Below are 57671 nucleotides of genomic sequence, written 5' to 3' on the forward strand. Positions count from 1 at the left end.
TCTTCGAGTCACCTAGCGTGACGCGCTCTTCGACGGAGCGCCTGGGGTCCGTCAGTCTCCACCGTGCGTCATACGCGGATATAGCGAACTCTGCGGCCAATTCCGGATACTTCACAAACAGCGATAGAGCGACCTCCCGAAGACGAGCTAAGGAATGGACACCGCGGACCAGCAGCTCGGCCGAGAGCTCCAATGTGCCAGGAGGCCCATACTGTGAGGAACGAGCGATCGCCGCGTTCGCATCGGGCATCTCCTGCCAAACACGGCGTCGCCTCGCGGCGTCGGCCGCCACGATGATCTCGCGGCGGTCAGCCTTTCCTGTCGGTCCGACTGGAAGTGCCGGCAAGACGACAAAATCGTTCGGCACCATATATGAGGGCAAACGGAGACTGCTCTCGCGGCGAAGCATCCCCTCCGACGGCGCTTGATGGCCCGGCCTACCCACCACCGCCGCTATTAGTCGGTCGCCCGCTTCGCTTCGGTCCGCGACGACTACGGCGTCTCCCACTGCAGGGATGCCAGAGAGCGCGCTTCGGATGTCTCCTAGATCGACGCGATAGCCGCGCACTTTGACCTGATCGTCCGTGCGTCCGAGGAAGCGCAAGTCACCGCTGGGGAGCCACATTGCACGATCACCGGTCGCGTACATACGTTGCGAGTCAGAGGCGAACGGGTCCGATCGGAAATGCTCGTCCTGGCGTCCCAAATACCCGCGAGCCACGGGAACCCCAGCAATGTGCAACTCTCCGGCTGTGCCTACCGGAGTAGGCGCTCCTTTATCGTCGAGTACATAATAGCGCGCGTTATATATGGGCCGTCCATACGGAATCGATGGCCAGTCGTTATCTGGACGTATAACGTCAAAGTAATTGGACCATACCGTCGCTTCGGTTGCCCCACCGAGAGCCGAGAGCGCAGCCGTTGGAAACGAAATCGCCATGCGCTCGGAAAGCGTGACCGGCACCCAATCGCCACTCAGGAATACGCGTCGCAGGCTCGGAGCAGGTCCGCTGGCTGCCCGCAGAACCTCCTCGAATGCCGCCGGCGCCGAGTCCCACAGGCTAATTTGTTGCTGGACGACTTCGAGGTACAGCCTGTCTGGGTCCGCCAGTGCCTCGCTCGGCGGAATGCATACGGTTGCGCCCGCGGCGAGCACGCCGAACAGGTCGTACACAGCGAGGTCGAAGGCGCTTGAAGTAACCCACAAAAGCCTGTCGCCAGGGCCGACACCATAATGGGCATTGAACCAGGTGAACAGGTTGACGACGCTCGTGTGTTCAACAATGACGCCTTTGGGCACGCCCGTGCTGCCAGACGTAAAGATCACGTACGCGGGCGCGTTCGCTTCCGCTCGAAGATCAAGAATCGACGTGGCGTCATCGAGAACGGCCGAATCGCCTTGGCGTTGTCCCGCGGCGGCGCCAATGACCACGTCGAAGCGTCGTCCGAGTTCGCCGGCCCACTCACTCGCGTTTCGCGATCGGACGTCAACATTCGACTCTCCAAAGGTCGCAGCGAACCACCGTAGGGGAAAGCTGAGACGACCAGTACCGCGCCCGTCGCTCGCGTCAATCACGTCGGCGACAATGACGCGGCCTTTAGGAGGAAGTTGGCGGAGCAAGTGCAATAAGGCGACACGGGCGTAGCGCAAATCGGGAAAGAATTGAGAAACACTCGCCAGCAGAACGGTATCTGTGTCTGATGTAAGCCGGGTGTTATGTGCGAACGCTTGCGCGAGGGGTATACCCGTACCATTATCAGACCGTAGCCGATCGAGTGAAACCTGTGATGGGTCCGAGCCACCGTATTGGAATCCGGCACTAACGAGCGCACGGCCCACGAGTCCTGCTCCGCAGCCGACTTCAAAGACACGACCACCCGGATTGGTGGATACTACTATGCTTGTGATGTGCTCAACATATCTGTTGATGTCATCCTCGGATACTGTACCGTCTATAAATCCCGCTGCGGAGGTTATCTCGTCTCGTGCGCCGATGTCGTCCCACAGCGCGGCGACAACGCTCTCGTCGAGGTTCGTAAGGCCCGCGTCATCACCCTCAATGACGAGCGGCGTCGAGGAGCGGGACGCCGCCCACAGTGTGCCTTCAAGCGCCCCCGCGAGGCCCGGGCTCGCTATAACAGCACCAAGCCGGTCGAGCTGTTCGATGATCGAGGCAACGCGCGCGGTCGGCCACCTTGCATCGATCGGCACGAACGCGGCCCCGACCATGTTGATTGCCAACTCGCCTATCACTGTCACTTCGGTGTGTGCGTCGGCGATTATGACGAATTCACCTTCAGCCACTCCCACAGCTCGCAACCGGCGGGCAAGCAATGACGCACGGTCCCAAAGTTGAGCATACGTAATTGCGGCGCCGCTACAGGTCTCTACAGCATGCCGTGACGGCCACCGGCGGGCCGATTCCTGGATCAGGTCAACAATTGTGGCCCCGCTATCGTACGTATGCGCGGTTAGATTCCACTCGCCAGGCACCGGATCGCCTACGGCGACTTGGCTTTCGGCGGTCTCATTGTGGTTCATGACGCTCTTCTCCACGTAACACGTCCACCTACGGACTCAAACCCGTATAACGAAACTGCTTCGTCCAAACCCGATTCACCAAGTGGGGATAATCCGATCACGAGTTCGTGCCCAGCCGTATCAGCATCTCGAACGATCTCTCGCAGTAGTGCTCTAGTCAACGCGGGATCGCTGTCCTTTGCCCAGATTGGCTCTACGGAATATCCAGCTGTCCGCGCGGGCTGAACCGACGCGAACGCGACCAATTGCTTGTTTCTTGTTACCGTGTATACCCTCCCAGCGGAGGTCGGCGAGAAGTACCACTCCCTGACTTCGTCGGGGGAGACCACGACACGAGTACCGTCGGGGAGCGGACGGCTAGCTGTTCCCCGCGCTGCGATCTCTAAGAACTCTGGGCTTTCGCCGAAAGCCGCGGTAGGGAGGACGTCAACGTGGCCACTCTCAAGCAAGTCAGCCGATTCTCTTGGCTGACGACGCCGTATGTCGAGATCGCCAGCCGGATGGAAACCGTTCTTGACTAACCATCTCTCGGACGCCTTGTCGGTTCGATCCACTGCCGTCACAAGGCTCGACCGGCCGTGAGCTCGGGCAAACTCAAGCGCGTGCTGAAGCAACGACGTCCCCAACCCTCGACGTGACCGATCTGGATGGACGAGGATCCAGACGTGCATCGTGTCGGTATCATCAACGATCGCGACATCACCGACGTCTGCGTATGCGATCAGCTCGCCGTTCTCGTGGACCACCACGCGTTCCATCGGCAGACTGGGATCATAGCGGCGATCCACGGCAGGCTCGCCTGGTAGCCGCGTCCTGCTCAAGGCCGCCAAGGCTTCCTTGTGTTGCTGGGGGACATAGTCCGACACGAGTTGATGCTTGTTCATAGGTTTGTATTCCGGTCTGCCCGGCTTTGGTTCAGAAGCGACACGATGATCTCGAGGAGTGCCTGGGCGTCTTTGTCGGTCGAGAAGTAGAAGTGGCCACCCGGTCTGCGGGCGTGCTGCATCCGCCACGCGAAAAACCTGTCCCACTCGTGCAGTCCGAGTTCAGTGACTGACGGATCACTTGCGCCGGCTACCACTAGCGCCGTAACCGGCAGCGGCTCAGATTCACGGGTCGCATACTCATCCGTCGCGATGAGATCATTGAGAACAGCCGGTCGGATTAGCGCCATCATCTCCTCGCTGCTTAGTAGTTCTTCCGGGGTTCCGCCGAGTTCTCGAAGGTGTTGCCTCAGTTCGTCAGGAGTGGCGCCATCCCAGCGCGAGCGGGCCGCGATGACTTGGAGCCGAGGTTCGGCTGCCGACAGCGCGACAATGCGGGGCATTACCTGGGTACGCTCCGCCAGTAACGCTGCGACTTCGTAGGCGACAAGTGCGCCCATGCTGTGACCGAATAATCCGTAAGGCCGATCCACGATCGATGGGAGCTCATCCGCAACGATTTCTGCGAGGCCGCGGAGTGTCTGGATCGGACTTTCGTCGACACGGCGCTCCCGTCCGGGAGGTCGGACCGCGACGATATCCAGGTCGTCCCCGGCCAGTCTTGGCCACCGTCTATACATGTTTGCGCCCGATCCAGCGCTAGGGAGACAGACCAGCTGAAATGCCGCGCGCGGGCGTGGCAGCGGGTGAGCGAAAAGGAGGCTTTCGCCGTCAACCGTCATGGGAGGCATCTCCGCAGTTCGTCCAGAATCTCGTCCGCGAGTGATTCGCTCCCGAAGATGTCTAACTCGCGCCGCACGACTACGGACAGGCCCGACGAGCTGCGACGGAACACAACCGCGAGAGGACGTCCGGCGCTGTCATCATCAAGGCTCGACACGGTCCAGTCGCGATCGTCGGCCAGATCGGCGAGCATCGTCACGGTGACTGCATCCAGCCGTGTGTGCCGGCTAGGCGTCGTCAATCGACGGACCGTCACCATCGGAAGCAAGTGGCTCAGTGCATCCAAGAAACTGAAGTACAGCGACCGAGCGCACTCGTCGAAAGGCTGTTCACTCGGACTGACAAGTATCGGGCACAGTTCGGTGCATTGGCCAACCAAGTCCGCGTAGTCCGCCGTAAACCGCTGCGAAACCGGGATTGAGAAAACTGCAGGCTCATTTAGACGTTGCTGCACCACTCGAGCGGTCGCTGCAAGGGCTAGAGCGAAGAACGTAAGGCCCATGGTTCTCGCGCGGCGCTCGATACGATCTGCCGTATCGGGCCCGATTTCGGCCCGACCGGTAGGGAAAGCACGCTGTCTGGTTGCCGAGGCGGCCCACATCCCGTCCAAATTGAGCGTGGCCCAGTACGCGCGAGAGCCATCCGGCGGAGCGAGGGCAATGTCGTTCATTCGCTCGGCATAGATCCGGTAATCAGTTGACTTGGTGGATGAGGCTCGGTCGGCGCCACCGTCGCAGTACGTGATGAACTCTCGCACTACCCGTCCCGCACTCTCCCCATCCACGTATGCATGGTGGAATCGAAACACAAGCCTTGTGATCTGGCTTGCATCCGGGCCAGACGTCCACACCTGCCAAGGCACCAAAGATTCCGGACCGATGTCAGCCAGCGCGAGTAGACCCATTTGGTTTCCGCAGTGCACCACTCGGGGCGCGCTGCTTTCAGGACGAACCCAGAGCCCGTCGTCGTCAAAACAGAGCTGCGATCGCAAAATGGAATGTCGCAAGACGATGTGATTCACAGCCGCCTCCACAAGGGCGAGCCCGACCTTGCGTGGCGGCACGATCTCGAGCGACATCGTGCTCGCAAGACTCCCGCTCCTGACATGATCCGCAAGCCAGACGTCCGCCTGAGCGGGCGCAGCCGCGTAACGCGGTGACGACGAATCACGCACGGCCACCGCCGTCATCTGCGGGCGACACGCGGTTTGCAGATGCAACGTCACGACCGAGATCCGAGCGCAAAAAAAGTGCCACCACAAGCAGACTGGTGCAGCCGATTCCCGCGTAGACGATCCCTGGGGCCCTGACAGCCTGAATAACCGCACCGCCGACAAGCGCGCCGAGAGGAATAGCGGACCAAGCCACTACAGCGGCAACGCTCATGACGCGGCTCATCAGCTCGTCCGGTACTAGAGCCTGACGTAAACTCATCGTATATACGTTGAAGAGAACACTGGCTCCGGACGAGACAGCCCAGAATACAAGTGCGAGCCAGTAATGCGTTGTTATGCCTAACAGGATCGTGAACGCACCCTCCAGCGAGAGGCACCCGAAGAGGGCGAGGCGCACGCCGGCTCGTTTTCGTATAATGCCTGAAATTGAGGTAATTAGTAGGATGCCGACGCCGGCCGCCACATAAAACCAAGCCAAGCGCGATTCGCCAACACCAAACTGACGTTTCACAAACAGCGGTAACTGCGCAGTCACTGTCGTCCCAGCAAAGTTAATGATAGCCATCATGATTGAGATATTGCGCAGGGTGGCGTCGCGCCACACGTATGACAGACCTTCGCCGATTTCTCGCACAAGCTTCGTCACGACGGGCTCTAGTGAGTTCCTCACCCTGCGTTCTTCATTCAGCCGAACCCGGATACAAACGATCGTGATAGCCGAGATGAGGAAAGTCGCCGACTCAGCAAACAGCAGGAGCGTAACGGGCAGCACTGTTACGGCTAAGCCCGCGAGAAACGGACCAACGATCATGGCGGCAGAGGATCCGACCTGCAACTGCCCATTGGCCCTCACTAGCTGCTCGCGACGTACCAAGCGAGGAACCCCTGCGTTGCTAGCTGTTTGGAAGAAAATGCCTAGTACAGACTGGACGAACAATACGGCGTAGATGGTCACTACGTCGAGTAGCCCCGCTAACGCGAGTATAGGAACCACGGCGATACAAGCGGCACGAGCAAAATCGGTCACAACCATCACGCGGCGGCGGTCCATCCGATCACCTAATGCGCCAATGACGAGACCGAACAGCAACTGCGGAACAAGTGACACCGCGAACCCAGCTCCGAGCGCTAGTCCGGATCCGGTCAGTTGAAAGACAATCAGCGGGAGGGCGAACTGGGCGATAGCTCCGCCCAGGGATGCGGCAGTCTGTCCCGACCAGTACAGCCAAAACGGGAGCCCGAGGCTCTTCAAGGCGCGTGCATCCTCGGCGGAAGTGTCGGCGCTGATACCCGTCATTCGACGCTACTCAGAAGCAACCCGCGAACAAAGGTCGGCGGCGTCGGGCTTGCCTTTACCTAGGTCTACCTCAAAGAAGGCCAGCTCCTCGCTACGCCGAACTTCTTCCATCCCCGCACTACGCATCACTGCCATTGATGCGTGATTATTGAGCGCGGTATCTGCCTTGACGGTGCGAGCGCCGTTCGCGCCAGCGATGCGCAGCATTTCGCGTAGTGCTCGAGTTGCGACCCCGCGCCTGCGAGCCGATGGGACGACGCCATATCCGACCTCGACCGCCCCCGTGGCATCGGGAGGGCCGAAAAACCCGATGCCTCCGATCGCTCGGCCGTCGCCTAATGTTCGAATGACATACAGACCGAATGGAGAGGCCATTGGACTTCCGATCCGAGCAGGATCAAGGAACGCTCGGATAGCGTCCAGCTCGTCCTCAAGCGGGTAATCAGAAGCCCACAAGTCCCCATCCAGGGGCGTCCGCGCCAGTACGCTTTCGGCCATCGACCTGGACATCGGCGATAGCTGGATGTCTCCTGCATTAGAGCGTGCCAACGTTCCCCCAAGAGGCTGGCACGGACGGTATGCCTAGCCGAGTGTGGCAATCGTATGCTTATGGCTGAGAAGTCCACAAGCGCTTTGCATCCGGGGACGGCGCCCATTGATCGAGAATTCGCTAGCCGCGATAGTTCCTCACTCCGTCTCGCTGGAGGAGCTTTCCGGGAACGATGAGCACGCCGGGCTGCGTGACCTGTATGACGTCGAAGCGGCGCTTCTCGCTCGAGCGGTTCCTTCCCGTCGGCGCGACTTTGCAGACGGTCGTCAGTGCGCCCGGCGAGCGCTCGCACGGCTCGGCATCAGGCCCGGTCCTATCGGCCGTGATCCTCAAGGTGCACCGATATGGCCGGACGGGATTGTTGGAAGTATCACGCATTGCCGCGGCTACTGTGCGGCCGCCGTTGCTCCGCGCGGCATCGTCTGCGGGATCGGCATCGACGCAGAGCCTGTCGAATCCGCGGTTGACGAAATCGGACCGCTAATCATGCGCCCAGAAGAGATCGCTCGCGTCGAGTGGTTGGCTCATGCGGAGCCGTCTGTTCCATGGCCCTTGCTTCACTTCAGCGCTAAAGAGGCGATCTACAAGTACTGGTATCCACGCACTGGCCTGTGGCTAGACTTCGATGCCGTTAGTATCCGCTTCGTACTCGAGGACTCGTCGTTTAGCGTGGTCGCAAGTGATGGGGTCAGCCCTTCGCTGTCTGCTCAATTACGCCTGGCTTCTGGTCGCTTCGCGGTCTCGTCTACCCATGTGCATACGGTCTTCACCTGAGCCCCGTAGCGCTGCGGCAGCGCCTCACCAGCCAAGAACCCTCTGGCTTACACATGAGCTGTGCTGCCGGAGCTGGCCCCCGGTCCTGCGCGGGCGGTGCAACGTACTTGATGGAGTAAGGGAAATTTGAACACGGCTGGCCTGTCCGGCAGCGTCGCAGGCCTGCCGTTCTGGGCTGCTCTTCTCGCCTGAGGAGGGTGGCGCGCTGAGCGGAGCGGTGCGCGCCGCCCGACCACAATGGCTGAGTTCGGATCGGATTCGCTTCTTTTCCTTTTCGCGTTGTCCCGTCCGACTTAGACTATGCGGTCCGGCTTCGCTGCATCTATCTTCTCTCTCGGCAGTCACGCGCCGATGGCGGGTGCGCGGCAGTCAGAGGCGTGGACGGGAAGACGCAAGCAAGCCGAGACTCCGGGCTTGTCGTTGTTTCAGGTTCAGTGCGCTCGGTTTAGCGTGGGACGGGTGAGCGATGATCTGCGGGGCTTCGATGTGGAGGCGATGGGGCGTCCGTCGGAGCTGCTTACCGTCCAGCATGGCGAGCGGACTCTGTACGACAACCCGTGGGTACGGCTGGTGAAAGTCGATATCGTCCCGCCGGACGGACACCGGTTCGAGCATCATGTGGTGCGGTTGCAGACGGTCGCACTCATGCTCGTCGTCAACGACGCGGACGAGGTTCTGATGCTGTGGCGGTATCGATTCCCCGTGGATGCGTGGGGGTGGGAGCTTCCCGGTGGCATCGTCGCGCCCGGGGAAGAGCCGGAGGTGACTGCGGTGCGTGAGACGGTCGAGGAGACTGGGTGGGAGCCGTCGGTACCCACGCGGTTGGCTTCGTTCCAGCCGATGCCGGGGATGGTCGACACGCCGCACGTGCTGTTCCAGTCGCGCGGCGCGGTGAAAGTCGCTGAACCTTCGGACGAGGAGGAGGCCGCGATTGTTCGATGGGTTCCTCTAGCCCTGGTCCGCCAGCTGATAGATGCGGGTCTGGTGCTTGGCGCCGGGTCGCTGGTGGCGTTGCTGCGGCTATTGGCCGGGGATGCGCCGGCGTAGCCGTTCCAACCGTTTGGCCAGCCGCAGGGAGCCGATCTGGGTGGCGAGGCCGTCGGCCTGCCGCAGGTGATGCAGGGCGCGGTCGCGGTCGCGGGCTATCACGTACGCGGCGGCAAGATCAGCGTGCAGGCCGGCGGTGGCGCGGACGCTGCTTGCACCGGTCTCGAAGCGGCCGAGCGCGGCAGTGAGGTCCGTGACGGATTCTGGGTCGGCGAGCAAGGCCAGGGCGCTGCCGCGCCAGCGGGTGAGGTGCGCTTCGTTCAGCATGATGAAAGGACTGTCTTCATCGCTGACACCCGATGACGGGAGGTGCCGGGCAGCGGCGTCGAAAGCAGACAGCGCACCGTCCCGGTCTCCGGCAGCTGCAGAGAGTTCGCCTTCTGCTGCGTGGAGCCATGCGGTGACCCGGCCGGGCAGAGGCGCGAGGGTCAGCGCGTGGCTGATCGTTTGCCGTGCCGCGACCGCGTCACCGGCCTCCAGCACCGCATACGCGCGCTCTCCGAGGGCATGCGCAAGAAGGGTCGGTGACCCAGCGATCCGGGCTGCGTGGGCGGCCAGGGTGAAGTGCTCCCAGGCGCGCACGGACGCCCCGGTGTCAACGGCCTGCCAGCCGGCGAGCGTGGCCGCGTCGGCGAGCACGGACGCCAACGCAGTGGCCGAGGCCGGGGTCAGCGAGTAGTCCATCAGCCGCGTCAGCTGTCCCACGAGCCCGGCCATCCGCTCCGACAGCAGCGCGCCGCCGAAGGCGCGGTCCTGGTGCCGCAACCCCTCCACCTCGCCGGTTAGCACCTCGATGAGCACCGGATCCACTCGGGTGGCCGATACGAGCCGGGCGGCCAGCTCGTCCTCCTGAGTATGTGGCTGAGATGGCTCAGGTTCGGTGTCGAAGCCGAGCTCTGCATCGGTGGCGGCGTACATGATCCGCAGCACCTGCCGCGCCATCTCCCCGGGCTGCTGACGCCCGTTCTCCCAGCGCGAGAAACTGCCCCGCAGGGACTCGACGCTCGGACGCATCGGGATACGCCACGCCTGCGCCGTCTCGAGGAACACCTGAACCGCCCGCTCTCGCGTGAAGCCGTGACGGTCCCGGGCGGCGCGCAGAGCGGAGGTGCTCCTGCTCGTCTGCGCCGTCGCCATAACCCCCATTCTTGCCACGGGCAACGCCAGATTCTGGCCTCATCAGCGACTTCATGTGTAGCGGGAGGTAGCGAGGGCGCGCCACCCGTCGCCACTTATCCCACCTTGCCCCTAACCGGTGAAGTGAAGACGTGCCCGGCAATCGTCAGGCAACACCGCACCGCAGCCGACCGACTGCACACGAGAAGAAGGCAAACATCATGAGGCTGAACATCAACACGGCAGGCGTGGTCTTCCTGGCCACCCGTCCGGCTGAGCAGCGCACGGACCGGGAGACCGGCGCGGTGCGCATCGATAGGGAGTCGGGGCTTCCGCTGTTTCAGGTGCAGGTCGCCGCCTTGGATTCCTCCGGCGGCGAGGTCCTGGCCGTGTCCGTGCCGGGGCAGCCGCAAGGCGTCACGGTGGGCTCCCCCGTCGTGATCGAGGGGCTGGTGGCGATCCCGTGGTCGCAAGGCGAACGCTCCGGTGTCGCCTACCGGGCCACCGCGATCCGCGGCGAGACCCGCGGGAAGACGACCGAGTAACCCACGCCGTGAGCTGGGCGGGCCGGCTTGTGGGATCACCACGGCCGCCTGCCCCGGCCCGTCGCACAGGAGAACGACACCATCATGTCCCACACCAGTCCTGCCGGCAACAGTGCCGGCGGCACGAGCGGCCCGGATACGGCCAGTCTCATCCTCGAGGCTCTCGGCACGTTCACGTGGCGCCTGGCGCGCACGGCTCTCGGCCTGCTCTGGTGGGCGGTGCTGTTCCCTATGCTCTCCCTCCCCGCCGCGCTTGCGGCGTATACGTGGTGGCACCTCGGCTGGGTCGACGCCGCCTGCGTTGCGGTCGCACTTGTGATCGGGCTCATCTCGTGGGCACTGGTCCATCCCGCTTCGTGGCGCGCGGCCGTATCGGCACGGATTCGCGCCCGTCGCCGGCGGTGGCGGTACCGGAAAGGGTGGGCGCGGCAATGCGCCCTGCACGGTCTCACCGTGATGCTCGACCGCGTGCCGCTGGTCCCGCGGCTCGGAAAGATCCGCATCGCCGCTGCCACCGATGTGCTCGCCGTGCGTATGGTCTCTGGCCAGACGTTGAGCGACTGGACAGCCAAATCGGAGGCCCTCGCCCACGCCTGGCAGGTGCCGTCCGTGACCGCGATGAGCCCCGCGCCGGGCGTCGTGGTCCTGACGGTGCGCACGCGCGACCCGCTGGCTCAACCCATCCTGCTCTCCGCCGCGGAGTCGACGGACCTGCACCGGGTGCCGGCCGGCGTCACGGAAGACGGCCACCGGTGGACGGTGCGCCTGGCGGACCGGCACATGCTGGTCGCCGGCGCCACCGGGTCCGGGAAGGGATCGGTGTTGTGGTCGCTCCTTGCGGGAATCGGCCCGGCCGTGCACGACGGCGTGTGCCAGTTGTGGGTGATCGATCCGAAAGGCGGCATGGAGTTCGGCGCCGCACAAACCCTCTTCACCCGCTTCGCCCACTCTGCTGCTGAGGACGCGCTCGAGCTGCTGCGCGACGCCGCACGGGTGCTGGCGGACCGGGCGGACCGGCTGCGGGGCATCGCCCGTCAACACACCCCCACCCGGGCGGAACCGCTGATCGTGGTCGTCGTCGACGAACTCGCATCGCTCACCGCCTACCAGACCGACAAGAAGCTCGGCGCGGAAGCTGCCCAGCTGCTCTCCCTCATCCTCTCGCAGGGCCGCGCGGTGGGCGTCGTCGTGCTCGCTGCCGTGCAGGACCCGTCCAAAGAGGTCGTCGCTTTCCGGCAATTGTTCCCCACCCGGATCGGTCTGCGGATGACCGAAGCGACCCAGGTCGACATGGCCCTTGGCCAGGGCAGCCGCGCCGCCAGCGCCCTGTGCGACCAGATTCCCGACCGGCAACCCGGTGTCGGTTATGTCATCGAAGACGGCGCCGCCCGCCCGATCCGGGTCCGCGCGTTCCTTGTCACCGACGCCCAGATCACCGACATCGCCGCCCGGTATGCGCTGCCCACGCCCGACGCACGTGAGGCCGAGCACGCCGAGAAGTGAACCGTCCCAGACAGCACAGGAAAGGAGGCGACACGATGAGCGACACCACGACACCGCATGAGCTGGATGCGGAGACGTTGCGCACGCTGTTGGACGCGGCAGGAAGCCCGGGCTATGAGACCTGGTGGGCGATGACCCGCTCGGCTGGGTTCTGCACCCACCCGATCCGCCTCACCCGCACCGGAGCTGAGGGGCACACAACCGTGTTCGCGCGGTGCGAGAACCGGAGGGCGAACGTATGCCCATCGTGCTCGGACCTCTACGCCGCGGACACCTGGCACCTCGTGGCCGGCGGCCTCGACGACGACCACCTCAACGGTTCGGCCGCCGTGTTCGCGACGCTCACCGCACCTTCCTTCGGCACCGTACACACGCTGCGCGCCGACGAAAACGGCACCCCGCGCCCCTGCCACAGCCACCTCCACCGCGCGACGGTCTGCCCGCACGGACGCCCGCAGCACTGCACGCTCACCCACCGGCCAGGAGACCTCACTCTTGGCAGGCCTCTATGCCCGGCCTGCTACGACTACGCGTCGCACGCGCTGACCACCTGGTGGTTCCCGCAGCTGTGGCATCGCTTCACGATCCAGCTACGCCGCCAGATCCGCGCCGAACACTCCGCAGTGCGGGTCTCGTTCGTGAAGGTGATGGAACTCCAGACGCGGCTCGCCCCGCACTACCACACGATCATCCGCGCCGACGCCCCCGACGGCGGCGGGACAGTTGCGGCGGAAACGCTCGCATCCGTTGTCCAGGCAGCCGCGGCCCGTGTGCACCTCGACGTTCCCGCACCAGCTGGCCCGCTGCGCCTGCGGTTCGGTCCGGAGTGCGATGCGCAGCCGATCACCGGATCCAGCACCGCGGGCCGCGCGGCCGGATACCTCGCGAAATACGTCACGAAGAACATCACGGACGCGCCGCTACCGAGGCGAATCCCGAAGACGAACATCGGCCTACTGCCGGTCAGTGACCACCACAAGCAGATCATGCATTCCCTCGCGGACCTGGCCGAAGCCCTCCCCGACCACTACGCCGGCATGGCGGACCACTTGCCGTCCCTGGGGTGGCGAGGTCACACCACAACCAAATCCCGGGCCTACTCCACCACGATGGGCCAGCAGAAAGCGATCCGCACGGCCTGGCGCGCCGGTCACCGCGATGACGCTGCGGACGACGCGCAGCCGGGCGAGGAGTGGCAGTACGACGGCTCCGGGCACCGCACCCCGGGCCAGCGCTACCTCGCCCTGAGCGCCGCGCTCGCCCACCGGGAGCAGCTCTGGGCACTCCGCCAGCTCCCAGACCTCCAGGACCAACGATGAGCCGCCGCGCCTACCGCTCAGAGGTCATCGACTGGGTGCGCCGCACCACCGCCGCCCAAGGCATACCCGAGCACGTCCCCGCGGAGATCTTCCAAACGCGCCTGGCCGCACTCTTCGGCACAAACCCTCCCCGGCCGCCTATTCAGGATTCGGAGCACGAACATGACCGCGTTCAGCAGTGAGGCCCCGTTCATGCGCGTTGGCACTGCGGGTTCGGCGACCCTCAGCGCCTGCTGCAAAGCCGTATTCCCTGGTGCTCGCGGTGCGCTACGACGGCCTCGGCGGGCGCGGCTCCCGAGAGCGGCCGACGAAAATCGCGGTGCAGCCGCAGTGACGTGCAGGTGTCAACGCGTTGAGCGCGGTTTACGAGGCGAGGAAGCGCACCAGCTCGCCGAGGTCTGCGGCCACGGCCTCCCTCACGCCGGAGAAGACGGTGTTCGGGCGCTTGCGCGTACCCGCGCCCGGCGCGTCCGGGACGATGTACCCGGCCCGCTCCAGCGCGTCCAGCGCCTGCCGGCATCCCGCCGGAGACGCGTCGACCGCAGCAACGAGCTGGTTGAACGTCTGTGGTTGCCGCAGCAGTTGCCGCAAGACGAGCAGACGGCTGTCCGCGTTGATCGCCTCTTTCAGACGCGCGACGCCCTCGGGCACCACGGAATCCTGCTCACTCACCGCCACCGTCCCATTCTCGCGCGGCGACCCCACCCGGGCGTAGGCACCAGGGCTGGGTTCCGCTCAGGCTGGGACTCAGCCATGAAGAACATGATATCTACCTTAAGGCACGCTCCAATGTTGCATGTCCTCCTTAAGGCGGACACGTTCATTCGTTGAGCATGACCGGGGATTTTTCTTCCGAATGCGCCCCATTTGAGCGACAACGAGCGTAGCGTAATTGCGTCCCTATACGCGCGTGCTGAAAGTAGGAGACATATTTTGCGAGGAGGCAGAAGGTGTCAGATCCGATGGCGGAGAGCGGTCACGGGGTCTTCGACGACGCATCCCGAGCCGGCGAGTTCGTGGAAGAAGACACGGTGGTGACACAGCGCGAGCACCGCTCACAGCGACCGGCGGAACGGCAACTGATCGACATGCCCGACACGATCCGGCATCCGGCGCAGGCAGCACCTCCACCCCCGGCCGAGGCCGAGCCACGCGCAGAGGTACCGGCCCCTGACTTCTCGGCCCTGTTCACCGGGCAGCGGCCCGCGCAGGCCGCGGTGAAGAACCAGAAGGCCAGCAAGGGCTTCCGCGGCCTCCTCGCCCGGACCGGGCTGAACGTGAAGCCGGGCGCCGCGGAGGCGGCCGAGCTGGCGCACCGGGCGACGATCGACATGTTCCAGACCCAGATCCGGCAGGCCACCTGGAGCCGGGCCGTGTCGGTCCTCGTGGCGAATCCCAAGGGCGGCACGGGGAAGACCCCGACATCGCTGCTGCTCGGCGGCACCATCGCCTCGATTCGCGGCGGGAGTGTGGCGATCGTCGAGGTGTCGGACGACCCGGGCGCGCTCGCGTACCGGGCCGAGGGCAACCCGCCGGTGGGGCTGGGTGAGCTGGTGCGCGACCTCGACACGATCACGAACGCCGGCCAGCTGGCCGGCTACACCGCGCCCCAGTCCTCGTTCGCGGCCGTCATCGGCACGGTCGGCCGCCGGCCAAGGCTCACGGGTCAAGACGTGATCGGCGTGGCTGGGCTGGTTGATGAGTTCTACGGCATCCGCGTGATGGACTCCGGCAACCAGCCCACCAGCGAGGCGTTCCGCGCGGCCGTGCAGGTGGCCGATGCGCTGGTGATTCCCGTGATGAACGCGGGCGATTCCACCGTGGAGGCGCTGCGGCTGCTGGAAGAGCTGCGCGCAGACGGCGGCCACGCCGCGGAGCTGGCCGCGAACGCGATCGGTATCCGCCTCGTCGACGGCCGGCACGAAGACCCGACTATCGCCGCCGAGGTCGAGCAGGTGCTCAGCCGCGAGGGCATCCGCGCGCTGCACACGATTCCGTACGACCAGCACATTGCCGAGCGCGTGCAGATCACTCTCGGGCAGCTCGCGCCGACCACGCGTGAGGCGTTCATCACCGCGGCTGCCAGCGTCGTCCGCGCCCTCCAGGCATCCGTCACCATCAGCAAGAGGAGCTAGCAGCTATGGAGCACATTCAGGCGGCCACGATCTATGCCGCGTCGATCACGAACCCGTTCAACAACGTCCTCCCGAACTTCTCGATCTTCGGGGCACAGTTCACCCAGCTGTGGCAGAAGCTGCTGGGCGCGCTGTGGGCGCTGTGCCTCATCGGCTCGGCCGCCTTCGTGCTGATCGGGTTCATGCGTATGTCGGCCGCCACCAGCGGCGGAAACCCCGCCAAGCACCAGGACGCCCGCAACATGACCATCTGGGCGCTGATCGCGTTCGGCGCCTGCGCGGCGATCGCCGTCATCGTCGGGGCGATCCTCGCCGTCGTGAGCTGAGCGAAGAAGGAGAGCACGCATGCGCATGTACTCGGCAGACGGCCGCAGCCGGTGGCCCTGGGTCATCGGCGCACTCGTGCTCGCGGCGATCATCGTCGCCGTGGTCGTCTTCACCACCACCCGCGGCACCGGGAAGCCGGCCCAGGCCGCCGCCCCCACCGCGACCGTTACAGCGACACCGAGCGCGACGCCCAGCGACAACAGCGTGAGCGACAATGACCCCACCGGATGCCTCGGCGGCCCCGACTACAACGCCACCAGCGTCCTCACCGCCCAGAAAGCCGCACCCGACACCCAGGACGGCGCCGTCGAAGTCGCCGCCGCGTACTACCGGTTTGCGTTGCAGTACCCGTACCCTTCCGCCGCGCAGCAGGATCAAGTCACCGCCGCGCTGAAGGCGAGCGGAGCGCCCGCCAGCTACTGGGCGACGATCACGAACGCGAACACGGGTGACGACCCGGCAGGCTCGGAGCTGCCGGCCGGTACCCACTTCACGATGTCCACCGTTAACGGGCTATGGAGGGCGACCGACGCCGGCAACGGCGAGCTGATCGTCGACCTCGCCGCCGGCTACGTCATCGACGGCGCTCTCAGCCCCACGAAGGTCGGCGCAGACGGCTTCTACATGAAGTGGGAGAACGGCGCGTGGAAGATCATCGACGGCCACACTGTCGACCAGTCCGCTCTGGCAGCGGACGGAACCCACTTCCTGGCGGGGTGCTGAGATGTATGCCGAACTCCTTCACGCGGCCGCGTCGACGAGCAGTAGCTGCACGGGCAACGCCGTTGCATGCGCAGCCAAGAGTGTGGGTGGCGCGATCGGGAACGCGGCGAACAACGTGGGGAGCGCCGTCAGCGGCGCCGCGAAGAGCGCATCGAGCGCGGTGAATTCGGCGGCCGGCGTTGCCGACTTCTGGAGTGACCCGTGGGGCAACGCTTTCAAGACGCTGCAGAATGCCGCGCACGGCCTGGCCGAAGACGTCCTGCCGGCGCTGTCGAAGGCCACCCTGCCGGACCTGTCCGCGTCGTGGTTCCTGAAGGCGTACGCGGTCAGCTTCGCACTGGCTCTGTTCATGGTCGTGCTGCTGATCCTCCCGCAGATCGTGCGCACCTCCCGCGGACAGCAGGCCGGCCGCGACCTGGCCGAATCTCTCGGCCTCTACTTCCCGGTGTTCCTGATCGGGTCGAGCTTCGGCCCGGCGGCCGGCGCGTTCCTGGTGAAGTTCATCGGCGCGCTGACCGACTCCATCACCAACTGGGGAATCGCCGGGTCGTCCGACTCCATCACCGCGACGTTCACCAAGATGCTGGCCGCGAAAGACGCCACCGGCATCGCCGGCGGCGCCCCGGTGGGCATCCTGCTCATGCTCGGCATGATCGTCGGGCTGCTTCTCGTCCTCCTGATGCTGATCGTGCAGCTGGTCACGCTGTACCTCACCGGCGTCGTCGCGCCGCTCGGCTTCCTGTGGCTCGTCGACCCACGCCGCCGGGGCCTTGGCACCCGGATGGCCTACCTGTGGGTGAGCATCCTGGCCAGCCACCCGCTGCTGTTCTTCCTGCTCGGCGTCGTCTACTGGATGGTCGCCGGCAGCGTCCAAGTGTTTACTGCGGCCCCGTCGTTGCAGAACACGGTGCAGCTGGTCGTGTCCATCATCGCGATCTTCTTCGCCGGCCTCTCCCCGTTCATCCTCCCGAAGATCGCCCCGGTGATGCCTTTCGGCGGCAACGGGACCCTCACCCTGCCCGGACCGACCATCGGCGCACCCAGCACCGCACACGCCGACCGGAACGCCTCGCCGTCCTCGGCCGACGCCGGCGGCCCCTCCACGAGCAGCAGCGACGTGGCGATCGCCTCAAGCAGGGGCAGCACCGGCACAGGCGGCAGTACAGCCGGGAATGGCGTGCCGAGCGGCGCAGAAGCGGACGAGGCGCCGACGATCGGCACCGCGGCCGCGCACAGCGAAGCGGAACAAGCCACGCCAGACGCCACCAGCGTGTCCGGCGGGACCGGAACAAGCACCGGCGCTCCCAACGCCGCGACGGCTTCTACCGCAGCCGAAGCAACCGAAGCCGGCGAAATCGCCGCCGCGCCCGAGACCGGGGGCCTGACCGCCGCGGCCGCAGCCGCACAGCAGCTCTACGGCCACGCGAAGAAGACCACCGAGCAGCTGGGCGAGGCAGCCGTGGAACCCGTGCGGGACCACGACGCCAACTGGCAGGAGGGGAAGTAGGGCATGCCTGAGACGTACGAGCGGTACATCGGCGGCGAATCCGGCCACCGCGCCTTCTTCGGCGGCCCGCGGTCCGGAGCGCGCACCTGGCTGCTCGCCTTCTTCGTCGTCGCAGGCATGATCGGCACGATCTTCTTCCACGTCTGGGGACTCGCGTTCGCGCTCGTCGGCGTCCTGGTCACGCTGGCACTCACGACCCGGACGCACAACGGCACGTGGCTGGAGCGGCACACCAAGCGTGCCCGGTGGAGCGCACGCAAGCGGCTGGGAACCGACCGCTACGAGCCGTACGACGTCGCGAAATGGGACCAGCTGCAGGCCGAACGCGCCGAGGCCAAGGGCCGACGCGCGGTCGAGCTCGACCGGCAGATCAACGCGCTGCGCGCCAACCCAGACGGCGCAGACGGCATGGGCTGGCTCCAGTACGGCTCGAACCAGCCGGGCATCGCATGGCACTCGCCGGTGGGCGAGAGCGACTACCTGTCCGTCGCCTTCAGCGTCTCCGGGCAGGTGCGCGGCATCGAGTCCAGCGGGCACCTCACCCGCGCAGCCAGCGCCTTCGGGCGGTTCCTCGCCGCCCGCGCGGGCGCGACCTCGCTCATCCGCGACGTGCAGACCCTCACCCGCGTACTGCCCCCGGACACCGCCCGCCACCAGGCCTGGGCGGTGACCAACCTGGAGCCGGAAGACCCCAGCTGGGGCAGGGAGACGCGGCGGATCTACAACGAGCAGAAGGCGTCTTATTCCGAGGTGATCCGCCGCACCAGTTCCGACGCGATGGTGCAGCGCCACTACGTCACCGTGAGCTGGCCGCTGACCCAGGCGTTCTTGGACGCGGCCGAGAAATTCGCGCCCGGCCGCGACGGGTGGCGGGAGCTGATGGACCAGCAGATCGTGCAGACGATCCGCGGACTGCAAGAGGCCCGCATGGGGAAGGTCACCGTGCTCACCGCACGGCAGACCGCGGCCCTGATCCTGCACCAGCAGAACCCGTCCATGCCGATCGACGCGGTGCGCCGCGTCGACCCCACCCAGTTCGGGCTACCGAGCCATGACGAGTTCTCCGCGCACGTCGTCACCAGCTACGACCCGACCGTGCTGGGGCCAGACGAGCCGATCGGGGCCGCGCCGGCCGTCGAGTGGTGGCACCGCACCGCGGCGATCCGGGCCGACAACATGAGCGTGCCCGGCCGCAGCCCCCTGTGGGCGCTGGACCTCCTGATCGGCAAGGAACTCGACTTCATCCGCACCGTCAGCTTCCACCTGCACCTGGTGCCGGCCGCCGACGCGAAATCCGCCACCCAGCGCGACGTGGTGCGCGACCAGTCCGAGCTGATTTCCGCCCGCAAGGCCGGACGGCTGAGCAGCGACGAGACTGAAGAGAATCTGACCGCCGCACAGCGCCGGGCGCGGGACCTGCGGCCCGGAAGCCACCACCACGGCGTCGAGTGGATCGGCTACGTGACCGTCACCGCGCCGAGCCGCGGGGAGCTGGCCCAAGCGTGCCGGCAGCTGGCGGACGTGTGCGATACGAGCCTGGGCATCAACAGGCTGGAGTGGCAAGACAGCTACCAGGCCGCCGCGAGCGGCACCGCCTGGCCCATCGGACGGGGGCTCAAGCCCAGCGCCCCCGAGTTCGCCTCGCGCGTCATCACACGCCTGGCAGGCCGGTCCGAGAAGGAGGCAATCTCGTGAGCAGCGAAACCCGCGGCCGCCGTGACCGCCGGCGCAGCGCCGACCGCGAACTCGACACCCAGGTGTCAAAGACGCCGCTGCTGGCGAAGATCCCCGTGCTGAAGCTCTTCATCTCACCCGACAGCCTCCCGGCACCCACGGGCGCCGGCCTGCTGGAGACGACCGTCAGCGGCCGCCCCGTGGACGTGCCGCCGTGGAACTTCCCCGGCACCCGCCTGCGCGCCAGTGGACGCCACGCCGCGCGCGGCTGGTACGCGCCGGCGCTGCCGGGCGCCCCGTCGACGACGCGGCAGGCCGAGGTGCTGAACACGGCGATCGTCGCGGCCCCCACCGGCACCGAGGGCGTCGTGCAGGGCCGGGACAATCTCTCCCGCACGCTCATCGCGCACGACCCGGCAACCGCCTACAACACCGAGCCGCGGCAGATCACCAGCCCCAACGTGCTGATATTCGGCACGGTCGGGGCCGGCAAATCGTCGCTGGCAAAGACCAACTACGTCCTGCGGCCGCTCACCCTCTACCACCGCCGCGCGGTGGTCTACGACAAGAAGGCCGACGAGGACCACGGCGAGTACACCGACCTCGCGCTGCAGCTCGGGTCGACGCCGCTCATGTTCAACGGCGACGGCACCGGCACGCGCCTGAACATGCTGGACCCGAACATCATCCGCGCCCAAGGCCTGCAGGGCCAGACGCTGCTGCTGTCGACCGTGGCGCAGATTGCCCGCAACGACACCCCCGCCACCGAGTGGGAGGCCAAGGCGATCCGGCACGCCGTCGTCCAGACCCTCACCCGGTTCCAGGACGGCCGAGTCGCCACCCCCAACGACCTGCTGCCGTACCTGGGCGAGGTGCCGAACGATGACGACCTGAGCCCCGAGTCGAAAGAGCGGCTGCACCAGGCTGGCCTCTCCGTGCGCTTCGCGCTGGAGGGCCTGCTGGAGGAGTACTCGGGCCTCCTCGACGGAGAGACCAGCCGCGACGTCGACCTGAATCACAAGCTCACCGTCTTCGACCTCTCCGGCCTGCCCGACACCGGGCCGGCCGTGCCGGCCGTCATGGCGATCGGCAACATGTGGCTGACGGGGCGGCTACGCCGTGATCGCGGCTACTTCACCAACGTGCTCTACGAGGAAGGCTGGCACCTGGTCGACGGGCCAGCGGCCCGCGTGGTCAAGGCCGGCGAGAAGCTGTCGCGGGCGCTGGGCATCTCGACCGTGTTCCTCATGCACAAGGGCACCGATATCCCGGCAGGCTCTCCCGGATACACGGTCGTGCAAGAGGCGCAGACGGTGCACATCTTCCGCCAGGACCGCCCCGAGGACGCCGCCTGGGCGGTGCGCACCTTCAACCTCGACCCGGCCAGCGAGGAAATCCTGATGAACCTGCAGCCCGGCCACCACCTGTTCAAGATGGGCTCGAACCCCGAGGTGCACGTGCAGCACATCCGCTCCCAGTGGGAAGCGGCCGTGACCAACACGGACGGCGCGATCGCCCAGGTGGCCCGCTAGGACGCCGGCCGATGAGACGGGTACTGATCACCGCGGCCGTCCTGGTCGTGCTCGCGCTCCTGACCGGCACTGTGATCCTCGGCGCCGGTAACCCGTCCCAGGCCGCGACGTGCACCACCACGTCGACGACAACCGCCAGCACCCACACGGCCGTCGACGGGTACTCCGGCGACCAGCTGACCAACGCGGCCGCGATCATCAACGCCGGCTATGCGCTGAAGGTGCCGACCTACGGCATCGTCATCGGCGTCATGACCGCGATGGGCGAATCGGGCCTGCGCGCCCTCGACTACGGCGACGAGGCCGGACCCGACAGCCGCGGCCTGTTCCAGCAGCGCGCCAACTGGGGCACGCTTGCCGAGCGGATGAACGCCACCGACTCGGCCACCCTGTTCTTCACGCACCTGCTGGCCGTCTCCGGCTGGGAAGACATGACGCCCACCGAGGCCGCGCACGCCGTGCAGATCAACAAAGACCCGAACTACTACACCCCGTACTACGCGCCAGCCGAGGCCGTCGTACAGGCGCTCTCCAGCGGGCAGGAGTGCAGCAGCACCACCGCCAGCGTCTCCGACGTCAGCTGGACCGGAGGCGGCGGCTTCGCCCCCGACAAGGCCGCCGTGCAGACCGCCCTCGCGTTCGCGCAAGAGCAGCTGGGCGACGCTTACGTGATCGGCGGCGCCGGCCCGAACGTGTGGGACTGCTCGGGCCTGACGATGGTCGCCTACCAGCACGCCGGCATCGACATCGGCACCCACTCTGTGGCCGACCAGTACCAAACCATGTCCGAAGAGGGCCGCCTGCTGCCCTACGCGGACGCCGAACCCGGCGACCTGCTGTTCTGGCACGAAGCAGACGGCGCCTGGGTGCACGTCGGCTTCTACCTCGGCAACGGCAAGATGCTCGCCGCCGCCGCACCCGGCGAAGGCGTCAAAGAGCAGACCGTGTGGACCTCCAGCAGCGGCGAAACTCTTGCCACCGTCGTCGGACGCCCCACCGGGACACCCACCACCTGACCAGACGACACCATGACCCCACCACCGCGCACGCCCAAAAGACGTCGTGCACGCCTACTTCCAGCGGCTCAACCACGTCAACCGCTCGCCAGAAGACTTCGAGCGGCTGATCGAGCTGTTCACCGCCGACGCTGTGGCGCGCATCCACCACGTGGGCGAGGCCGCCGGACACGCGCAGCTGCGCGCGCTCTTCCACCGATTCCTCACGCGCACCGCCCTGCACTTCACCCAGGCCGTGCGCGCCCAGCGCGAGCGGCAGGTCCTCGTGCGGTGGAACGGCGCCGGCCGCACCGTCGCCCACGCGCTCCTGCTCGAGTCGGGATTCCACATCGTGGACGTCACCGAAGTCGGCCGCATCGCCTCGCTGACCAGCGAGACAGACGACCACTGGCCCGACACCTGGCGAGCCGAGGAAGAAGGCGACAAGTACGAACATGGCTGAACGCACCATCTGGAGGCACCTGGCCGCCGACCCGCCACCGAGCAGGCCGGCAAGGCCGAGGCGACCAAGTTTCGCCTCATCGAGAACACCGGCAGCTTCGGCAAAGGCGAACGGGTCGAGCACGGTACCCCAACCACGCACTTCGTCGAAGCGTGGTCCGAGCTGGACGCAGCCGCCGCCAGCCTGAGCAACGGCGCCGGCGTCATCGCCATCAGCAAAGAGCGCAGCGAGGGCTGGGAGGCCGAAGGCGGCACCCGCTGCAGCCACGTCATCCTCGCCGACCGCTTCAGCATCATCGCCCGCGTCACTGTCGAGGACGTCCACGAATGCCCGCCTCCCGGACCTGGGCGATGGCGACGGTTCCTTTCGCCGGAGGCCTCGCAACATACGATGTGCTCATGACTCTCCTCTTGAATGAGCTGACTGCAATCACCGGCGAACGCATCCATCTTGCGCGCGCCCACCTCAGCGACGTCGAGATGGCACGGGCGGTCGAGATTCAGAGCCAGATCGGCTCTCTCGGCGCCGAACTGGACGACATTCTGGGCAGCGAGTAGCCGTAGCCGCCCTGGCACCAGGTCTGGACCGTAGCTTCGGTCAGCGCCCGCGAAGATCTATTCCCGCTCGGCCAGCGGGTTACGATGCCGCGCAGAGGCAGGCACGCGGGGTGCTCATCATCCTGGGCACCAGAGCGAACACCAGTAACGACGTGGCCGTGCCTCACTGCCGACGTTCATCGGATGGACTCGAGGAAAGGCTGGACGTCGGGGATGAGCGTTGCTGCCCAGGCGAACCCATGCACCGAGCCTCGTCGGGCGTCGCCCATAAGATCGATTTGACTGACCGAGAGCTAGTGGGAGACCCCATGACGTCGTTCGCGACCGACATCGCTGCAAGCCCCGACACGACGGATGTGCGAGACGTTGAGGTTCTCGTTTCGTACGAGGTAGTGAAGCTGTTCAGCGAGCAGCTCTATACAACGCCCGTGAAGGCGATCGAGGAGCTCGTCGTCAATAGCTGGGACGCGGCGGCGACGGTGTGCTCCGTGCTGGTCGATGTCAATGGCGACAATCCAGTCATTGCGGTCCTCGACGACGGTAACGGGATGACCGTCGACGAGCTCGAGAACCTATGGCACATCGGCGTTAGCGGGAAGGCGAAGGCGAAATCGACTAGAAAGCTCATCGGCAAGTTCGGAATCGGCAAGCTTGCGAGCTACTCCGTCGCGCGACGTGCCACGTATGTCTCGAAGACGGATGCGGGCGTAAATGCTGTGGCCATCGACTTCGAAGACTTCGCGAACGCAACCGATAACGCCGGCGTTGCATCCCCAGTAACACTCAAGATCCGTTCCGTTGACTCGGTCGGGGCGCTCTTGACACAGTTAAGCTCCAAGGGGTTCGACCGTGTAGTCGAGGTCGAGGAACCAGACCCGAGCGATCCGGAGAACAAGCAGGTCTTGCGCACCCTGGATCTCGCCTCGCTCAGTAGTTGGACGCTGGTGATCCTCGAGGACCTGAAACCGAAAGCTGCGCAGCTGGCAACTGGCCGTCTCCGCTGGGTGCTCGCTACCGCCATGCCTCTCGCGAGCGATTTCGTGCTCAACCTCAACTCATCCTTGGTCCGGAGCGCGAAATCACAGATCCCACGCATCGCCCAGTTCGCGATTCAGGACATCGACCAGAAGAGGCTCGACGACCTTAATAAGAAGCACAACACTGATTGGCGCAAGTCCGCGGACGGTGTCGTCTCGACGAAGTTCCCTGCCGGTATTCAGGGCACCGCCTACGTCGCGGAGCGATCGCTTTATACGGAGGGCGGGAAAAGCGAAGATCTCGGCCGTAGTCACGGTTTCTTCGTACGCGTTCACGACAGGCTGATCAACGAAACCGACCCCCTATTCGGCGCGACACCACTGTCTTACTCGACGTGGAACTTCTTCGCTGCGGAGGTACACGCTGACGATCTAAATCCGTTTATCACGGCCGCCCGAGACGACGTCGAGCAGTCAGACATGAAAGCCCAGCTCCGAGCCCTGCTAGTCGCCGTCTTCTATCAAGCCCGCGATCTTGCTGAGGCCGCAAAAGACGCGAAGCTCAAGAAGGAGCGCGTCAACAAAGAAGGTCAGCTAGATTACGTCAGCACGTCCCTAGTCGAAAAGCCGTTGGCGGACGCAATCGCTGAGACTGCGGAGGCAATGGTCACTGTCTCACCCGATGGCGACGTGACAGAGAGCGGCCAAGACTCGATCGATCGCCGCTGGCGCTACCTGGAACCCGTCGGGACGCTGGACGACGCCCAGCTTCTGGTCGAGCAGCTCTACGCCGACAAACGCACCGAGAAGCGGTACACATTCCGATACACGCAGCGCGGCCGTTCCGCTCCGCTCGCGAGCCTCAACGCCGCGACCGCAACCTTCTCGATCAACGAGGATCACGAATTCGCGATCGAGTTCGGTGATGATGCCAAGTCGCGTCGAGCATTGGAGGCGATCGCTGTCGCTGAGGTAATGCTCGAGGTGTACCTCAACCAGACTCGCATGCCAGAGACGACCATCCAACAGCTCTTGGACATCCGAGACACGCTGCTTCGAAGTCTTGCGCGCGATCATGGCCTCTCACTTGCCTCGCTTGCTCAGGAGCTTCGCGATAGCGCCGCCAACGACGTCGCACTCGAAATTGCCCTGGTCGGCGCACTACGGGCGCTCGGATTCTCGGCAAAGCACATCGGAGGGCCCGGCACACCCGACGGCGTAGCAAACTTCCTGATCCATGGCACCGGAACGCGGTCGTTCACGGCCGAAGCCAAGAGTTCGGCAAAGCAACCGGAACTATCTCAACTGGACTTCGCGGGACTGCGGTCGCATCTGGAGTCGGAGGGTGCGGACGGGTGCCTTCTCGTCGCGCCGGCCTACCCCGGCGGGCTTGACACCGAGAGCGAGGTCAGCAAGAGGGCCCGGCAACAGCGGGTGAGTTGCTGGACGATCGACCAGTTGGCGCGCGTGGTCGCTCAGGCAGAGGATCGCCATATCAACGCCAGTCAGCTTCAGGAGATTGTGCTTGAGTCGTTTGATCCCGCTTCGGTCACGAAAGCCGTCGACGAACTGCTCGCCTCACCCACGTTCACCCACACAGAACTGTACGCCGCGGTAATCGAGGCTCTACGCGATCTCGCCAATCGGCTTGCCGACGCTCCGCGGGACGTGTCGATGATCGCCGGTGAAGTGAGCAGAGATCCGCATTTCGCCGGTATTCAAATGAGTGAGGTCGACGATGCGATCCGTGACCTTGCTCGTGCGAGCCGTGGAATGCTGAATCTGGCCGAGGGCGGGAAGGTACAAGTACTAGGTTCGATCGACGAGTTAGAGCGTCGGGTAGCTGCCCTGACTCACGTTGAAGGGAAGCCTCGGAGACGCGGAAGTTTCCGAAGCGATGGTTCCGGCGAGTGAAATGCTGATCGAAGAGTTCAAGTATGAATCCGACCTTCCGCGCCTAAAGATTCATAACGTATTCCGATACCCCGCGAAGTTCCATCCACCGGTTGCCGCGAAACTCATCAGCCGATTCTCTCGACCCGGCGATGCGATATTGGACCCCTTCTGCGGCAGCGGAACTCTCCTTGTCGAAGCTGTCCGGGCTGGTCGCACCGCATTCGGGGGCGACGTGGATCCGCTCGCCGTATTTGTCTCGCAGGCGAAGACCCGCAGGTATGATCCGGAACAGCTCGAGATCGTACTTAAGGAAGTACTCAAGGTGGGCGAGACGTTGTCCCGAGGTTCGGTCGAGCATGACCGGCTGATGTTCCATGACATCGATGATGAAGGGTACGCTGCCCAGCTTGCAGGACTTTGGGTTCCCGCCATCCCACACCTCTTCCATTGGTTCCGGCGATACGTGACCGTTGATCTAGCTCGGCTCTTGCACACCATTGACAAGATCGCCGACGGCGAGCCGGGGGCCTCCGCATTCCTGCGCCTCAGCTTTGCTGCGGTGATTCGGAACGCAAGCAACGCCGATCCGGTGCCGGTTTCCGGACTGGAGGTGACCTCGCACATGCGACGTCGCGACGCAGCAGGACGGACCATCGATGTATGGGCGCTCTTCCGGGCGAAGGCCGGAAAAGTGCTCGAATCTATTCGCGAACTCGAGGCGGCCCGAGTTGATTCCGCGACCGCCGAGGTCGTGGCGCGCGATGCGAGGCTTCCATATGACGGGAACGCGGTCCAAGCGGTAATCACTTCTCCTCCCTACCAAAGCGCTGTCGATTACTACCGCCGGCACCAGCTGGAGATGTTTTGGCTCGGGTTGACCGGTTCGCAAGCTGAACGCCTGGCTCTGCTACCCAGCTACGTTGGACGGGCTAATACGCCGCAGTCCCACCCGGATGCGTTGGCAGAGTGGCGATCGAGCAGTTCGGCTAATGAGTGGCTCGAAGAGATTGGGCGGGTCAGCGAGCGCAGGGCCCGCGACTTCCGCGCCTACTTCAGCGCGATGACGATGGCGTTCGCCTCGATGGATTCAGCTCTCGTGCCGGGGGGTGTCGCGGTGGTGGTGGTCGGGCGGAGCCGATGGAGTGGAGTCACCATCCCCACCGAAGGACTGTTCAAAGAGCTGGTTCCTTCGACGCTACGTCTTCGTGAGCACCTCGCGTATAAGGTCAGCAACCGGACGATGAGCTACACCAGACACAACGGGGCAGATATCAACGAGGAGCACGTTCTCGTGTTCGAGCGCGAGTAGTCTTTTCGTCGAGCTGTTCATAGCGTGACCCTGCGTGGGTGAGATGTGCGTAACGGTTCTGAGTGAGCTGAGCAGTTAGCGAGCGATTTGCGCGGAAGCTGGTCCGTCAGCGGGCTGAGTCGAGTGCGGAGGTGATTGCCGCCCACGCTTTCTGTCCGAGCGCCCGATCCGCGCTTCGATGAGCTCACGAAGCACTGCGACCGCGTCTGGGTGCATCGGATCGGCCGTGCCGACTGTTGACCTCCAGAGGCACGCATACGGCGTGCGACCTAATGCACGATGACGGGACCGTATCAGCAATGTTGAATGGACTAATCGGCGGTGATGCGTGCATTTGGGTGGCGGAAGTCCCTTGCCACCATCGAGCCGCCGCGGGCGAGACCTGTATGCCTAGAACGCCCAGTCCGGGACGATGCGCTCTGGCGTGAACCCGTTGCGACCCGGCAGTCCCGGGCCGATCGACGCGGCTGTCAGCACGGCGCGGATGATTGCATGCTGCCGATCCAATGTCAGTGTCTCCCAGTGGGAGGCGAGCACTGCCCCCTGCCCGATGAGCGCTTCCAAGGTGTCCTGCCCGGCGAGGTCGTTCAGCCTTCGGGTGGCCTCTTGGGCGCGCTTCTCCGCCACTGGCCGGGCGGCGAGGTACTCGGCCCGGGTGATCTCCTCGCTCCCGAACATCTCTGCCAATTCCGCAAGCCTGGTCTGCGCTCGGTCCAGTTGCGCCGTGAGCTCGGACCGTACGGACGCGACTTGGTTCTGCCCGGTCAGCACCGCCTCGGCCTGCGGGGTATTCAGCCGGTACAGCGCTGCTTCGGTGAGCCACTCCTCGACCGGGCGGGCTGCGACCGTGATCCGCCCGCACCCGCCGTGGTCCGGGCCCGACACGCATACGTACCGGCGTTCCTCGCCACCATTGCGGGTCTTCCGCGCGGCAGAGTAGAGGACGTGCTGGCATCTTCCGCACCGCAGCATCCCCGACAGGAGGTACCGGCGCGGTGCGCGCCGTCCGGAACGCTTGCGCGAGGCCGCCACGTGGAGGATTTGCTCGCGCTGCTCCACCGTGATGATCGCCTCCCACGCCGCCTTCCCCGCGATCTCACCGTGGTGCTCCCGCAAGCCTGCGATACGTCCTGAGGTGAGGATCTGCCGCAGGGCCGCCGAATGCCACGACGCCGCTTTGCCCGAGGTCGGCACCTGCTGTTCGTTCAGCCACAGTGCGAGGGCACGCAGCGACTCGCCCTGGATGAACCGCGAGGCCACCGTGCGGATGATCTCCGCCTCCGACTCGCGGACCGTCATTCGGTCCATCTCGTAGCCGAACGGGCGATTGGAGCCCCCGTTCGGCAGCCCCAGCTGAACGTTCTGCTGCACCTTCCGGCGGATCCGCGCCGACTTCCTGGCCGACTCGTTCGCTGCCACCGCCGCCGTGAGCCGCGCGATGAGCATTCCGTTGTCGTTCCCGAAGCCGATATCGGACGTCACCGTCACGAGCTGGTCGACCCCGTGCTGCTGGCAGACTTCCGCGAACTGCTCGAACTCGATCGGGCGCCGGGTGAGCCGGTCTTGGTGATACGCCACCACCGCACCGATCCGGCCCTCTTCGATGTCCCGCAGCATGCGCTCGAAGCCCGGACGCGGCTTGTCCTTGAACGCCGAGATGTCATTGTCCACGTACTCGTCGAACACCACCCAACCGCGCTCCGCGGCCAGACGTCGGCAGTCCTCCAGCTGACGCGCCACCCCCAGGCCCTCGCCCGTCTGATCCGACGAAATCCGGGCATACAGTGCCACCGGACGAGAGATGGCCACCGTCTTCCGCATACGGTCAGTCTACGAAAATGCCGACAACGGCGTCAACCTCTGCTGGTTCCACCATCGCGAGATCGACACCGGGCCCTGGCAGATCCGAATGAGAAACGGGCTGCCGGAAGTCAGATATGCATTCGGCAACGACCGGCGGGACTGGGCAGCCGCCGGTAACGGCGCCGCCGCCAGAATCCGCGCCGCTGCCCCGACCGCACTCGACCCTGCGCGCACCGAGCGACAACGCCCGTGACCCCGCTACCGCGCACCACCCTGCCCACTGGCGCGCTGCCCACTGCCGAGCTGGCGATCTCACCGGCTTGCATCACGCGAGGTGAGTCCGCACGCCTCGCGTCAGCTGACCGCCAGCACCGCGCTCGACGCGAACGCCAGGCCGAGGCCGCACAGCTGAAGCCATGTGAGACGCTCGCGCAGCACGACCGCCGCCAGCACGATCGTGCCGACCGGGTAGAGCGCGTTCAGCACACTGATCACGGGGAGTGCGCTCGTGTCGCCTGGTACGTGCAGTCCCGCCTGAATGAACACGTTCGCGGACGCATCGAACACGCCGCACGCGACGACGATCAGCCAGAACCGCGTGCGACGCGACAACCGGATACGGCCCGTGCGGGGATCGTCGGAGTCGCCCGAGCCAGCCGAGTCGCCCGAGCCGCCCGAGTCAGCCGGGTTGCCAGAGTCAGCCGAGTCAGTCGGGTCGCCAGAGCCACGGGTGTCAGCGGCAACCGCCCGTGCCCGGCTCAGCACGATGACCGCCCCCACGCACATCACGACGGTCTGAACGACGCGCGCCACGATGAGCGGCGCGATGCCGTCAGCGGCGCTCGTGCTGTTGTAGGCGAGCACCAGTCCCCCGAAGCCGCAGCCCGCGACCGCCGCGATCAGCACACCGCGTGCGGTGAGGTGTGCGCCCGAGGTGTTCCGCGACGTCGCGACCAGCACGACGGCGACGATCGCACCGGCCATCGCACAGATCCCGATCACGCTCATGCGAGTGCCCGTGAGCAAGCCGACGACGACGGGAAGCAGCGCCGTGAACACCGAGGTGAGCGGCGACAGCACGCTCATCGGGCCGACGGCGAGCGCGATGTACAGCAGCAGCACGCCGATCGAGCCGCACAGACCGGCCACAGCACCCCAGACGAGCGCGTTCGAGGTGAAGCTCGTGTGCAGGAACGACGCGGCCACGAGCAGCGGCACGATGCCGACCGCCGCGGCGATCGCCGTCACGATGATGGGGCGCGTCCCCCGGCTCGCGAGGCCGCCGAAGAAGTCGGCGATGCCGTAGGTGATGGCACCCGAAAGTCCGAGGATCACCGTGAGCATGGCAGAGCTCCCGCCCGGCAAGGAAAGACCGTCATCGCCTGCCGCTCAGCCGGCGTCGCCCCGCGTCGGCTCCTCGACCGCGTAGACGACCGCCGACCAGTGGTTGTCGATCTCGTCCCACGCGCCGACGCCGTCGTAGCTCACCCGATACCTGGTGAGCAGCAGCGGGCCGAGCACATCGATCACGTCGGGCCGGAACGGCGTCTCGGGCGAGAGGCCGAGCCCGAAGCTGTCGATGATGCTGTCGTCGGCGGCGCGCAGCCAGACGCCCCAGCCGCGCTCGACCGGCATGGCGACGACACGGAACACGTGGGCTGGTCGATAGTCGGCGGGCAGCGGGTCCGGCTCAGTCACCACGCAACCGTATCCCGCCGCGCGCGCCCGCGCCGCCCAGCGCCGCCCGCCGCCGCCCAGCACCGCATTGCGGATGTCGCGACGCGCCGACGCGGGAAGGAACTCGGGGTGCAGATGCTTGAGCCTCACATGACCTCGTCTTCACGGACCGCCGCGCGGCCGGCTTCACCCAGCTCCGAGCGCCGCGGATGGCTCGGCGTGCTCTCGGTCGCGCTCGGCTCGTTCGTGCTCGTGCTCTCCGAATTCCTTCCGATCGGGCTGCTGCCGTCGATCGCCTCCGGCCTGCACGTCTCGATCGGTACCGCCGGCCTCATGGTCGTCGCGACAGCGCTCGCGGGTGCCGTCGCCGCGCCGGTCGTGACGGTCGCCACATCGCAGGTCGATCGGCGCGTCGTGCTCGTCTCGCTCACGATGCTGCTCGTCGTCGCGGACGCGCTGGCCGCCACCGCTCCGAGCTTCGCGGTGCTGCTCGTCGCACGCATGCTGCTCGGCATCGGCATCGGCGGCTTCTGGGCCATCGGTGCGGGCATCGCCGGCCGGCTCGTCGCGCCGTCGTCAGCGATCCGCGCGACCTCGTTCATCACTGCGGGCATCTCCGTCGCAACCGTGGTGAGCCTGCCGCTCGGCGCGTTCGTCTCGGCGGTCGCCGGCTGGCGGCTCGCGTTCGTGATCGGCGGCGGCCTCGGCATCATCGCGCTCGTCCTGCAGCTCGCGATGCTGCCCAGCATCCCGGCGATCCACCGCGTGCGCTTCTCCACGCTGACCGCGCTGCTCAGAATCCCCCGCGCCCGCGTCGGCCTGATCGCGACCACCTTCGTCTTCATCGCCCAGTTCGCCGCGTACACCTACGTGTCGCCGTATCTCCAGCAGCTCGTTCGGATCGGGCCCGACACGATCACGCTGGCACTGCTCGTGTTCGGCATCGCCGGCATCGCCGGCAACTTCATCGCAGGCCTCACGCTGAGTCGCAGCCTGATCGGCACCCTGGGGTCCGCGAAGTTCGTGCTCGCCGGCGCCGTCGTGCTGCTGCCGCTGCTGGCGCACTCGCTCATCGGCGTGTTCGTGCTTCTCGTCGTCTGGGGGCTCGTGTGGGGCGCACTCCCGCTCGGCATGCAGACCTGGATGGCGGCGGCGTCGCCGGGGGGAGCCGAGAGCGGGCTCGCCCTGTTCGTCACGACGATCCAGCTGGCGATTTCGGTCGGCTCGGTCGTCGGCGACGCGGCGGTCTCGGGGCTCGGTCTCGCCGGCGACTTCTGGCTGTCGGGGGCGATCGCCGTGGCGGGTGCGATCGTACTCGTCGGGCTCGGGTTCCGGCGGTCGGTGGTTCCGCAGCCTGGGCTGCCCGCGGCCGATGACTCGTGCCCGGCGCCCTGCTGAACCAGCGCTTGCGCGCGCCGGCCCGTGCGGGCACAGTCGGCTCATGGCCGTGACCGCCAGCAGCTACACGACGCGACCGCTCACGCCCGAGACGTGGGACGACTTCGCCGCACTCGTCGAGGCGAACAACGGCGTGTGGGGCGGATGCTGGTGCATGGGGTTCCACCCCGAGGGCGTGGGCCGCGGCCACACCGCCGACGGCAATCGCGACGCGAAGCGCCGGCACGTCGACCGAGGCACCGTGCATCAGCTGCTCGTCTACTCGGGTCACGAGTGCGTGGGCTGGTGCCAGTACGGCTCACCAGCCGAACCGCCGCGAATCCTGAATCCGGCCGCGTATCAGAAGGAACTCGTCGCGCTGCCGGACTGGCGGATCGGGTGCGTCTTCACCGGCAGCCGGCACCGGCGTCAGGGGGTGCTGCGGGCAGCGGTCGCCGGCGCACTCCAGGCGATCGCCGAGGCGGGCGGCGGCCTGGTCGAGGCCTACCCAGAGCAGCTGGAAGACCGCGGTCCGCAACGCGGCGCCTATCTGCACACGGGCCCTGAGACGCTGTTCGCCGAGTTCGGATTCGTGCGCGACCGTCGGATCGCCAAGTGGCGCTGGGTGATGCGCCGGGAGGTCGCGGCCGCCGGGTCGGCCCGCTGAGGGGGCCGTTGCCCAGCCGTTCATCTGTCCCCCACTCGGGTGGTACGCGGGCGTTCACCGGCCGCGGTTAATTTCAGCAACCATGACTGACCACGAAACGCCAGCTGACCAGCATTTCGGTGCTGATCCCAACGTCCCGGACCACGAGCACACCCGCGCCATCACCCGGCGCGGCTTCCTCGGCGGTTCCCTCGCCATCGGCGCAGCCATCGCCGTCGGCGGTCTGGCCGAAGACGGCCTCACGGCCCAGTCCGCCAACGCCGCCACGGCCAGCACGGTCCCGTCGGTCCCGCTGCCCACGACCATCGTCCCCGAGCAGCTGCGCCTCGCCTTCGGCGCGAACCCCGCGACCGAAGTGACGGTCTCGTTCTCGGCGCCCGGCACGGTGCCGCTTCCTGCGCCGACGCTGGCGTACTCCAAGCATCCGATCACCCGCGAGAACCGCGGCACGATCGTGAAGCTGCCCAAGCCGACGCCGCTCAACGCGAAGTCGGTGCGCACGGGCCCCGCAGCGACGAGCTTCACCGACGGCACCTCCGGCTTCACGACGTACAACTACCACGTGCCGCTCAAGGACCTCGAGCCGGGCACGAGCTACTACTACGAGGTGAGCAACGGCGCCGAGCAGGCGTCGGTCGCGGGGGCGTCCTTCACCACGGCACGCGAGGGCCGGTTCCCGTATCGCTTCACCAGCTTCGGCGACCTGGGCACCCCCGACGGCGACCTCAGCGCTTCCGGTCAGTCACTCACCGCCGAGGCGAGCGACACCTCGTACTACACCGTCGGGGCGATCGAGAAGCCCGGCGACGGCGGCCCCGCGCCGCTGTTCCACCTGCTCAACGGCGACCTCTGCTACGCGAACCTCGCCCCCGGAACCGCTCCCGCCGTGTGGCGCGACTTCGGCGTCAACGTGGCGCGCTCCGCCGCCCACCGCCCGTGGATGCCGGCCCTCGGCAACCACGAGATCGAGCTCGGCGCCACCGCACGCGACGGGTCGAAGTCGACCACGGCATTCTGGAACGGCCCCTACGGGCACGGCCACTATCTGTCCCGCTTCGTGCTGCCCGACAACGGCGTGGTGAACTACGACCGCAACCACCTGCAGGGCAACTTCTACGCGTTCCAGGTCGGCACCGTGTACTTCATCTCGCTCGACGCGGACGACGTGACCTACCAGGGCAACCAGATCAGTGAGACCGCGACGAACACCTACGACTCGGGTCTCACCATTCCGGCCGGCACGGTCAACAGTTCTTATGAGTACACCGGCACACTGGTCGCCGGCAGCAATGACGCCCTGGTGCCCGGTGGCCGCACCCCGAACAAGCAGACGCTGTGGCTGGAGGAGGAACTGCGCCGGGCCCGCTCCGACGAGAGCGTCGACCTCGTCGTGGTGTTCATGCACCAGTGCCCGCTGTCAGCGAACACCGCGGGCAACGGCACCGACCTCGGCATCCGCAAGACCTGGCTGCCGCTGTTCGACGAGTACGAGGTCGACCTGGTGCTCTCGGGACACGAGCACGTGTTCGAGCGCTCCTTCCCGGTGCGCGGCTACGACCACGGCGAGTACGGCACCGTCACCACTGCGTTCACCGAGGGCCGCAACGACTACGCCGTCGGCGACGCGTTCAACACGCGCCGCCCCGCCGTGGTGAAGAACGCGACCGCGACCGTCGACGGCAAGCACGTCGTCGACACGAGCCGCGGCACCGTGTACTACATCCTCGGCGGCGGCGGAGCACTCAGCACCTACGGCTACACGACCGACCCGGCCACCGGCATCCGCCAGGCCAACATCTGGAGCACCATCAACGGCCGCGACGCCGTCGAGGACGCCACCTGGTCGGACACGGTCGATTCCGGCGACGCCCACGGCTACGCGGTCTTCGACGTCGACCCGGGCCGACGTCACGGCGAGACCACGATCACCGTCAAATGGTTCCAGCTGCCGACCGTCGCCGAGGGTGCCGCACCCGCGTTCGACCCCACCCCGTATTCGTCGGTGACCTACGGTCGCAGCGAGGGCTGGGGGCGCGGCCCCGGCCGGCGCGCCTGAGCCACGCCAGACGAATCCGCCCGCCTCGGGTCAGCCGGGGCGGGCGGATTCGTGTGCGAGACGCGCTACGGGATCAGCACGATCTTCCCGTGCGTGTGGCGCTTCTCGAGTTCCTCGAAGGCGTCACGAATGCGGTCGAGCGGGTAGCTCGCCGCGATCGGCACCGTGACGGCGCCCTCCGCCACGAGGCTCGCCACTTCGCTCAGCACCTCGCGCGTCGAGGCGTCGCCGCTGCCATCGGACTTGGTCCCGAACTCCTGCGCGGCACCGAACGAGATGATCGTCTCGATGCGCTCGGGAGCGATGCCGAGCTCGATCGCGAGACGCACGTACTCGGGGCCGTAGAGATCGATGAACGCGTCGATGCCGTCGGCCGACGCCGCCGTCAGCCGATCCGCCAGCCCATCGCCGTAGGCGACCGGCGTCGCGCCGAGACCCGCGACCGTCTCGGCACTGGCCGCCGAAGCGATGCCGAGCACGCGTACGCCGCGGTGACGCAGCAGTTGCACGACGATCGACCCGACTCCGCCGGCCGCGCCCGACACGGCGACCGTCTCGCCCGCCTGCGGGTCGACGGCGCGCACGGCTGCGTACGCCGTGCACCCGGCGATATACAGCGCACCCGCGACCTCCCAGCTGAGCTCGGGCGGCTTTCTGATGAGTTGCGTGACGGGCACAGTGGCGTGCGTGGCGTGGCTGCTGCGCTCCCACGAGTACCCGAGAACCTCGTCGCCGACGGCGAAGTCGGTGACGCCGGCCCCGAGCGCGACGACGACGCCGGCCAGATCGCTGCCCTCACCCGACGGGAACGTCGCGGGCAGCCTGTCATGCATCGCTCCGTTGCGGATCGCAGCCTCACCCGGGTTGATCCCCGCGGCGCGGACCTCGACGAGCACCTCGCCGTCCTTCGGCTCGGGCATCGGAACGTCGGCGACGTACAGCACGTCACGATCGCCGTAGCGGTCGAAACGGACCGCGCGGGCCGTCTTCCTGGTCGGTGCGCTGGCGGATGCGCCGCTCTCGGTTGCCGCGCCGCCGGTCGCTGCGTTCTCGGTCATCGTGGTCCCCTGTCTCGAGTCGATGTCGAAGCCGACGAGGTCATGGAACGCGAAACCGGGCCTATTGTTCCCCGGCGCCACAACTGTTCCCCGGCGAGACAACGTCATGCGGTGCGCGGTGAGAGCGGCGACGGTACGGTGCGTAGATGACGTCGGACTCGAACGGCGCGTTCACGCTGCGCGCCGCCACGCCGAGCGACTCCGAGGCGATCGACCAGCTCAGTCGGCTGAGCGCCGACGGCGGCGCGGTGCCGTATCGCCTGCACACGCATGCGCGCGTCGACGGCGACGGCCTGACGCGTTCGCACGCCGTGGTGGCCGTGGCCGCTGACGACGGGAGCGTCATCGGTTCCGCCCGCCTGACGATCGGGGAATGCCGTTACGAGGGCGAATACCGCCCGTACGGCATGCTCGGCTCGCTCGTCGTGCACCCGGATCACCGGCGGCACGGCGTGGCAGCGTCACTCGCACGGTGGCGGATCGACGAGGCGGAGCGCAGCGCTGGGCCAGACGTGGTGGTCCTCGCCGATATCCAGCGCGGGAACACGGGCTCCACCGCCGCCGCGCGCCGGTGGGCGACTGCCTTCACCGAGCCCTGCCTGACGACGCCGACGCCCATGCTGACCCGCGCCCCGCGCCCACCACGCGGTTTCGAGATTCGATCGCTTCGGGACGACGAACTGCCCGAGGCCGCCATCGGGGCGACCATGGCGCTCGCGGACTACAACTTCGCCCGCACCTGGACGCCAGCTTCGCTCGGGCAGTGGCTCGGCTGGGCGCCGACAGGCCCCGCGATTCATCACTACCGGGTCGCCGTCAGCCCGTCGGGCGCGATCCTCGCCGGCATCGCGCTGCGCCAGGAAGGGCTGCTGCGAACCATGGAGATTCTGCGAATGCCGCGCACCATGCGGCTCGCGAACACCGTTCTGCGCGTCGTTCCGAAGGACGGCATGCTGCGCAACCTGGCGGTCGAGCACTTCTGGTTCACGCCCGGCCGGTTGGAGGCCGCCCGCGCGCTCTGGAACGACACGCGCTGGACCTTCCGCGACCGGGGCAGCAATCTGCTCATCACGGTGGATCGCAGGAATCCGATTCTGCCCGTCCTCGGGGTGCGGCCATGGACGCCGACGACGTCGATCACGACCGCCGTGAGAGCGGCGCCGCCGCTGTCGCCCGATCGGCTCGTCGCCCCGCTCGAGTGAGTCGCGGCGGCGCCGTCGCCCCGTCCGAACGCCGGCTCGGCGCGCTCGCCGAACGCACAAGGATCCGCCATGATGCTGCACAGCGCAGAACCACTAGTCAGGAGACGCTGATGTCGGACACGACCTGTCACATGTCGATCTCGCTCGACGGCTTCGTCGCCGGGCCCGATCAGCGGCTGGACAATCCGCTCGGCACCCGCGGCCAGGAGCTGCACGCGTGGCACATCGGTGACCCGCGCGCGAACGCCGCCGACGAGACCGCGACCGGCTGGCTCATGCGTCCGCGAGGGGCGTACGTGATGGGCCGGAACATGTTCGGCCCGATCCGCGGCGAGTGGAACGAGCCATGGGAGGGCTGGTGGGGTGCCGAGCCGCCGTACCATGCCCCGGTGTTCGTGCTCACCCACTTCGCACACGCGCCGATCGAGCTCGAGGGCGGCACCACGTTCTATTTCGTCACGGACGGCTTCGACGCCGCGTACGCGCAGGCGCTCGATGCTGCCGACGGCCGGGGCGTCGACATCGCCGGGGGCGCGTCGACAGTGCGGCAGGCGCTCGAAGCCGATGTGATCGACGAGCTCACCCTCGACATCGCCCCCGTTCTGCTCGGGCGCGGCGAGCGCATCTTCGACGGGGCGCAGACCTTCGGCTTCGAGCCCGTCGAGGTGCTGCACTCTATGCTTGCGACCCACGTCCGCTATCGCAGAAGCAGCGATGACTGACCATCCATCCCATCGAGCTCCCGGCGCCGAGCGCCGGGCGGAGGCCAGCAATGAATGACATCGAAGTGATCCGCGCTGAGGCAGTGCTGCCCTCGCTCGCGCGGGTCGACGCGCCGACCTCGAAGCCGATCAGGGTGGCGCTCGTGCAGCACGAGTGGACCGCTGACGGCGGCGCGCTCGAGGCGTGGCTCGACGCCGCGCTCGGCCGCGCGGCCGCGGAGGGCGCGCGGGCGGTGTTCCTCCCTGAGCTCACGCTGTCGCGCTACCCGGCCGATCGCCTGCCGGATCACGCCCCTGCCGTCGACGCCGAGCCCGACGACGGTCGCTCGTATCGATTCGCCGCCGCCGCCGCCGAGCGCTACGGGGTCTACGTGCACATCTCGTTCTTCCGCACCGCATCCGAGGCGGCCCCGCGGGGCCTGAACACGTCGATCGTCGTCGCACCGGACGGCCAGGTCGTCGGCATGACCAACAAGCTGCACATTCCGGTGACCGCGGGCTACTTCGAAGACCACTACTTCCAGCCGGGACCGGCCGACGGGGTGCGCGGCGGGGGTCCCTACCCCGTGTATGACCTCGACGGCATCGACGGCGCGCACCTCGGGCTGCCGACCTGCTGGGACGAGTGGTTCCCCGAGGTCGCCCGCGCCTATGGGCTGAACGGCGCGAACATCGTGGTCTACCCGACCGCCATCGGCTCCGAGCCCGATCACCCGGACTTCGACACCGAGCCGCTGTGGCGCCAGGTGATCGTCGGCCACGGCATCACCAACGGTCTCTTCATGATCGTCCCGAACCGCACGGGAAGCGAGCAGCGGCCCGACGGCACTCCTGGCAACACCTTCTACGGCTCGTCGTTCATCTCCGACCCCTACGGGCGCATCGTCGTGCGTGCGCCGCGGGACCGCCCCGCCGTGCTCGTCGCCGACCTCGACCTCGCGCAGTCGAAGGACTGGATCGAGCTGTTCCCGTTCTTCGCGACACGGCGCCCCGACACGTACGCGCGGCTCGTCGAGCCCGTCGCCTCGAGCGCCGACAGGTGAGCGAGATCGACTGGCGGATGCCGGCGGAGACCGACCCGCACGACCGCACCTGGCTCGCCTGGCCGAGCAGCGGCTACACGCTGGGCGACACCCCCGCGGCCGCCGAGGAGGCCCGCCGGGTCTGGGGCTCCGTCGCGAACGCCGTCGCCGAGTTCGAGCCGGTCACCGTCGTCGCCGATCCCGACCACGCCGCCGTTGCGGCCCGGTATCTGAGCGGCGACGTCGAGATCAGGACGGCGCCGCTCGACGACGCCTGGGTGCGCGACACCGGCCCGAGCTTCGTGATCGGCACGGAGCCGGAAGGCGGCCAGAGGCTCGGCGCAGTCACCTGGACCTTCAACGGGTGGGGTGCGCAGGACTGGGCGAGCTGGGACAACGATCGTCTGCTCGGCGCGACGATCGCCGAGTGGGCCGGAGCCGAGCGGGTGGACTCGCAGCTCGTGAACGAAGGCGGCGCGATCCACGTCGACGGCGAGGGAACCGTGCTGCTCACTGAGACGGTGCAGCTCGACCCACACCGGAATCCAGGCATCCGTCATGACGACGTCGAAGCCGAACTGGCCCGCACGATCGGCGCGGCGACGGCCATCTGGCTGCCGCGCGGCCTCACCCGCGACAGCGAGCGGTTCGGTACGCGGGGCCACGTCGACCTGCTCGCGACCTTTCCAACGCCCGGCGCCGTGCTGCTGCACCAGCAGAACGACGACGCCCACCCCGACAGCGCGATCTCGGCGCAGCTCGCCGAACGCCTCACCGGCGCCGCCGACGCGTCGGGCCGCGCGCTCGAGATCATCGAGCTGCCCGCCCCGCAGCGCCTGCGGGACGCCGAGGGATTCGTCGACTACAGCTATGTCAACCACCTCGTCGTGAACGGCGGCGTCATCGCCTGCGGCTTCGACGACCCGAACGACGAGGCTGCCGCACACATCCTCGCGGAGGCGTACCCGGGGCGGACCGTGCGCACGATCGACGCCAGGGCGCTGTTCGCGCGCGGCGGCGGCATCCACTGCATCACGCAGCAGCAGCCCGCCCTTCCGCACTGAAACACCGCCGAAACACCCATAGTCCTCGCAGTACATGCGAGGGGGTCAGAATCGCCAGCGCGTACATAACGCGGCGGCTGAGGCCTTTCTAGAGTCGGAAGCCACGCACGGGCGGCGCCCCACGCCCCCTTTGCCCGCGTGACGAAGAGAGAGGACGCGCGTGTCCGAGACCCTTGCGCTTGACCCCGTCGGAGCAGCCGGCGAGGCCCCGCATCGCCATGAACTGCGCGGCAACGGCATCAGCGGTGCCGGCGCCATCGTGATGGCCGTCGCCGGCAGCGCGCCGGCGTACTCGATCGCCGCGACCACCCCGCTGCTGATCGGCACCGCCGGCCTGGCATCCGTCGCCTCGCTGCTGTGGTGCGGCATTCCGATGCTCGGCATCGCGTTCGCCTTCGCCTACCTCGGCCGTTCCGATGTGAACGCCGGCGCCGCCTACTCGTGGGTGGGGCGCGCACTGCACCCGTCGCTCGGCTTCCTGTCGGGCTGGTCGCTCGTCGTCTCCGCCACGATCTTCATGGTCTCGGGTGCGCTTCCCGCCGGGCAGTTCACCCTGCAGCTGATCAACCCGGCCCTCACGTCCAACACGTGGCTGGTGACCGGCGTCGGCGCCGTGTGGTTCCTTGTGATGCTCGCGCTCGTGGTGTTCGGAGTGACGGTCACGGCGCTCGCGCAGTGGATCATGTCGAGCATCGAGGTCGGCATCCTCGTCATCGTCGCCGTGGCCGCGCTGATCAAGGGCTTCTCGGGCTCGGGCGTGCACACCGCGTTCTCGTGGAGCTGGTTCGGCTTCGCGCACTTCGGCTCTGCGGGCACCTTCGCGACCGCGGCCCTGATCGCGGCGTTCTACTTCTGGGGCTGGGACGTCTCGGCGAACCTCAACGAGGAGACGAGCAACGGCCACAAGGCATCCGGTCGCGGAGGCATCGTCGGCGTCTTCATCGTGTTCGCGCTGTTCCTCGTCTTCACGACCGCGACCCAGGTGCTGCTGCCGAATCACCAGGCGACCGGCACGAACGCGATCATCGACCTCGGCCATGCGATCTTCCCCGGCTGGGGCGGCACGGCACTGATCATCGCGGCGATGCTGTCGACGATCGCCACGCTCGAGACGACCCTGATCCAGGCTTCCCGCACCCTGTTCGCCATGGGCCGCGACAACACGATCCCCCGCGTGTTCGGCACGACGGCGCGGCGCTGGAAGACGCCGGCGTTCGCGACGCTGATCGTGGGCGTCGTCGCCGTGGGCCTGTTCATCGGGTCGAACAGCCTCGGCAGCGTGTCGACGATCATGACGGATGCCGTCGACTCGATCGGCTTCCAGATCACCTTCTACTATTCGCTGGCCGCTGCGGCCGTCGTCGTCACGTACCGCCGGCAGCTGTTCCGGTCGGTGAAGACGTTCCTGCTCGTCGGCCTGTGGCCCGCGATCGGCGCGCTCTTCATGGCGTGGGCGTTCGTGCAGAGCCTGATCAGCGACTGGGGTGACTGGGTCGTCATCGGAATCGGCATCGGGTCGATCGTCGTGGGCCTGTTTCTCGTGTGGGGCTTCTGGGGCCGCGCACGCAGCTACTACACGAAGCGGCCGCTCGAGCCGGAGAATGAGATCGTGCCGGCGACGAACCCCATCGATCTGTCGATGCGGGCCGAACTGGTCGATGCCGACCACCCCGAGGAAGAGGAATTGCACGCATGACGAGCTACGCGGTCACCGACCCCAGCACCGGCCAGACGATCGCGAGCTTCCCGACGATCACCGACGACGAACTGGGTGAGGCCATCGCCTCGGCGAGTGCTGCCCACAGCGGCTGGTCGAAGTCGAGCACCGTCGCAGAGCGCGCGGCGCTGCTGCACCGGGTCGCGGAACTGCATCGCTCGCGGGTGCAGGAGCTCGGCGCCATCATCGTGCGCGAGATGGGCAAGCCGATCGACCAGGCGGTGAGCGAGATCGAGTTCAGCGCCGATATCTACGACTTCTATGCGCAGAACGGCGAGGAACTGCTGCGGGACGAGCCGATCGCGCTGCTCGGCGGCGAGGGCTCGGCGCTCGTGCGGAAGACCTCGCTCGGCGTGCTGCTCGGCATCATGCCGTGGAACTTCCCCTATTACCAGGTGGCGCGATTCGCCGGCCCGAACCTGCTGATCGGCAACACCATCCTGCTGAAGCACGCGCCGCAGTGCCCCGAATCGGCTGCGGCGATAGAGCAGATCTTCCGCGATGCGGGCTTCCCCGACGGCGCATACGTGAACATCTACGCGACGAACGAGCAGATCGAGACGGTGATCGCCGACCCGCGCGTGCACGGCGTGTCGCTCACGGGCTCCGAGCGCGCGGGCACGGCCGTCGCGCGACTCGCGGGCCAGCACCTCAAGAAGGTCGTGCTCGAGCTCGGCGGAAGCGACCCGTTCATCGTCCTGTCCACCGATGATCTCGACGCCACCGTCGACGCGGCCGTCGCGGCGCGCCTCGACAACACGGGTCAGTCGTGCAACGCAGCCAAGCGCTTCATCGTCGACGCGGCGCTGTACGAGCCGTTCCTCGCGAAGTTCACCGCCGCGCTCGAGGCCGTTCGACCCGGCGACCCGACGGTCGAGGGGACCGTGATCGGCCCGCTGTCGTCGGCCGCTGCCGCCGACCGTCTCGCGGACCAGGTCACGCGCGCGGTTGCGCAGGGCGCCACCGTCGTCACCGGCGGCACCCGCAGCGGCAACGCCTACTCCCCCACCGTCCTCACCGGCGTGACGAGTGAGAACGACGCCTATCGCGAGGAGTTCTTCGGGCCCGTCGCCGTGGTCTACAGCGTCGACGGCGAGGACGCGGCCGTCACGCTCGCGAACGACACGCCGTTCGGCCTGGGGTCCTACGTGTTCACGACCGATGCCGAGCAGGCGCTGCGCGTCGCCGACAGGATCGATGCCGGCATGGTCTACGTCAACATCGTCGGTGCCGACAGCGCCGAGCTGCCGTTCGGCGGCGTGAAGCGCTCGGGCACCGGCCGCGAGCTCGGCCGTCTCGGCGCCGACGAGTTCGTCAACAAGAAGCTCATCCGCATCGGCTGAGCGCTTCGCTCAGCCGAGCAGGCCGCCGATGATCTCGGCCGCGCGGCGACCCATGCGCACCGCGCCGTCGACGTGCTGGTAGCCGAGCCCGGCGAGGTCACTCGACGCGAAGTGCACGGGCCCGACCGGCGAGCGCAGGTCATCGCCGAACCGCGCGAGGCCGCCCAGATCGAAGCTCGTCGCGTAAGCGCCGCGCGTCCACTCCTCGCTCGCCCAGTCGCTCTCGTAGTAGACGACGGGGTTCGCGGCCGCGGGGCCGTAATACTGCACCAGGGATTCGAGAATCCGCTGCCTGCGCTCCGTCGCCGTGAGGCGGAACATCTCGTCTGCGCGCTCATCCGAGACGAACGCGACCAGGGTGCCGCGACTGTCGCCCTCGATCGTGTTGTCGTATGCCTCGTGCGCGACGAGGTACGGGCTGAACGCCGTGCCCGAGAGGCCGGCCTCGCGCCAGAACGGCGTCTCGTAGACCGCGTGCACCTTGATCACGAGGCCCATCGACAGGTGCTGGTGCAGTTGCTGCTGACGACGCGGCAGCGGCGGCGCGAACGAGATGCGCGACACGAGCGTGGGCGGCACAGCGAGCAGCGCGATGCGAGCGGATGCCTCGAGCCCGCCGTCCGCGGTGACGACGACGCCGTCCTCGTCCCACCGGAGCGTGCGCACGGGCGCGTTCAGGTGGACCCGGTCGCCGAGCTGCTCGGCGAGGGTCAGCGACACCTTCTGCATTCCGCCGACCACGCGCTTGTCAAGGATGAAGTCAGCGTCGACGAGGTGCTCGAAGCTGCCCGCCGATGCGGCCATCAGCAGCGCCTGCAGGGCCGAGAAGGCGTGCGCGGGCTTCGTGAGCATCGCGCCCGCGATGAACAGTGCGACGTTCGCGACGGCCACCGGGTCGTCCGACAGGCTCTCGAGCCACGCGCGGAAGGAGATCTCGTCGAGAGCCTTCGCGTTCGGAGCCTCCCACGGCTTGTCGGCGTCGACCGTCGCGACGACGGTGTCGATGTGCGCGATCAGTCGCTCGATCTCGGCCGCGGTGGCGGCGCCGACGGGGAAGATGTCACCGGTGTACTCGGTGCGGAGGCCGTCGGCGTCGACGTAGACGCTCTTCCCCTCGCGATAGCGGTAGTAGATCGTGAGGCCGAGCTCGTCGACGGTCTCGAGCAGCGCGGTCTGGTCGGGCGAGATCCACTGGCCGCCGATCTCGAGGGTCACGCCGTCGATCTCGTCGGTCCAGGTGCGGCCGCCGACGCGGTCTCGCGCCTCGAGCACCGTGACGCTGTAGCCGGCCGCCGTGAGACGGCTGGCCGCGGTCAGGCCGGTGACGCCGGCGCCGACGATGACGACGTCGGACTGGATTGAGGGCATCGGGTCTCCTTAGCTCTGGAACGGATCGGGGGTGAGCACGTACTTCGTCTCGAGGTATTCGTGAATGCCTTCAGCGCCGCCCTCACGGCCGATGCCCGAGTGCTTCACGCCGCCGAACGGCGCGGCGGCGTTGGAGACCACACCGACGTTGAGCCCCATCATGCCGGTGTCGAGCGACTCGATCAGGCGCTGCCCGCGGCGGAGGTCCTGGGTGTAGGCGTAGCTCACCAGGCCGTACTGGGTCGAGTTGGCTTTCGTCACCGCATCCGCCTCATCGCTGAACGGCACGATCGTCACGACCGGTCCGAAGATCTCGTCGCGGAAGATCGCGGAATCGACGCTCACCCCGGTGAGCACGGTCGGCTCGAAGAAGGTTCCGGGCCGGTCGATGACGTGACCTCCGGTGAGCAGCTCAGCGCCGCCCGCGACCGCGTCGTCAACGAGGGCGCCGACCTTCGCGACCGCCCTCCCGTCGATGAGCGGCCCGATCGTCACACCGGACTCGGTGCCGCGGCCGACTCGGAGCGCCGTGACGCGGGCGGTGAGGCGCTGCGCGAACTCGTCGGCGACGGATTCGTGCACGAGGAAGCGATTCGCGGCCGTGCACGCCTGCCCGATGTTGCGGAACTTCGCGGCGATCGCACCGTCGACGGCCGCATCGAGGTCGGCGTCCTCGAAGACGAGGAAGGGGGCGTTGCCGCCGAGCTCCATCGACGTGCGAAGCACGTTGTCCGCCGCGCTCTTCAGCAGCTTCACGCCGACCGGCGTCGAACCCGTGAACGACAGCTTCCTGAGGCGCGGGTCGGCGAGGATCGCGTCGGAGACGGGCCCTGCCTGCGTCGTCGTGACGACGTTGAGGACGCCGTCGGGCAGGCCGGCCTCGCGCAGCAGCCCGGCGAGGAACAGGGTCGTGAGCGGGGTCAGTTCGGCGGGCTTGATCACCGCGGTGCACCCGGCGGCGAGCGCGGGGGCGATCTTGCGCGTCGCCATCGCGAGGGGGAAGTTCCACGGCGTGATGAAGTAGCACGGGCCGACGGGTCGCTGGGCGACCAGCATCCGTCCCGTCCCCTCGGGGTTGGTGCCGAAGCGACCGGTGATGCGCACCGCCTCCTCGGCGAACCAGCGCAGGAACTCGCCACCGTAGGCGACCTCGCCGCGTGCCTCGGCGAGCGGCTTGCCCATCTCGAGCGTCATGAGCAGGGCCGCCTCCTCCGTGCGCTCCTGCAGCAGCTCCCACGTGCGGCGCAGGATTTCACCGCGCGTGCGCGGGGCCGTCGCGGCCCACGCATGCTGCGCGGCGACGGCCGCGTCGAGGGCGTGAACACCGTCGGCCGGGGATGCGTCGGCGATGGTCGCGATCACGGCTCCGGTCGCCGGGTCGCGAACGTCGAAGGCCGCCTGCCCATCGGCGTCGGTCCAGCGGCCGCCGATGAGGAGCTGGTGCGGAATAGAGGCCAGGAGCTCGGCCTCGCGGGCGGCGAGCTGCGGGCTCGTGAGTTCAGTGGTCACGCGCCGGCCAGCGCTTCCGCGACGACGTCGAGCCCCTCGCTGAGCAGCGCGTCGCTGATCGTGAGCGGCGGGAGGAAGCGGATGACGTTGCCGTCGGTTCCCGCCGTGAGCAGGATCACGCCGTGCTCATACGCGTAGCGGGCGATGCGCCCGGTGAGCCGCGCGTCGGGTGCGCCCGTGGCGGGGTCGATGAGCTCCATGGCGACCATGGCGCCGCGACCGCGCACGTCGCCGAGGCGCGGGTCACGCGCCTGGATTCCGCGCAGCCGTCCGAGCAAGGTGTCGCCGATGCGCTGCGCGCGCTCGACGAGGCCGTCGGACTCGTACGCCTCGATCGTCGCGAGCGCCGCGACGCAGGCGAGCGGGTTGCCGCCGTACGTACCGCCGATGCCGCCGACCTGCGGGGCATCCATGATCTCGGCGCGACCCGTCACCGCCGACAACGGCAGGCCGCCCGCGATTCCCTTCGCGGTCACGACCAGGTCGGGAACGATTCCCTCGTGCTCACTCGCGAACATGCGACCGGTGCGGCCGAATCCGGTCTGCACCTCGTCGGCGATGAACACGACGTCGTGGTTGCGGGCCCAGTCGACGAGGCCGGGCAGGAAGCCCTCGGCCGGGACCACGAAGCCGCCCTCGCCCTGAATGGGTTCAATCAGGATCGCCGCGAGATTCTCGGCACCGATCTGCTTCTCGATGACTGTGATGGCCCGCGCGGCGGCCTGCGCTCCCGTCAGACCGTCGCGATAGGGGTACGACAGCGGCACGCGGTAGATCTCAGGTGCGAAGGGGCCGAAACCGCTCTTGTACGGCTGGTTCTTCGCGGTGAGAGCCAGGGTGAGGTTCGTGCGCCCGTGGTAGGCGTGCTCGAACGTGACGATCGCCTGCCTCCCCGTGTAGTGCCGCGCGATCTTGACGGCGTTCTCGACGGCCTCCGCACCCGAGTTGAACAGCGCACTGCGCTTCTCGTGGTCGCCTGGGGTAAGCCGGTTGAGCGCCTCGGCGACGGCGATGTACGACTCGTAGGGGGCGATCGTGAAGCAGGTGTGCGTGAACGCGGCGACCTGGTTCTGCACCGCCTCGACCACACGCGGGTTCGCGTTCCCGACGCCGGTGACCGCGATACCTGACCCGAGGTCGATGAGCGAGTTGTCGTCGGCGTCGACGACGACTCCTCCCCCGGCGGCGACGACCGCGATCGGCACCGCGACGCCGACGCCGCCCGCGACGGCGGCGGACTTGCGCGCCATCAGCTCCTGCGAGCGCGGGCCGGGAATGGAGGTGCGGAGCCGCCGCTCCTGCGGAAGCCCGGGGCCGCCGGGCAGCGTGGCGCTCGCCGAGTCGAGAACGATGGTCATGCCTTCGATGCTAGAAAGCCCCTCGCCGCACCGATCCCACCACCGTGTATGTTTTCTCTCATCACTTCGCCGGTATGTACAGGGAAGGCTGGATGGCCGCGAATCTGCGCACTCTGCTCGGCCGCCCCGAACTCGAGCTCAGCCTGATCAGCGAGCCGTCTGCGCTTCCGGCGGGGTGGGACGAGCATCCGATCGCCTGGGTGCACAGCTCCGACCTCGCCGACCCGACCCTGTTCCTCGCCGACGGCCACGTGCTGCTGACGACCGGCGGCCAATTCGGCGACGGGCGCCCCACCCGTGCGTTCGCGCGCGACTACGTCGAGCGGCTCATCGCGCGAGGCATCATCGGCGTCGGATTCGGAACCGAGGTGCTGCGCGACGGCGCGCCGGAGACCTTCGTCGACGCGTGTGCGCGGGCCGGCCTGCCGCTGTTCATCGTTCCGTACCGAATCCCGTTCATCGCCGTGGCGCAGGCCAACGCGAACGAGCTCATGGTCGAGGCGACCGCGCGGGCGAACTGGGCGCTCGTCGCCCAGCGGGCCATCGCGCGTGCCGCCCTGCGCCCCGACGGGCTGAGCGCGACCCTCGCCGAGCTCTCGCATCGCCTCGGCGGCTGGGTGGCTCTCTTCGACGGTGCCGGCGGACTGCAGCGCGAGTTCCCGGCCGGCTCGCTCACCGAGGGCGGTGACCTGGACGAGGTGCGGGCGGTCGCGGCACGGATGCTTCGCCGAGGGCAGCGAGCGAGTGCGACGGCCCTCGAGGGCGATCACGCGGTCGCCCTGCAGACCCTCGGGTCGGGCGGACAGCTGCGCGGCGTGCTCGCCCTGGGGCCTTCGGAACACCTCGACCAGAGCGGCCAGGAGGTCGTGACCGCCGTCATCGCGCTCGCGAGCCTGGCCCTCGAGCAGAATCACGAGCTCGACAAGGCGCGGTCGATGCTGCGCTCGGGGCTACTGCAGCTGCTGCAGAGCGGCGAGCACGCCCTCGTCGAACGGATCTGGGGCGAGCTGTGGGGCCCGCTTCCGTCCGAGCCGTTCCGCGCAGCGGCGGTGTCGGTCACGCCCGACGATCTCGAGCAGGTCGCCGAGTTCCTCAACCTCTGGGCGGGCGAGCAGCAGGACGGCCTGTTCTTCGCCCAGCGCGGCGGCATGCTCGTGGCCTTCGTTCCCGCCGACGGGGCGAGCCCGCTCCCCCAGCTCGTCGCTCAGTTCGGCGCGCGGGCCGGGGTCTCGGATCCCATCGGCTACGCCGATCTCCCGCTCGCGCTCGACCAGGCCACGCAGGCCCTCAGGCGCAGCGAGGAAGGCACGGGCGGCATCATCGAGTTCGAAGAGGTCGCCCGCAGCGGCGTGCTCGCCTACCTCACGCGATCGGACACCCGTGCCGTCGCGCGCTCCGTGCTCGCACCGCTCGTCGAGCACGATCGCGACTACGGCACCGATCTCATGGGCTCGGTGCGCGCGTGGCTCGAGAACAGCTGCGAGCTGGACGCGACCGCGCGCGTGCTCGGCATCCACCGGCACACCGCGCGGGCGCGGATCGCGCAGGTCGGCGCGACCCTCGGCCGCGACCTCTCGAGCTTCCCCGCCCGAGCCGAGCTGTGGGCCGCGTTCGTCGCCTTCGAGTGACGGCACAGGCTATGCGACGGCCGGCGTGGAGGAGGGGGCAAGCTCGCGGGTGAAGAACGCGGTGAGCCTCTCCACCGCCAGGCCGACGTACTCGGGCTTGTCGTAGAGGTCGACGTGGCTCGCGCCGTCGATCCACATGAGCTCCTTGGGCTCCGCGGCATTCGCGAACGCCTCGGCTCCCATGTGCTTCGTGACGGCATCCGTGCCGATGATCATCAGCAGCGGTCGCGGCGCGATGAGCTCGACGAAGCGGAACGGATCGAACGTCGCGATGCGGTCGATGCTCGACCAGGTGAACTCCTTCGCCGACCGGGGGTGCTGGGCCCGATCGGTGCAGTAGTACTCGAAGCCCTCGAACCCGTGCTGGCCACCCAGAACCCGCGCTTCTTCAGCGGTATCCGGGAAGATGCGGAAGGTGCCGACGCCCTCGCCGCGGGCTTCGGCCGTGCGGGCGGCAGCTGCGGCGTCGAGCATCGCCTGGATCACGACGGGGTCCTGCGCGCCGTCTGCACCGTCGCGGAACTGACGGCCGATGTCGGCGGGGCTCACCGCCGCGACCGCGCGCACTCGATGGTCGCCGGCGACCGCCGGAATCACGTAGCCGCCCGAGGCGCAGATGCCGAGCATGCCGATGCGGTCGGCGTCGATCTCTGCTCGCGTGGCGAGGAACGAGACTGCAGCCTTGAGGTCCTCGACGCGATGCGCCGGGTCCTCGAGGCCGCGCGGGGTGCCGCCGCTCTCGCCCTGGAAGGCGGCATCGATGGCGAGGGCCGCGAAACCGCGCTCGGTGAGCCTCGTCGCGTACAGGCCGGCCGCCTGCTCCTTCACACCGCTGGCGGGGTGGCCGACAACAATTGCCGGAAGCCGTCCGGCGCCGGTCCCGTCCGGCAAGTAGAGGTGGCCGGCGATCGGAATGCCGGCACTGTCGAATGTCACATGTGTTCTGCTCATGACGTCAACGCTCGGCGGTTGCACGCGTTCGCAACAGTGGCGGTTTCGTGCCTGGGCAGAAAGCTGCCCTCCCACCGATGCCCCCGTCGCATCGAGAATTACTGGCATGCCACCGACCACGGACCCGGGCGAGCTCGGCGCGTTCCTGCGAGCCCGTCGCGACGAGCTCGATCCCGAGAAGTTCGGCTTCGCCCGCTCGGGGTCCCGACGCCGGGTGAGGGGGCTGCGGCGCGAAGAGGTGGCGCAGCTCGCGGCGATCAGCGTCGACTACTACGTACGCCTCGAGCAGGGCCGAGTACAGGCATCCGCCACGGTGCTCGCGACCCTCGCCCGCGCCCTGCGGCTCGACGACGACCAGCAGGCCTATCTGTACACGATCGCCGGGAAGACGGATGCGCGGCCGCGACGGCGCCGCGCGCGACAGCAACCGCGGGCCGCCCTGCGGCGCCTGCTTGCTCAGCTCACGAGCACTCCCGCGATCGTGCTCGGCGCGCGGATGGACGTGCTGGCGTGGAATCCGGCGGCCGCCGCGCTCTACCTCGACTTCGGCGAGGTCCCCGTGGCCCAGCGCAACTACCTGCGCCTCGTCTTCACCCACCCCGCACTGCGCGCCCTGCATCAGGAATGGGAGCACGACGCTCGCGACGCCGTCGCCGCGTTGCGCATGGAGGCCGCAGACACCCCCGACGACCCCGAGCTCGCTCGGCTCGTCGGCGAGCTCTCCGTGCAGGACGAAGACTTCCGCGCCTGGTGGGCAGAGCGCCGGGTCAACAGTGCGAGCTACGGCACCAAGCACTACCGCCACGCACTCGTCGGCGAGCTCACGCTCGACTGCGACACCTGGACGGCACCCGACGGCTCGGGCCAGCGACTGATGGTGCTGACGGCCGCGCCGGGCAGCCCCTCCGATGAGCGCCTGCGCATCCTGTCGTCGTGGGGCGCGCACGAACCTCGTGCAGCGCGGCAGTCGGAGGGCAGGGGCTGACACCGGCCCTCAGCTGAGCCGTTCATCGCAACGCCTGTCAAGGGGAGATCTCGCCACCCGACTGCCTTCTATCGTGGGCGGATGACTGAACTCTCCGGCCCCACCGGCGAGGAGCCCGCTCTTCACGCGGTACCCCGGGCAGACGGTACCCCTCCCCGCGCTGTCGTGATCGGCGCGACGGGGTACCTCGGGGGCCGGCTCACGCCCCGCCTGCTCGCCGCGGGCTATCGGGTGAGGGTTCTCGCGCGCAGCGCGGAGCGCGTGCACGCCTTCCCCTGGGGTGCGCAGTGCGAGATCGTGGAGGGCTCAGCCGATGACGGCGCCGCGCTCGCACGCGCGTGCCTCGACGCGGACGTCGTCTACTACCTCGTTCATTCGATGAGCGGCGGGAAGGACTTCGAGGCGGTCGACGCGCGGGCCGCGCGGACGGTGGCGAGTGCTGCGACGCGCTCGCATGTGCGCCGGATCGTGTATCTGGGCGCGCTCCATCCTGCGCACGTCGACCTCTCGCCGCACTTGCGCTCTCGGGTCGAGGTCGGTCAGATCTTCCTCGCCTCTCCCGTTCCGGCACTCGTGCTTCAAGCCGGCGTGGTGATCGGCTCGGGTTCCGCGTCGTTCGAGATGATCCGTCACCTCACCGAAGTGCTGCCCTATATGCCGGCCCCGCGATGGGTGCGCAACCGGATCCAGCCGATCGCCGTGCGTGACGTGCTCTACTACCTGCTCGCTGGCGCCCGCGTTCCCGCCGACCTCAACATCGCCGTCGACATCGGCGGACCGGACGTGCTGCGATACGGCCAGATGATGAACGGGTACGCGGTCGAAGCCGGGCTCCCGCAGCGGCCGATCGCGCCGCTGCCGGTGCTCACGCCGAACCTGGCCTCGCTCTGGGTGAACCTCGTGACGCCAGTGCCGCGTGCCATCGCCCGGCCGCTCATCGCGTCGCTGCAAAACGAATGCGTCGTCAAGGATCACACGATCGACGAGATCATCCCGCCGCCAGGCAATGGCGTCACCCCCTACCGCCGGGCCGTCCGCCTCGCCCTGGGCCGCATCGACGCCGATTCGGTGGAGACCAGTTGGGTCGATGCCGAGCTCGGCACTTCCCCGAGCGACCCGCTGCCCAGCGACCCCGATTGGGCCGGTCGGGCCGTCTTCACCGATCGTCGCTCACAACGCACCACAGCGTCGGCGGAGCGGCTGTGGTCGGTCATCATCGGCATCGGCGGCCGCAACGGCTGGTACTCGTCCCCGCTCCTCTGGGCGATACGCGGCTGGTTCGATCGCCTGTCGGGTGGCGTCGGGCTGCAGCGGGGCCGGCGCAGCGTCAGCTCCGCGCGCGTGGGCGACGCCATCGACTTCTGGCGCGTCGAGGCGATCGAAGAAGGACACCTGCTACGCCTCAGGGCGGAGATGAAGGTCCCCGGGGACGCGTGGCTCGAGCTCAGCAGCTCCCCCGCTGGGGAAGGCGCCTGCTACCAGCAGCGCGCGATCTTCTTTCCCCGTGGCCTCAGGGGGAGGCTCTATTGGATCACGGTGCTTCCGTTCCATGGCCTGATTTTCAGCGGCATGGCAACCCGCATCACTACCACCGCGGAAGCCGAGGCTCAGCAGCGCTAGAGCGCGGGCCGCACTCGGGAGCGACTCACGGCGCCGCCGACGTCGGGATCACAACGATCGGCGTCGTCGTGGGCTGCGAAACGCCGGCACTCGGCTCGAGTGTCATCGCGACCTGATCATCGTGCTCGATCGCTCCGCGGAGTTCCCCCGTGCTGAGCGCGGCGGCGGACGCGTTCAGCGTTCCCGCCGCGACCGGAGTGCCGGCTCGGATGAACCACAGTTCATAGGTCTTGCCCGACGGGACCGGTCGGGCATTGTTCAGGATGATCGCGGCGCGTCCCTGTTTCGCAGACCACACCAGGGTGGCTGTGCCCCCAGTGCTGATCGGCTGGCTCGCTCGCTGTGCGTCGGGTTGCGCCAGGATCTTCGCGATCGAATCGCCGCCCGCTGCGTCTTCCGAGTGTCCTCCGCCCACAAGAGTGCGGCTGGCGAAGCCGCCGAAGAACAGCACCAGGGCGGCAGCCACCGCGGCAAGCACGAGGCCGGCTCTGCCGAGCCGTCGCCGTGACCTGCGGTGCGTCTCGAGGTTCGCAACGGGCGCGCCGCCCACCGGCTCCTGCGCTGCACGCGCACCGATCTGTGCGAGCAGGGCCGCCCTGGTCTTCGCTTCTGGCGCCACCGGGGGCAGCTGCATGGCCAGTTCCGCGGCCGCGTCGGTGAACGCGAGCGCCTCGTCGTCGTCGAGCGCACCGAGAGCGTCGGCAAGCTCGTCGCGTGCCGCGTCGTCGCGACGGTGACGGTCGTCGGCCTCGTGAGGAGTCATGTGCTCGTTCATCATCACACTCCGAGCTCGACGCGTAATCGGATCATGGCATCGCGCACCCGGGTCTTGACCGTCCCGAGAGGCAGTCCTAGCCGAGTCGCGATCTCGGAGTGGCTGAGCCCGCTGTAGTACGCAAGTGAGATCGCCTGCCGCTGCAGCGGGCTGAGACGGTCGAGCGCGCTAGCCACCCGATCCCCCTCCAGCCTCAACTCCACGGCCTCCTCCGGACCGGGCTCGGGCGCCGCGAGATCGCGGATGCCGATCCTCAGATCCCGCTCGCGCGCCGCCTGCGACGAGCGCACTCTATCGACCGCCCGGCGGTGGCCCAGCGTCATCACGAACGCCACGGCCGTTCCCCGAGCCGCGTCGAAGCGTGCGGCCGTCTGCCACAGCTCGAGAAACACGTCTTGCAGGACCTCTTCCGACTGGGACGGGTCGATGACAACGCGCCTGATCAGCGCGAGCACGTGCGGCGCGAGCTCGTCGAAGAGCTGCGCGAAGGCGAGTTGGTCGGAGGCCGCGATCCTGCTCATGAGGGATGCGAAACGCGCATCCCGATCACGATGTTCGTGCACACAGCCCTTTCGGACAGGGGCAGCCGTGGTGCGCACCCGGTCTGAGCCCCACCTTATTCGCGGGCCGCGCGCATCGATCAGGGCTTGCGCTGCCGCCGCCAATGCCACGTCGATCATCGATCATCCGAAGGTGAACGAGTAGGCGTCGACTCCAGGCCCCACGGCGACGCTGAGGGTTCGCGGGTCGGTTGTCGCGGAGGTGGTGAGCAGGTAAGCCCGGGGCGTGCCGCTCACGGTGATCGACTTCTTGTGGCCGGACTGTGGATCGACATAGTCGACGGTCCCCGACCCGCCGAGCACCATCTCGACCCGCGTCGCGTGGTATTTCAGCCTCACCATGGCGCCCGGGGCGGTCGGGCGTGCGTCCTGCGCCTCCAGCGCCCACTTCCCGTCGAGGGCGAAGGTGTTCTCCGCCTGATCGGCTGGAAGCGAGAAGCTGCTGGTGAGGGGCGAGTATTTCTGAGGGCCGCCGTAGTCGACGACCTTGCTCGTGCCGAAGAACGTCTCCTGCGTGGTCGAGCCGGATTTCGGAGTGGTGTCCCGAAGATCAGATGGCGCTGGCAGCTTGACGCCAGGATTCGCCTGGGTGAGGAGTTGCCGGATCATGGACTCGGTCTGCGAGTAGTCCCCCTCCCCGAACTGAACGTGCCGGACCGTGCCCGACGCATCGATCAGATACTCGGCGGGCCAGTACTGATTGCGATAGTTCGTCCAGGTCGCGAGGTCGTTGTCGATCGCCACGGGATACGTGATCCCGAGAGACTTCGCACCGGCCTCGACGTTTCCGGGCACTTTCTCGAACGAGTACTCGGGCGAGTGGACGCCGATGATCTCGAGGCCGTCCTTTGCGTAGAGTCGGTTCCACGCGACCACGTGAGGTATCGCGCGCTGGCAGTTGATGCACGAGTACGCCCAGAAGTCGACCAGCACGACCTTGCCCTTTTCCTGAGTCAGCGCGATCGGCTCGTTGCCTGGCGTGTTGAGCCATTGCTGAATCCCGACGATCTGCGGTGCGGTGCCGCAGCTCTCGAGCTTCGTCGCATCGTTCGTGCACTTCGACAGGTCCTTGTTCTGCGCGTTCACGAGGCCGCCGAGGTCGAGAGCATGCGTCACCTGGGCGGAGGAGGAGAAGCGGCTCTGCAGGGCGTTGGTGTAGTCGGGTACGAGTCGCTGCAGGTAGGCGGGGAGGCCGAACGCGATGCCGATGGCGAGCGCGACCATCACGACTCCCCCGGTGAGACGGATGCCGCGCTGATGTTTCCGGAAGGCACGAATCCTTTCGGCCACGCCACGGCCCGCCAAGGCGAACACCAGCAGCGGAATCCCCGCGCCGACGGCGAACGATGCCGTGAGCACCACGGTCTGAATGCCGATGCGTCCCGTGGACCCCGCGACTGTGATGGCGGCGAGCACAGGACCCGCGCACGGCACGTAGACCGCACCGAGTGCGATGCCGAGGACGAAGCCGCCATGGTCGGTTCCGACACTGCGCTGCGGGATCTTCGAGAACGGCTTCTCCAGGATCGCCTCGAAGCGCGGAACGATGAGCCCGACGCCGATGAGCATGAGAACCGCGATCCCGGCGTACTCCAAGACGTCTTGCGGCAGATGAAGGAGAGAGAGCACGAATGAGCCGGCGAGGGTGAACGCACTGAAGCTGATCACGATGCCGGCGATCACAAGGTAGGGACGCGAGCGGGAAGTGGGCCGACCGAGCTCGTCGCCTCGGGCGCTCTGCGCGCCACCCGACAGGAAGACGACCGGCAGCACAGGGAGGATGCAGGGTGAGATGCCTGTGATGAGGCCTCCGAGGAATCCGATGATCACGAGCGTCAGGTACATCGCGGGCCTTTCGAGGGGCTGATCGTTCTCGGACTCGTCGCAGCGACATCCGTGCTGCTCGAGCTGTTCGTAAGGGGGTTCGGGACGAGCCGCGATCCGGATTGGTCGGGCACGTTCCGACGTCCTGTCCGAAAACGGACCAATCCGTCGGCGGCGGGGTTCCGAAGGCTTTCGTGACGGCCGCATTCGGCCGGAACCTTCACGAAGGAGAAAGTTCATGCGAACCACCAAGCGTCAGCTGCTGAGCACCATCGGCGTCGCCGTCCTCGTCACAGCCGGGGTCGCGGGCTGCACCGCCCACGGAAGCGACAGCTCCTCTGGCACATCGAAGTCCTCCTCGAGCAGCACGGCGATGAGCACGCCGATGAGCACGCCAAGCAACTCCAGCGCGATGAGTTCCGCCAGTGCCGACCTGGTCGGCAGCGGATGCGCCGCCTACGCGAAGTCGGAGCCGAGCGGTCCCGGGTCGATCGTGGGCATGTCCACGGATCCTGTCGCAGTCGCCGCGTCCAACAACCCGATGCTCACTAGTCTCGTGAGCGCGGTCTCGGGCAAGCTCAACTCGCAGGTAAATCTCGTCAGCACCCTCGACGGCGGCCAATTCACTGTCTTCGCCCCAGTGGACTCGGCGTTCGCCAAGCTGCCGGCCTCGACCATGGCGATGCTGAAGACGCCGGCCGGCGCCGCCACCCTCAAGAAGACCCTCACCTATCACGTCGTGTCCGGTCAGCTGACGCCTGACCAGATCGATGGAACCCACACCACCGTCGAAGGGGCACCGGTCACGGTGACCGGGTCCGGCGACTCGATCAAGGTCGACGGGGCGAACGTGATCTGCGGCGGGGTCCACACCGCCAACGCAACCGTGTACCTCATCGACGGCGTGCTGACTCCTCCGGCCAGTTGACCGCAGACCGCAGCAGGATCGGGCCGGAGCATCATGCTCCGGCCCACCCGCAGTCCTGATTCGCGGGGATCGCTCGGCAGTGTCGAGCTCCGATGCCGTTCGGCAACCCCCTTACGGACCTTCATCACTGCCAGCCACCATGGTGGGCATGGCGCGATGGGGTGTGGTTGCGGCAACGGCAACGACCGCGGCGGCTGTTGCAGGCGCAGTGGGAACCAGGCCCACCAGCGCCTGGTACCGGGCGCTCGCTAAACCTGCGTGGCAGCCGCCGCCGCAGGCGTTCCCCATCGTGTGGACCCCGCTCTATGCGTCGATCGCCTGGGCGGCGGCTCGTGCCCTGAAGGCGGAGTCCCGTGGCGGACGGCCCGGTGCTTACGCCTCCATCCTCGGCGCCGATCTCGCTCTGAATGCCGGCTGGTGTTGGGCGTTCTTCGCCGCGCGCTCCCCCTCCACCGCGCTCGCGGCCATCGTCGCCCTCGATGCCGTCAACGTCGCGCTGATCGTACGGACCAATCGCCGCGACCGGCCGGCGGCGGCACTGCTGCTCCCCTACCTCGCCTGGACAGGCTTCGCCACCGCGCTCAATCTGGCCATCTGGCGCCGCAACTGAGCCGCTCCTCCTTCCGGCGCGATTTCCGCGGCCGCAGGTGACTCCCTTACCGTGCCCGCTCGAGCGACGGAATGGCGCTGAGGAGCTGCTTGGTGTAGTCCTGCTGCGGGTTGCCGAACACCTCGTCCGCGTCGCCCTGCTCGACGACGCGCCCGCCGTGCATGACGAGGATGCGGTCGCTGACATGGTGGATCACGCCAAGGTCGTGCGAGATGAAG

Annotated in this window: 52 protein-coding genes (2 of these 52 only partly in view); 32 read left to right on the forward strand and 20 right to left on the reverse strand. The window is 67.5% G+C overall.

The genetic code is table 11. The annotated features are described in order from the left end of the window. Both ACFOYW_RS15990 and ACFOYW_RS15995 read right to left on the reverse strand, forming a co-directional pair. On the reverse strand, positions 1-2542 hold the 5' portion of the coding sequence (locus ACFOYW_RS15990) for an AMP-binding protein (RefSeq protein WP_390231126.1). Its footprint begins 4388 nt before the window's first position; the window shows 2542 of its 6930 coding nt (coding positions 1-2542); it begins with the start codon at positions 2540-2542; the stop codon falls past the left edge of the window. Next, positions 2539-3267 carry a GNAT family N-acetyltransferase gene (locus ACFOYW_RS15995; protein WP_390231427.1) on the reverse strand — a complete coding sequence of 243 codons (729 nt, stop codon included), beginning with the start codon at positions 3265-3267 and terminating at the stop codon, positions 2539-2541. The genes ACFOYW_RS15990 and ACFOYW_RS15995 overlap by 4 nt, the downstream gene beginning before the upstream one ends. On the opposite strand from ACFOYW_RS15995, the gene ACFOYW_RS16000 reads away from it, so the two are divergent. Further along, a complete protein-coding gene (locus ACFOYW_RS16000) occupies positions 3208-3348 on the forward strand; it encodes a hypothetical protein (protein WP_390231433.1) in 141 nt (46 codons plus the stop codon). The two genes, ACFOYW_RS15995 and ACFOYW_RS16000, sit on opposite strands and share 60 nt — an antisense overlap. A 74-nt stretch (positions 3349-3422) precedes the next feature. On the opposite strand, the gene ACFOYW_RS16005 is transcribed toward ACFOYW_RS16000, so the two are convergent. From ACFOYW_RS16005 to ACFOYW_RS16020, 4 genes are read right to left on the reverse strand one after another with little or no spacing between them, the layout of a single operon-like run. Continuing rightward, positions 3423-4217, reverse strand: coding sequence for a thioesterase II family protein (locus tag ACFOYW_RS16005; protein WP_390231129.1), 795 nt, complete (start codon positions 4215-4217; stop codon positions 3423-3425). Continuing rightward, a complete protein-coding gene (locus ACFOYW_RS16010) occupies positions 4205-5434 on the reverse strand; it encodes a condensation domain-containing protein (protein WP_390231132.1) in 1230 nt (409 codons plus the stop codon). The genes ACFOYW_RS16005 and ACFOYW_RS16010 overlap by 13 nt, the downstream gene beginning before the upstream one ends. Continuing rightward, positions 5376-6680: an MFS transporter gene (locus ACFOYW_RS16015; RefSeq protein ID WP_390231136.1), complete on the reverse strand. Its 1305-nt coding sequence runs from the start codon at positions 6678-6680 to the stop codon at positions 5376-5378. The genes ACFOYW_RS16010 and ACFOYW_RS16015 overlap by 59 nt, the downstream gene beginning before the upstream one ends. A 6-nt stretch (positions 6681-6686) precedes the next feature. After that, positions 6687-7190 (reverse strand): GNAT family N-acetyltransferase, encoded by a 504-nt coding sequence (locus ACFOYW_RS16020; RefSeq protein ID WP_390231139.1) that lies wholly within the window; start codon positions 7188-7190, stop codon positions 6687-6689. A gap of 145 nt (positions 7191-7335) precedes the next feature. On the opposite strand from ACFOYW_RS16020, the gene ACFOYW_RS16025 reads away from it, so the two are divergent. Then, positions 7336-8004, forward strand: a complete 669-nt coding sequence (locus ACFOYW_RS16025) for a 4'-phosphopantetheinyl transferase family protein (RefSeq protein ID WP_390231142.1) — start codon at positions 7336-7338, stop codon at positions 8002-8004. A gap of 459 nt (positions 8005-8463) precedes the next feature. Then, positions 8464-9051: an NUDIX hydrolase gene (locus tag ACFOYW_RS16030; protein ID WP_390231145.1), complete on the forward strand. Its 588-nt coding sequence runs from the start codon at positions 8464-8466 to the stop codon at positions 9049-9051. Here ACFOYW_RS16030 and ACFOYW_RS16035 read toward each other — a convergent pair. Continuing rightward, positions 9025-10188 (reverse strand): hypothetical protein, encoded by a 1164-nt coding sequence (locus ACFOYW_RS16035; RefSeq protein WP_390231148.1) that lies wholly within the window; start codon positions 10186-10188, stop codon positions 9025-9027. The two genes, ACFOYW_RS16030 and ACFOYW_RS16035, sit on opposite strands and share 27 nt — an antisense overlap. A 200-nt stretch (positions 10189-10388) precedes the next feature. Between ACFOYW_RS16035 and ACFOYW_RS16040 the strand changes: the two genes are divergently transcribed. The 3 genes from ACFOYW_RS16040 to ACFOYW_RS16050 all read left to right on the forward strand — a co-directional run bounded on the left by ACFOYW_RS16040 (position 10389) and on the right by ACFOYW_RS16050 (position 13534). Then, positions 10389-10712, forward strand: coding sequence for a hypothetical protein (locus tag ACFOYW_RS16040; RefSeq protein ID WP_390231151.1), 324 nt, complete (start codon positions 10389-10391; stop codon positions 10710-10712). 84 nt (positions 10713-10796) lie between these two features. Beyond that, positions 10797-12215, forward strand: a complete 1419-nt coding sequence (locus ACFOYW_RS16045; RefSeq protein WP_390231154.1) for an FtsK/SpoIIIE domain-containing protein — start codon at positions 10797-10799, stop codon at positions 12213-12215. Between the two features lie 35 nt (positions 12216-12250). Then, complete coding sequence (locus ACFOYW_RS16050; RefSeq protein ID WP_390231157.1) at positions 12251-13534, forward strand: replication initiator; 1284 nt, start codon at positions 12251-12253, stop codon at positions 13532-13534. 363 nt (positions 13535-13897) lie between these two features. Here ACFOYW_RS16050 and ACFOYW_RS16055 read toward each other — a convergent pair whose 3' ends face one another. After that, entirely contained in the window at positions 13898-14212 is a 315-nt protein-coding gene (locus ACFOYW_RS16055) for an ArsR family transcriptional regulator (protein WP_390231160.1), read from the reverse strand. 272 nt (positions 14213-14484) lie between these two features. Here ACFOYW_RS16055 and ACFOYW_RS16060 point away from each other — a divergent pair, with 272 nt between their 5' ends. The 11 genes from ACFOYW_RS16060 to ACFOYW_RS16110 all read left to right on the forward strand — a co-directional run bounded on the left by ACFOYW_RS16060 (position 14485) and on the right by ACFOYW_RS16110 (position 27629). Continuing rightward, positions 14485-15669, forward strand: coding sequence for a MinD/ParA family ATP-binding protein (locus tag ACFOYW_RS16060; protein ID WP_390231164.1), 1185 nt, complete (start codon positions 14485-14487; stop codon positions 15667-15669). 5 nt (positions 15670-15674) lie between these two features. Then, complete coding sequence (locus tag ACFOYW_RS16065; protein ID WP_390231167.1) at positions 15675-15995, forward strand: hypothetical protein; 321 nt, start codon at positions 15675-15677, stop codon at positions 15993-15995. A 19-nt stretch (positions 15996-16014) separates the two neighbouring features. Further along, complete coding sequence (locus tag ACFOYW_RS16070; RefSeq protein ID WP_390231170.1) at positions 16015-16719, forward strand: hypothetical protein; 705 nt, start codon at positions 16015-16017, stop codon at positions 16717-16719. A 1-nt stretch (position 16720) separates the two neighbouring features. Next, a complete protein-coding gene (locus ACFOYW_RS16075) occupies positions 16721-18226 on the forward strand; it encodes a hypothetical protein (protein WP_390231173.1) in 1506 nt (501 codons plus the stop codon). 3 nt (positions 18227-18229) lie between these two features. Beyond that, positions 18230-19921, forward strand: coding sequence for a hypothetical protein (locus ACFOYW_RS16080; protein ID WP_390231175.1), 1692 nt, complete (start codon positions 18230-18232; stop codon positions 19919-19921). Beyond that, the gene (locus ACFOYW_RS16085) at positions 19918-21432 is read left to right on the forward strand and encodes an ATP/GTP-binding protein (RefSeq protein WP_390231178.1); all 1515 of its coding nucleotides are present in this window, start codon (positions 19918-19920) and stop codon (positions 21430-21432) included. The genes ACFOYW_RS16080 and ACFOYW_RS16085 overlap by 4 nt, the downstream gene beginning before the upstream one ends. An 11-nt stretch (positions 21433-21443) precedes the next feature. Then, on the forward strand, positions 21444-22448 hold the full coding sequence (locus ACFOYW_RS16090; RefSeq protein WP_390231181.1) for a C40 family peptidase: 1005 nt from the start codon (positions 21444-21446) through the stop codon (positions 22446-22448). Between the two features lie 46 nt (positions 22449-22494). Then, positions 22495-22890, forward strand: coding sequence for a nuclear transport factor 2 family protein (locus tag ACFOYW_RS16095; protein ID WP_390231184.1), 396 nt, complete (start codon positions 22495-22497; stop codon positions 22888-22890). Positions 22891-23288: 398 nt separating this feature from the next. Further along, positions 23289-23447, forward strand: a complete 159-nt coding sequence (locus ACFOYW_RS16100; protein WP_390231187.1) for a hypothetical protein — start codon at positions 23289-23291, stop codon at positions 23445-23447. Positions 23448-23557: 110 nt separating this feature from the next. Continuing rightward, positions 23558-26338: an ATP-binding protein gene (locus ACFOYW_RS16105; protein WP_390231190.1), complete on the forward strand. Its 2781-nt coding sequence runs from the start codon at positions 23558-23560 to the stop codon at positions 26336-26338. 1 nt (position 26339) lies between these two features. Further along, positions 26340-27629, forward strand: coding sequence for a TRM11 family SAM-dependent methyltransferase (locus tag ACFOYW_RS16110; RefSeq protein ID WP_390231193.1), 1290 nt, complete (start codon positions 26340-26342; stop codon positions 27627-27629). 390 nt (positions 27630-28019) lie between these two features. Here the strand turns inward: ACFOYW_RS16110 and ACFOYW_RS16115 are convergent, their stop codons facing one another. Further along, positions 28020-29450 (reverse strand): recombinase family protein, encoded by a 1431-nt coding sequence (locus ACFOYW_RS16115; RefSeq protein WP_390231196.1) that lies wholly within the window; start codon positions 29448-29450, stop codon positions 28020-28022. Between ACFOYW_RS16115 and ACFOYW_RS16120 the strand changes: the two genes are divergently transcribed. Then, positions 29431-29685: a hypothetical protein gene (locus ACFOYW_RS16120; RefSeq protein WP_390231199.1), complete on the forward strand. Its 255-nt coding sequence runs from the start codon at positions 29431-29433 to the stop codon at positions 29683-29685. The genes ACFOYW_RS16115 and ACFOYW_RS16120 overlap by 20 nt on opposite strands. A gap of 101 nt (positions 29686-29786) precedes the next feature. Here ACFOYW_RS16120 and ACFOYW_RS16125 read toward each other — a convergent pair whose 3' ends face one another. Both ACFOYW_RS16125 and ACFOYW_RS16130 read right to left on the reverse strand, forming a co-directional pair. Then, positions 29787-30776, reverse strand: a complete 990-nt coding sequence (locus tag ACFOYW_RS16125) for an EamA family transporter (RefSeq protein WP_390231202.1) — start codon at positions 30774-30776, stop codon at positions 29787-29789. A gap of 45 nt (positions 30777-30821) precedes the next feature. Next, positions 30822-31259: a hypothetical protein gene (locus tag ACFOYW_RS16130; protein ID WP_390231205.1), complete on the reverse strand. Its 438-nt coding sequence runs from the start codon at positions 31257-31259 to the stop codon at positions 30822-30824. Here ACFOYW_RS16130 and ACFOYW_RS16135 point away from each other — a divergent pair, their 5' ends adjacent. From ACFOYW_RS16135 to ACFOYW_RS16145, 3 genes are all read left to right on the forward strand, one after another. Then, entirely contained in the window at positions 31260-32507 is a 1248-nt protein-coding gene (locus ACFOYW_RS16135) for an MFS transporter (protein WP_390231208.1), read from the forward strand. A 43-nt stretch (positions 32508-32550) separates the two neighbouring features. Continuing rightward, entirely contained in the window at positions 32551-33153 is a 603-nt protein-coding gene (locus ACFOYW_RS16140) for a GNAT family N-acetyltransferase (RefSeq protein ID WP_390231211.1), read from the forward strand. A gap of 82 nt (positions 33154-33235) precedes the next feature. Further along, a complete protein-coding gene (locus tag ACFOYW_RS16145; protein WP_390231213.1) occupies positions 33236-35209 on the forward strand; it encodes a purple acid phosphatase family protein in 1974 nt (657 codons plus the stop codon). A gap of 65 nt (positions 35210-35274) precedes the next feature. Here the strand turns inward: ACFOYW_RS16145 and ACFOYW_RS16150 are convergent, their stop codons facing one another. Further along, positions 35275-36267 carry an NADP-dependent oxidoreductase gene (locus ACFOYW_RS16150; RefSeq protein WP_390231216.1) on the reverse strand — a complete coding sequence of 331 codons (993 nt, stop codon included), beginning with the start codon at positions 36265-36267 and terminating at the stop codon, positions 35275-35277. A gap of 146 nt (positions 36268-36413) precedes the next feature. On the opposite strand from ACFOYW_RS16150, the gene ACFOYW_RS16155 reads away from it, so the two are divergent. The 6 genes from ACFOYW_RS16155 to ACFOYW_RS16180 all read left to right on the forward strand — a co-directional run bounded on the left by ACFOYW_RS16155 (position 36414) and on the right by ACFOYW_RS16180 (position 43337). Further along, a complete protein-coding gene (locus ACFOYW_RS16155) occupies positions 36414-37469 on the forward strand; it encodes a GNAT family N-acetyltransferase (protein WP_390231219.1) in 1056 nt (351 codons plus the stop codon). Between the two features lie 110 nt (positions 37470-37579). After that, the gene (locus ACFOYW_RS16160; protein WP_390231222.1) at positions 37580-38191 is read left to right on the forward strand and encodes a dihydrofolate reductase family protein; all 612 of its coding nucleotides are present in this window, start codon (positions 37580-37582) and stop codon (positions 38189-38191) included. A gap of 50 nt (positions 38192-38241) precedes the next feature. Next, entirely contained in the window at positions 38242-39234 is a 993-nt protein-coding gene (locus ACFOYW_RS16165) for a nitrilase-related carbon-nitrogen hydrolase (protein ID WP_390231225.1), read from the forward strand. Positions 39235-39239: 5 nt separating this feature from the next. Then, entirely contained in the window at positions 39240-40277 is a 1038-nt protein-coding gene (locus tag ACFOYW_RS16170; RefSeq protein ID WP_390231430.1) for an agmatine deiminase family protein, read from the forward strand. Positions 40278-40437: 160 nt separating this feature from the next. Continuing rightward, on the forward strand, positions 40438-41973 hold the full coding sequence (locus ACFOYW_RS16175; protein WP_390231228.1) for an APC family permease: 1536 nt from the start codon (positions 40438-40440) through the stop codon (positions 41971-41973). Continuing rightward, positions 41970-43337: an NAD-dependent succinate-semialdehyde dehydrogenase gene (locus ACFOYW_RS16180; protein WP_390231230.1), complete on the forward strand. Its 1368-nt coding sequence runs from the start codon at positions 41970-41972 to the stop codon at positions 43335-43337. The genes ACFOYW_RS16175 and ACFOYW_RS16180 overlap by 4 nt, the downstream gene beginning before the upstream one ends. Before the next feature lie 9 nt (positions 43338-43346). On the opposite strand, the gene ACFOYW_RS16185 is transcribed toward ACFOYW_RS16180, so the two are convergent. Genes ACFOYW_RS16185 through gabT form a run of 3 tightly spaced genes read right to left on the reverse strand, consistent with a single transcriptional unit; the run spans position 43347 to position 47572 of the window. Then, positions 43347-44705 (reverse strand): flavin monoamine oxidase family protein, encoded by a 1359-nt coding sequence (locus ACFOYW_RS16185; protein WP_390231232.1) that lies wholly within the window; start codon positions 44703-44705, stop codon positions 43347-43349. Between the two features lie 9 nt (positions 44706-44714). Next, positions 44715-46214, reverse strand: a complete 1500-nt coding sequence (locus ACFOYW_RS16190; RefSeq protein ID WP_390231235.1) for an NAD-dependent succinate-semialdehyde dehydrogenase — start codon at positions 46212-46214, stop codon at positions 44715-44717. After that, a complete protein-coding gene (gene gabT / locus ACFOYW_RS16195) occupies positions 46211-47572 on the reverse strand; it encodes a 4-aminobutyrate--2-oxoglutarate transaminase (protein WP_390231238.1) in 1362 nt (453 codons plus the stop codon). Before gabT ends, ACFOYW_RS16190 begins: the two co-directional genes overlap by 4 nt. Positions 47573-47664: 92 nt before the next feature. Between gabT and ACFOYW_RS16200 the strand changes: the two genes are divergently transcribed. Continuing rightward, positions 47665-49200, forward strand: coding sequence for a PucR family transcriptional regulator (locus tag ACFOYW_RS16200; protein WP_390231241.1), 1536 nt, complete (start codon positions 47665-47667; stop codon positions 49198-49200). Positions 49201-49209: 9 nt separating this feature from the next. Here ACFOYW_RS16200 and ACFOYW_RS16205 read toward each other — a convergent pair whose 3' ends face one another. Next, positions 49210-50151 (reverse strand): alpha/beta hydrolase, encoded by a 942-nt coding sequence (locus ACFOYW_RS16205; RefSeq protein WP_390231244.1) that lies wholly within the window; start codon positions 50149-50151, stop codon positions 49210-49212. Between the two features lie 106 nt (positions 50152-50257). Between ACFOYW_RS16205 and ACFOYW_RS16210 the strand changes: the two genes are divergently transcribed. Both ACFOYW_RS16210 and ACFOYW_RS16215 read left to right on the forward strand, forming a co-directional pair. Beyond that, positions 50258-51136, forward strand: coding sequence for a helix-turn-helix domain-containing protein (locus ACFOYW_RS16210; protein WP_390231247.1), 879 nt, complete (start codon positions 50258-50260; stop codon positions 51134-51136). Between the two features lie 81 nt (positions 51137-51217). After that, positions 51218-52756, forward strand: coding sequence for an SDR family oxidoreductase (locus tag ACFOYW_RS16215; protein WP_390231250.1), 1539 nt, complete (start codon positions 51218-51220; stop codon positions 52754-52756). Positions 52757-52781: 25 nt separating this feature from the next. Here ACFOYW_RS16215 and ACFOYW_RS16220 read toward each other — a convergent pair whose 3' ends face one another. The 3 genes from ACFOYW_RS16220 to ACFOYW_RS16230 form a co-directional block, all read right to left on the reverse strand. Next, the gene (locus tag ACFOYW_RS16220; protein WP_390231253.1) at positions 52782-53519 is read right to left on the reverse strand and encodes an anti-sigma factor; all 738 of its coding nucleotides are present in this window, start codon (positions 53517-53519) and stop codon (positions 52782-52784) included. 14 nt (positions 53520-53533) lie between these two features. After that, on the reverse strand, positions 53534-54052 hold the full coding sequence (locus ACFOYW_RS16225; RefSeq protein ID WP_390231256.1) for a sigma-70 family RNA polymerase sigma factor: 519 nt from the start codon (positions 54050-54052) through the stop codon (positions 53534-53536). A 162-nt stretch (positions 54053-54214) separates the two neighbouring features. Continuing rightward, positions 54215-55936 carry a cytochrome c biogenesis protein DipZ gene (locus ACFOYW_RS16230; protein ID WP_390231259.1) on the reverse strand — a complete coding sequence of 574 codons (1722 nt, stop codon included), beginning with the start codon at positions 55934-55936 and terminating at the stop codon, positions 54215-54217. Between the two features lie 217 nt (positions 55937-56153). Between ACFOYW_RS16230 and ACFOYW_RS16235 the strand changes: the two genes are divergently transcribed. Together ACFOYW_RS16235 and ACFOYW_RS16240 are read left to right on the forward strand one after the other, a co-directional pair. Beyond that, on the forward strand, positions 56154-56843 hold the full coding sequence (locus tag ACFOYW_RS16235; RefSeq protein ID WP_390231263.1) for a fasciclin domain-containing protein: 690 nt from the start codon (positions 56154-56156) through the stop codon (positions 56841-56843). A 148-nt stretch (positions 56844-56991) separates the two neighbouring features. Then, complete coding sequence (locus ACFOYW_RS16240) at positions 56992-57453, forward strand: TspO/MBR family protein (RefSeq protein ID WP_390231266.1); 462 nt, start codon at positions 56992-56994, stop codon at positions 57451-57453. Between the two features lie 46 nt (positions 57454-57499). On the opposite strand, the gene ACFOYW_RS16245 is transcribed toward ACFOYW_RS16240, so the two are convergent. Further along, positions 57500-57671: the 3' end of a dipeptide ABC transporter ATP-binding protein gene (locus ACFOYW_RS16245; protein WP_390231269.1), read on the reverse strand. 1541 nt of this gene lie beyond the right edge of the window; the window shows 172 of its 1713 coding nt (coding positions 1542-1713); the start codon falls outside the window, past its right edge — the gene reads right to left on this strand; the stop codon is at positions 57500-57502.

This window comes from Gryllotalpicola reticulitermitis, assembly GCF_042651345.1.
GTDB classification, from domain to species: domain Bacteria; phylum Actinomycetota; class Actinomycetes; order Actinomycetales; family Microbacteriaceae; genus Gryllotalpicola; species Gryllotalpicola reticulitermitis.

What these genes read in the sequence shown, in the direction of transcription:
- ACFOYW_RS16035 (WP_390231148.1), bottom strand. Translation starts at nt 10,188, where the DNA reads ATGGCGACGGCGCAGACGAGCAGGAGCACCTCCGCTCTGCGCGCCGCC.
- ACFOYW_RS16020 (WP_390231139.1), bottom strand. Translation starts at nt 7,190, where the DNA reads ATGTCCAGGTCGATGGCCGAAAGCGTACTGGCGCGGACGCCCCTGGAT.
- ACFOYW_RS16110 (WP_390231193.1), top strand. Translation starts at nt 26,340, where the DNA reads ATGCTGATCGAAGAGTTCAAGTATGAATCCGACCTTCCGCGCCTAAAG.
- ACFOYW_RS16125 (WP_390231202.1), bottom strand. Translation starts at nt 30,776, where the DNA reads ATGCTCACGGTGATCCTCGGACTTTCGGGTGCCATCACCTACGGCATC.
- ACFOYW_RS16145 (WP_390231213.1), top strand. Translation starts at nt 33,236, where the DNA reads ATGACTGACCACGAAACGCCAGCTGACCAGCATTTCGGTGCTGATCCC.
- ACFOYW_RS16045 (WP_390231154.1), top strand. Translation starts at nt 10,797, where the DNA reads ATGTCCCACACCAGTCCTGCCGGCAACAGTGCCGGCGGCACGAGCGGC.
- ACFOYW_RS16115 (WP_390231196.1), bottom strand. Translation starts at nt 29,450, where the DNA reads ATGCGGAAGACGGTGGCCATCTCTCGTCCGGTGGCACTGTATGCCCGG.
- ACFOYW_RS16075 (WP_390231173.1), top strand. Translation starts at nt 16,721, where the DNA reads ATGTATGCCGAACTCCTTCACGCGGCCGCGTCGACGAGCAGTAGCTGC.
- ACFOYW_RS16140 (WP_390231211.1), top strand. Translation starts at nt 32,551, where the DNA reads ATGGCCGTGACCGCCAGCAGCTACACGACGCGACCGCTCACGCCCGAG.
- ACFOYW_RS16065 (WP_390231167.1), top strand. Translation starts at nt 15,675, where the DNA reads ATGGAGCACATTCAGGCGGCCACGATCTATGCCGCGTCGATCACGAAC.
- ACFOYW_RS16220 (WP_390231253.1), bottom strand. Translation starts at nt 53,519, where the DNA reads ATGACTCCTCACGAGGCCGACGACCGTCACCGTCGCGACGACGCGGCA.
- ACFOYW_RS16240 (WP_390231266.1), top strand. Translation starts at nt 56,992, where the DNA reads ATGGCGCGATGGGGTGTGGTTGCGGCAACGGCAACGACCGCGGCGGCT.
- ACFOYW_RS16150 (WP_390231216.1), bottom strand. Translation starts at nt 36,267, where the DNA reads ATGACCGAGAACGCAGCGACCGGCGGCGCGGCAACCGAGAGCGGCGCA.
- ACFOYW_RS16230 (WP_390231259.1), bottom strand. Translation starts at nt 55,936, where the DNA reads ATGTACCTGACGCTCGTGATCATCGGATTCCTCGGAGGCCTCATCACA.
- ACFOYW_RS16005 (WP_390231129.1), bottom strand. Translation starts at nt 4,217, where the DNA reads ATGCCTCCCATGACGGTTGACGGCGAAAGCCTCCTTTTCGCTCACCCG.
- ACFOYW_RS16180 (WP_390231230.1), top strand. Translation starts at nt 41,970, where the DNA reads ATGACGAGCTACGCGGTCACCGACCCCAGCACCGGCCAGACGATCGCG.
- ACFOYW_RS16160 (WP_390231222.1), top strand. Translation starts at nt 37,580, where the DNA reads ATGTCGGACACGACCTGTCACATGTCGATCTCGCTCGACGGCTTCGTC.
- ACFOYW_RS16080 (WP_390231175.1), top strand. Translation starts at nt 18,230, where the DNA reads ATGCCTGAGACGTACGAGCGGTACATCGGCGGCGAATCCGGCCACCGC.
- ACFOYW_RS16205 (WP_390231244.1), bottom strand. Translation starts at nt 50,151, where the DNA reads ATGAGCAGAACACATGTGACATTCGACAGTGCCGGCATTCCGATCGCC.
- ACFOYW_RS16155 (WP_390231219.1), top strand. Translation starts at nt 36,414, where the DNA reads ATGACGTCGGACTCGAACGGCGCGTTCACGCTGCGCGCCGCCACGCCG.
- ACFOYW_RS16210 (WP_390231247.1), top strand. Translation starts at nt 50,258, where the DNA reads ATGCCACCGACCACGGACCCGGGCGAGCTCGGCGCGTTCCTGCGAGCC.
- ACFOYW_RS16200 (WP_390231241.1), top strand. Translation starts at nt 47,665, where the DNA reads ATGGCCGCGAATCTGCGCACTCTGCTCGGCCGCCCCGAACTCGAGCTC.
- ACFOYW_RS16225 (WP_390231256.1), bottom strand. Translation starts at nt 54,052, where the DNA reads ATGAGCAGGATCGCGGCCTCCGACCAACTCGCCTTCGCGCAGCTCTTC.
- ACFOYW_RS16040 (WP_390231151.1), top strand. Translation starts at nt 10,389, where the DNA reads ATGAGGCTGAACATCAACACGGCAGGCGTGGTCTTCCTGGCCACCCGT.
- ACFOYW_RS16215 (WP_390231250.1), top strand. Translation starts at nt 51,218, where the DNA reads ATGACTGAACTCTCCGGCCCCACCGGCGAGGAGCCCGCTCTTCACGCG.
- ACFOYW_RS16165 (WP_390231225.1), top strand. Translation starts at nt 38,242, where the DNA reads ATGAATGACATCGAAGTGATCCGCGCTGAGGCAGTGCTGCCCTCGCTC.
- ACFOYW_RS16100 (WP_390231187.1), top strand. Translation starts at nt 23,289, where the DNA reads ATGACTCTCCTCTTGAATGAGCTGACTGCAATCACCGGCGAACGCATC.
- ACFOYW_RS16120 (WP_390231199.1), top strand. Translation starts at nt 29,431, where the DNA reads ATGGCCACCGTCTTCCGCATACGGTCAGTCTACGAAAATGCCGACAAC.
- gabT (WP_390231238.1), bottom strand. Translation starts at nt 47,572, where the DNA reads ATGACCATCGTTCTCGACTCGGCGAGCGCCACGCTGCCCGGCGGCCCC.
- ACFOYW_RS16090 (WP_390231181.1), top strand. Translation starts at nt 21,444, where the DNA reads ATGAGACGGGTACTGATCACCGCGGCCGTCCTGGTCGTGCTCGCGCTC.
- ACFOYW_RS16070 (WP_390231170.1), top strand. Translation starts at nt 16,015, where the DNA reads ATGCGCATGTACTCGGCAGACGGCCGCAGCCGGTGGCCCTGGGTCATC.
- ACFOYW_RS16050 (WP_390231157.1), top strand. Translation starts at nt 12,251, where the DNA reads ATGAGCGACACCACGACACCGCATGAGCTGGATGCGGAGACGTTGCGC.
- ACFOYW_RS16015 (WP_390231136.1), bottom strand. Translation starts at nt 6,680, where the DNA reads ATGACGGGTATCAGCGCCGACACTTCCGCCGAGGATGCACGCGCCTTG.
- ACFOYW_RS16185 (WP_390231232.1), bottom strand. Translation starts at nt 44,705, where the DNA reads ATGCCCTCAATCCAGTCCGACGTCGTCATCGTCGGCGCCGGCGTCACC.
- ACFOYW_RS16235 (WP_390231263.1), top strand. Translation starts at nt 56,154, where the DNA reads ATGCGAACCACCAAGCGTCAGCTGCTGAGCACCATCGGCGTCGCCGTC.
- ACFOYW_RS16135 (WP_390231208.1), top strand. Translation starts at nt 31,260, where the DNA reads ATGACCTCGTCTTCACGGACCGCCGCGCGGCCGGCTTCACCCAGCTCC.